Source organism: Enterobacter sp. Res13-Sevr-PEC09-46, from assembly GCF_015672585.1.
GTDB classification, from domain to species: domain Bacteria; phylum Pseudomonadota; class Gammaproteobacteria; order Enterobacterales; family Enterobacteriaceae; genus Enterobacter; species Enterobacter hormaechei_C.
In genome coordinates this window covers 1-57,207 of record NZ_JADABR010000017.1, presented here as the reverse complement: position 1 = coordinate 57,207, position 57,207 = coordinate 1, and the positions used below count along the sequence as shown (strand labels likewise).

The 57,207-nt window shown below is 56.9% G+C and carries 51 protein-coding genes and 1 pseudogene (1 of these 52 only partly in view); 12 read left to right on the top strand and 40 right to left on the bottom strand.

The window, feature by feature from the left end; genetic code table 11:
- From IMQ56_RS09640 to IMQ56_RS09605, 8 genes are all read right to left on the bottom strand, one after another.
- A protein-coding gene (locus tag IMQ56_RS09640) for a bifunctional tRNA (adenosine(37)-C2)-methyltransferase TrmG/ribosomal RNA large subunit methyltransferase RlmN (protein WP_003860623.1) crosses the window boundary here: on the bottom strand, positions 1–520 show its 5' portion. The gene continues 647 nt to the left of window position 1, outside the view; 520 of the gene's 1,167 nt are visible here — the first part of the coding sequence; its start codon is at positions 518–520; its stop codon lies beyond the left edge, outside the window.
- 147 nt (positions 521–667) lie between these two features.
- Positions 668–1,099 carry a nucleoside-diphosphate kinase gene (ndk, locus tag IMQ56_RS09635; RefSeq protein ID WP_003860625.1) on the bottom strand — a complete coding sequence of 144 codons (432 nt, stop codon included), beginning with the start codon at positions 1,097–1,099 and terminating at the stop codon, positions 668–670.
- 124 nt (positions 1,100–1,223) lie between these two features.
- The gene (locus IMQ56_RS09630) at positions 1,224–2,099 is read right to left on the bottom strand and encodes a 4Fe-4S binding protein (protein ID WP_108394285.1); all 876 of its coding nucleotides are present in this window, start codon (positions 2,097–2,099) and stop codon (positions 1,224–1,226) included.
- Positions 2,099–2,878 carry a DmsC/YnfH family molybdoenzyme membrane anchor subunit gene (locus IMQ56_RS09625; RefSeq protein ID WP_032103986.1) on the bottom strand — a complete coding sequence of 260 codons (780 nt, stop codon included), beginning with the start codon at positions 2,876–2,878 and terminating at the stop codon, positions 2,099–2,101. The genes IMQ56_RS09630 and IMQ56_RS09625 overlap by 1 nt, the downstream gene beginning before the upstream one ends.
- Positions 2,871–3,500, bottom strand: a complete 630-nt coding sequence (locus IMQ56_RS09620; RefSeq protein ID WP_015572168.1) for a DMSO/selenate family reductase complex B subunit — start codon at positions 3,498–3,500, stop codon at positions 2,871–2,873. Before IMQ56_RS09620 ends, IMQ56_RS09625 begins: the two co-directional genes overlap by 8 nt.
- On the bottom strand, positions 3,497–5,875 hold the full coding sequence (locus IMQ56_RS09615) for a DMSO/selenate family reductase complex A subunit (RefSeq protein WP_319023416.1): 2,379 nt from the start codon (positions 5,873–5,875) through the stop codon (positions 3,497–3,499). Before IMQ56_RS09615 ends, IMQ56_RS09620 begins: the two co-directional genes overlap by 4 nt.
- 88 nt (positions 5,876–5,963) lie before the next feature.
- Positions 5,964–8,291, bottom strand: a complete 2,328-nt coding sequence (gene pbpC / locus IMQ56_RS09610; protein ID WP_017692922.1) for a peptidoglycan glycosyltransferase PbpC — start codon at positions 8,289–8,291, stop codon at positions 5,964–5,966.
- 1 nt (position 8,292) lies between these two features.
- Positions 8,293–13,245: an alpha-2-macroglobulin gene (locus tag IMQ56_RS09605; RefSeq protein ID WP_108394288.1), complete on the bottom strand. Its 4,953-nt coding sequence runs from the start codon at positions 13,243–13,245 to the stop codon at positions 8,293–8,295.
- A 286-nt stretch (positions 13,246–13,531) separates the two neighbouring features.
- Here IMQ56_RS09605 and IMQ56_RS09600 point away from each other — a divergent pair, with 286 nt between their 5' ends.
- The 4 genes from IMQ56_RS09600 (at position 13,532) to IMQ56_RS09585 (ending at position 18,161) form a co-directional block, all read left to right on the top strand.
- Complete coding sequence (locus tag IMQ56_RS09600) at positions 13,532–15,076, top strand: PTS transporter subunit EIIC (RefSeq protein WP_196063796.1); 1,545 nt, start codon at positions 13,532–13,534, stop codon at positions 15,074–15,076.
- 12 nt (positions 15,077–15,088) lie between these two features.
- The gene (locus tag IMQ56_RS09595) at positions 15,089–16,456 is read left to right on the top strand and encodes a 6-phospho-alpha-glucosidase (protein ID WP_032671866.1); all 1,368 of its coding nucleotides are present in this window, start codon (positions 15,089–15,091) and stop codon (positions 16,454–16,456) included.
- A gap of 89 nt (positions 16,457–16,545) precedes the next feature.
- The gene (gene sseA, locus IMQ56_RS09590) at positions 16,546–17,391 is read left to right on the top strand and encodes a 3-mercaptopyruvate sulfurtransferase (RefSeq protein WP_017383536.1); all 846 of its coding nucleotides are present in this window, start codon (positions 16,546–16,548) and stop codon (positions 17,389–17,391) included.
- Positions 17,391–18,161 carry a MurR/RpiR family transcriptional regulator gene (locus IMQ56_RS09585; protein ID WP_045341400.1) on the top strand — a complete coding sequence of 257 codons (771 nt, stop codon included), beginning with the start codon at positions 17,391–17,393 and terminating at the stop codon, positions 18,159–18,161. The genes sseA and IMQ56_RS09585 overlap by 1 nt, the downstream gene beginning before the upstream one ends.
- Positions 18,162–18,178: 17 nt before the next feature.
- Here IMQ56_RS09585 and sseB read toward each other — a convergent pair whose 3' ends face one another.
- Positions 18,179–18,955, bottom strand: a complete 777-nt coding sequence (gene sseB, locus IMQ56_RS09580; RefSeq protein WP_032649091.1) for an enhanced serine sensitivity protein SseB — start codon at positions 18,953–18,955, stop codon at positions 18,179–18,181.
- Between the two features lie 3 nt (positions 18,956–18,958).
- Here sseB and IMQ56_RS23120 point away from each other — a divergent pair, with 3 nt between their 5' ends.
- Positions 18,959–19,090, top strand: coding sequence for a hypothetical protein (locus IMQ56_RS23120; protein ID WP_262486638.1), 132 nt, complete (start codon positions 18,959–18,961; stop codon positions 19,088–19,090).
- A gap of 6 nt (positions 19,091–19,096) precedes the next feature.
- On the opposite strand, the gene pepB is transcribed toward IMQ56_RS23120, so the two are convergent.
- The 10 genes from pepB to trmJ all read right to left on the bottom strand — a co-directional run bounded on the left by pepB (position 19,097) and on the right by trmJ (position 26,974).
- Entirely contained in the window at positions 19,097–20,383 is a 1,287-nt protein-coding gene (gene pepB / locus IMQ56_RS09575; RefSeq protein WP_047726721.1) for an aminopeptidase PepB, read from the bottom strand.
- A 61-nt stretch (positions 20,384–20,444) separates the two neighbouring features.
- Positions 20,445–20,645 (bottom strand): Fe-S cluster assembly protein IscX, encoded by a 201-nt coding sequence (gene iscX / locus IMQ56_RS09570; RefSeq protein ID WP_003860650.1) that lies wholly within the window; start codon positions 20,643–20,645, stop codon positions 20,445–20,447.
- A 1-nt stretch (position 20,646) separates the two neighbouring features.
- Positions 20,647–20,982, bottom strand: a complete 336-nt coding sequence (gene fdx / locus IMQ56_RS09565; RefSeq protein ID WP_003860652.1) for an ISC system 2Fe-2S type ferredoxin — start codon at positions 20,980–20,982, stop codon at positions 20,647–20,649.
- 1 nt (position 20,983) lies between these two features.
- A complete protein-coding gene (gene hscA / locus IMQ56_RS09560) occupies positions 20,984–22,834 on the bottom strand; it encodes a Fe-S protein assembly chaperone HscA (protein WP_047726722.1) in 1,851 nt (616 codons plus the stop codon).
- A gap of 14 nt (positions 22,835–22,848) precedes the next feature.
- On the bottom strand, positions 22,849–23,364 hold the full coding sequence (gene hscB, locus IMQ56_RS09555; RefSeq protein ID WP_003860657.1) for a co-chaperone HscB: 516 nt from the start codon (positions 23,362–23,364) through the stop codon (positions 22,849–22,851).
- Positions 23,365–23,440: 76 nt separating this feature from the next.
- The gene (gene iscA / locus IMQ56_RS09550; protein ID WP_003860659.1) at positions 23,441–23,764 is read right to left on the bottom strand and encodes an iron-sulfur cluster assembly protein IscA; all 324 of its coding nucleotides are present in this window, start codon (positions 23,762–23,764) and stop codon (positions 23,441–23,443) included.
- A gap of 13 nt (positions 23,765–23,777) precedes the next feature.
- On the bottom strand, positions 23,778–24,164 hold the full coding sequence (gene iscU, locus IMQ56_RS09545) for a Fe-S cluster assembly scaffold IscU (protein WP_003860661.1): 387 nt from the start codon (positions 24,162–24,164) through the stop codon (positions 23,778–23,780).
- A 24-nt stretch (positions 24,165–24,188) separates the two neighbouring features.
- The gene (gene iscS, locus IMQ56_RS09540) at positions 24,189–25,403 is read right to left on the bottom strand and encodes a cysteine desulfurase (RefSeq protein WP_003860663.1); all 1,215 of its coding nucleotides are present in this window, start codon (positions 25,401–25,403) and stop codon (positions 24,189–24,191) included.
- Positions 25,404–25,522: 119 nt separating this feature from the next.
- Complete coding sequence (iscR, locus tag IMQ56_RS09535) at positions 25,523–26,014, bottom strand: Fe-S cluster assembly transcriptional regulator IscR (RefSeq protein ID WP_015572158.1); 492 nt, start codon at positions 26,012–26,014, stop codon at positions 25,523–25,525.
- A gap of 234 nt (positions 26,015–26,248) precedes the next feature.
- The gene (gene trmJ / locus IMQ56_RS09530) at positions 26,249–26,974 is read right to left on the bottom strand and encodes a tRNA (cytosine(32)/uridine(32)-2'-O)-methyltransferase TrmJ (RefSeq protein WP_015572157.1); all 726 of its coding nucleotides are present in this window, start codon (positions 26,972–26,974) and stop codon (positions 26,249–26,251) included.
- A 132-nt stretch (positions 26,975–27,106) separates the two neighbouring features.
- On the opposite strand from trmJ, the gene suhB reads away from it, so the two are divergent.
- Entirely contained in the window at positions 27,107–27,910 is an 804-nt protein-coding gene (suhB, locus tag IMQ56_RS09525) for an inositol-1-monophosphatase (protein WP_003860668.1), read from the top strand.
- Positions 27,911–27,971: 61 nt separating this feature from the next.
- On the opposite strand, the gene IMQ56_RS09520 is transcribed toward suhB, so the two are convergent.
- Together IMQ56_RS09520 and IMQ56_RS09515 are read right to left on the bottom strand one after the other, a co-directional pair.
- A complete protein-coding gene (locus IMQ56_RS09520; RefSeq protein ID WP_048247022.1) occupies positions 27,972–28,952 on the bottom strand; it encodes a nickel/cobalt transporter in 981 nt (326 codons plus the stop codon).
- Positions 28,943–29,581 carry a DUF1007 family protein gene (locus IMQ56_RS09515; RefSeq protein WP_196063795.1) on the bottom strand — a complete coding sequence of 213 codons (639 nt, stop codon included), beginning with the start codon at positions 29,579–29,581 and terminating at the stop codon, positions 28,943–28,945. The genes IMQ56_RS09520 and IMQ56_RS09515 overlap by 10 nt, the downstream gene beginning before the upstream one ends.
- A 125-nt stretch (positions 29,582–29,706) precedes the next feature.
- On the opposite strand from IMQ56_RS09515, the gene csiE reads away from it, so the two are divergent.
- Positions 29,707–30,984: a stationary phase inducible protein CsiE gene (gene csiE, locus IMQ56_RS09510; protein ID WP_015572154.1), complete on the top strand. Its 1,278-nt coding sequence runs from the start codon at positions 29,707–29,709 to the stop codon at positions 30,982–30,984.
- Here the strand turns inward: csiE and IMQ56_RS09505 are convergent, their stop codons facing one another.
- On the bottom strand, positions 30,985–32,124 hold the full coding sequence (locus IMQ56_RS09505; protein ID WP_032649103.1) for a 3-phenylpropionate MFS transporter: 1,140 nt from the start codon (positions 32,122–32,124) through the stop codon (positions 30,985–30,987). It abuts the gene before it with no gap.
- A gap of 172 nt (positions 32,125–32,296) precedes the next feature.
- Between IMQ56_RS09505 and IMQ56_RS09500 the strand changes: the two genes are divergently transcribed.
- Positions 32,297–32,719, top strand: a complete 423-nt coding sequence (locus IMQ56_RS09500) for a DoxX family protein (protein ID WP_032649105.1) — start codon at positions 32,297–32,299, stop codon at positions 32,717–32,719.
- Between the two features lie 53 nt (positions 32,720–32,772).
- Here IMQ56_RS09500 and glyA read toward each other — a convergent pair whose 3' ends face one another.
- A complete protein-coding gene (gene glyA, locus IMQ56_RS09495; protein ID WP_003860678.1) occupies positions 32,773–34,026 on the bottom strand; it encodes a serine hydroxymethyltransferase in 1,254 nt (417 codons plus the stop codon).
- Between the two features lie 304 nt (positions 34,027–34,330).
- Here glyA and hmpA point away from each other — a divergent pair, with 304 nt between their 5' ends.
- On the top strand, positions 34,331–35,521 hold the full coding sequence (hmpA, locus tag IMQ56_RS09490; RefSeq protein WP_165467979.1) for an NO-inducible flavohemoprotein: 1,191 nt from the start codon (positions 34,331–34,333) through the stop codon (positions 35,519–35,521).
- A 76-nt stretch (positions 35,522–35,597) separates the two neighbouring features.
- On the opposite strand, the gene glnB is transcribed toward hmpA, so the two are convergent.
- The 5 genes from glnB to purL form a co-directional block, all read right to left on the bottom strand.
- On the bottom strand, positions 35,598–35,936 hold the full coding sequence (gene glnB / locus IMQ56_RS09485) for a nitrogen regulatory protein P-II (RefSeq protein ID WP_003860685.1): 339 nt from the start codon (positions 35,934–35,936) through the stop codon (positions 35,598–35,600).
- Positions 35,937–36,016: 80 nt separating this feature from the next.
- Positions 36,017–37,354 carry a two-component system response regulator GlrR gene (glrR, locus tag IMQ56_RS09480; RefSeq protein ID WP_015572150.1) on the bottom strand — a complete coding sequence of 446 codons (1,338 nt, stop codon included), beginning with the start codon at positions 37,352–37,354 and terminating at the stop codon, positions 36,017–36,019.
- Positions 37,351–38,103, bottom strand: coding sequence for a two-component system QseEF-associated lipoprotein QseG (qseG, locus tag IMQ56_RS09475; RefSeq protein WP_015572149.1), 753 nt, complete (start codon positions 38,101–38,103; stop codon positions 37,351–37,353). Before qseG ends, glrR begins: the two co-directional genes overlap by 4 nt.
- The gene (gene qseE, locus IMQ56_RS09470) at positions 38,100–39,533 is read right to left on the bottom strand and encodes a two component system sensor histidine kinase QseE/GlrK (protein WP_003860691.1); all 1,434 of its coding nucleotides are present in this window, start codon (positions 39,531–39,533) and stop codon (positions 38,100–38,102) included. The genes qseG and qseE overlap by 4 nt, the downstream gene beginning before the upstream one ends.
- 532 nt (positions 39,534–40,065) lie before the next feature.
- A complete protein-coding gene (gene purL / locus IMQ56_RS09465) occupies positions 40,066–43,953 on the bottom strand; it encodes a phosphoribosylformylglycinamidine synthase (protein ID WP_196063794.1) in 3,888 nt (1,295 codons plus the stop codon).
- Positions 43,954–44,220: 267 nt separating this feature from the next.
- On the opposite strand from purL, the gene mltF reads away from it, so the two are divergent.
- The gene (mltF, locus tag IMQ56_RS09460; protein WP_196063793.1) at positions 44,221–45,771 is read left to right on the top strand and encodes a membrane-bound lytic murein transglycosylase MltF; all 1,551 of its coding nucleotides are present in this window, start codon (positions 44,221–44,223) and stop codon (positions 45,769–45,771) included.
- On the opposite strand, the gene tadA is transcribed toward mltF, so the two are convergent.
- Genes tadA through murQ form a run of 4 tightly spaced genes read right to left on the bottom strand, consistent with a single transcriptional unit; the run spans position 45,659 to position 49,132 of the window.
- Positions 45,659–46,198: a tRNA adenosine(34) deaminase TadA gene (gene tadA, locus IMQ56_RS09455; RefSeq protein WP_022649032.1), complete on the bottom strand. Its 540-nt coding sequence runs from the start codon at positions 46,196–46,198 to the stop codon at positions 45,659–45,661. The genes mltF and tadA overlap by 113 nt on opposite strands.
- Positions 46,199–46,222: 24 nt before the next feature.
- A complete protein-coding gene (gene yfhb, locus IMQ56_RS09450) occupies positions 46,223–46,858 on the bottom strand; it encodes a phosphatidylglycerophosphatase C (protein ID WP_040117993.1) in 636 nt (211 codons plus the stop codon).
- A 3-nt stretch (positions 46,859–46,861) separates the two neighbouring features.
- Positions 46,862–48,226, bottom strand: a complete 1,365-nt coding sequence (locus IMQ56_RS09445; RefSeq protein WP_196063792.1) for a PTS transporter subunit EIIC — start codon at positions 48,224–48,226, stop codon at positions 46,862–46,864.
- 9 nt (positions 48,227–48,235) lie between these two features.
- On the bottom strand, positions 48,236–49,132 hold the full coding sequence (gene murQ / locus IMQ56_RS09440; protein WP_015572145.1) for an N-acetylmuramic acid 6-phosphate etherase: 897 nt from the start codon (positions 49,130–49,132) through the stop codon (positions 48,236–48,238).
- Positions 49,133–49,250: 118 nt separating this feature from the next.
- On the opposite strand from murQ, the gene IMQ56_RS09435 reads away from it, so the two are divergent.
- Positions 49,251–50,099, top strand: a complete 849-nt coding sequence (locus tag IMQ56_RS09435; protein ID WP_003860702.1) for a MurR/RpiR family transcriptional regulator — start codon at positions 49,251–49,253, stop codon at positions 50,097–50,099.
- A 56-nt stretch (positions 50,100–50,155) separates the two neighbouring features.
- Positions 50,156–50,416 carry a YfhL family 4Fe-4S dicluster ferredoxin gene (locus IMQ56_RS09430; RefSeq protein WP_003860704.1) on the top strand — a complete coding sequence of 87 codons (261 nt, stop codon included), beginning with the start codon at positions 50,156–50,158 and terminating at the stop codon, positions 50,414–50,416.
- Here IMQ56_RS09430 and acpS read toward each other — a convergent pair.
- The 8 genes and pseudogenes from acpS to IMQ56_RS09390 form a co-directional block, all read right to left on the bottom strand.
- Positions 50,413–50,793: a holo-ACP synthase gene (gene acpS / locus IMQ56_RS09425; protein WP_015572144.1), complete on the bottom strand. Its 381-nt coding sequence runs from the start codon at positions 50,791–50,793 to the stop codon at positions 50,413–50,415. The genes IMQ56_RS09430 and acpS overlap by 4 nt on opposite strands.
- Positions 50,793–51,524 (bottom strand): pyridoxine 5'-phosphate synthase, encoded by a 732-nt coding sequence (gene pdxJ / locus IMQ56_RS09420; RefSeq protein WP_015572143.1) that lies wholly within the window; start codon positions 51,522–51,524, stop codon positions 50,793–50,795. The genes acpS and pdxJ overlap by 1 nt, the downstream gene beginning before the upstream one ends.
- 75 nt (positions 51,525–51,599) lie before the next feature.
- On the bottom strand, positions 51,600–52,307 hold the full coding sequence (gene recO / locus IMQ56_RS09415) for a DNA repair protein RecO (RefSeq protein WP_015572142.1): 708 nt from the start codon (positions 52,305–52,307) through the stop codon (positions 51,600–51,602).
- 17 nt (positions 52,308–52,324) lie between these two features.
- Complete coding sequence (era, locus tag IMQ56_RS09410; RefSeq protein WP_003860709.1) at positions 52,325–53,230, bottom strand: GTPase Era; 906 nt, start codon at positions 53,228–53,230, stop codon at positions 52,325–52,327.
- A complete protein-coding gene (gene rnc / locus IMQ56_RS09405; RefSeq protein WP_003860711.1) occupies positions 53,227–53,907 on the bottom strand; it encodes a ribonuclease III in 681 nt (226 codons plus the stop codon). The genes era and rnc overlap by 4 nt, the downstream gene beginning before the upstream one ends.
- 223 nt (positions 53,908–54,130) lie before the next feature.
- Complete coding sequence (gene lepB / locus IMQ56_RS09400) at positions 54,131–55,105, bottom strand: signal peptidase I (protein ID WP_006811565.1); 975 nt, start codon at positions 55,103–55,105, stop codon at positions 54,131–54,133.
- A 15-nt stretch (positions 55,106–55,120) separates the two neighbouring features.
- A complete protein-coding gene (lepA, locus tag IMQ56_RS09395) occupies positions 55,121–56,926 on the bottom strand; it encodes a translation elongation factor 4 (protein WP_003860714.1) in 1,806 nt (601 codons plus the stop codon).
- A gap of 185 nt (positions 56,927–57,111) precedes the next feature.
- Positions 57,112–57,207, bottom strand: a pseudogene (locus tag IMQ56_RS09390) (SoxR reducing system protein RseC); the annotation flags it as partial.

The window sequence follows — 57,207 nt, the reverse complement described above, 5'->3', positions numbered from 1 at the left end:
TTGGACGTGTACCGGTGACTTTCGCCGCGCCCACAATTTTCGCCGCACGCCAGACCTGGCCGATAATTTCCGACACGCGCAGGTTACGGTTAAAGCCCTGCTGCGCCGTAGAGCAGAATTTGCACTCCAGCGCACAGCCCACCTGAGAAGAGACGCACAGCGTGGCGCGATCGTCTTCCGGGATATACACGGTTTCAACGCGCTGATCGCCAACGGCAATGGCCCACTTGATGGTGCCATCTGAAGAGCGCTGCTCTTCCACCACTTCCGGTGCGCGGATTTCCGCCACTTCTTTAAGCTTATTGCGCAGCACTTTGTTGATGTCCGTCATGTCATCAAAGTTGTCGCTGCAATAGTGGTACATCCATTTCATGACCTGATCGGCACGAAATGGCTTCTCGCCCATCTCTTTAAAGAACTCGCGCATCTGCTGACGGTTCAGGTCCAGCAGGTTAATTTTTCCATTTTTATTGGGAACCGCAGGAATGGCGACTTCGGAGGTATTCACTAATTCAGACATAATTTTTTCCGGCCTCGTTGTTACACGTTGTGGCCCTTGGTGGGTTGAAAAGAAACGCCCCGGTAAGCAGTCTGCTCGTCCGGGGCGTTGCATTGTACAAAGTCTGGCGCAGGGATGCCACGTTTGCACGCGGCATTTACGAAATTATTAGCGAGTGCGCGGGCACACTTCGCCTTCAGCGAAGAAGAACGCGATTTCGCGCGCAGCAGATTCAACAGAGTCGGAACCGTGGGTGCCGTTCTCGGTGAAGCTGTCTGCATAGTCGGCGCGCAGAGTACCTGCCAGCGCGTTGTCCGGGTTGGTTGCACCCAGCAGATCGCGGTGACGCTGTACCGCGTTTTCGCCTTCCAGTACGGATACCACGATTGGGCCAGAGGTCATGAACTCGACCAGACCATCAAAGAATGGGCGACCTTCGTGCTCAGCGTAAAAACCGCGAGCCTGCTCAACGGTCAGGTGCAGCATTTTGGTGCCAACGATCTTAAACCCTGCTGATTCAAAGCGAGCGAAGATGCTGCCAATAACGTTTTTTGCCACCGCGTTTGGTTTGATGATGGAAAAAGTACGTTCAATAGCCATTGATAACCTCTGTAAAATGTTCTGTTGTTTTTGCATACCTGAGTATGGTGTGGCGCGGATTATAAAGAGCAATAGCGCCATTGCCTATGGTTATGCATAACATTTTTTTAAAATGAGACGAAGATTAGCAACAGCTCGTATTTCGCATACCGTGTTGATGATGAAAACAGAGCGGACACTGCTTTTCATCAGACGTAAATGACCAGAAATGACGGTGGCACGTCAGGCAAACGGCTTCATATGCCGGTATGGTCACGCTTTTCCCTACCCCGTCTGTTTGCGTCACGTTTATCGCCGCATGCTGGCATACCGCTTCGCAGCCGCCGCACCCCGTACAGCGTCCGGTTTCCACGACCAGTTCAGCGTTCTCAAACCGAATCGCGTTTTCCGTACAACTTCGCCAGCACGCGCCGCACAGTATGCAGGATTTGGCATCGAGAGTTATCTCTGCCTCGCTAAACGCAGAAAACGCCCTGCGCAGTTTACGCTGACCGGGCACGACGCTACAGGCCCGGACATCCTCACGGGGAACGTGCATTAGCGCACGCCGGGCGGTATTAACCTCGTTGACGGGTATATGTTTAAACGCCCACGCCGCTTCACCGCGTCGACGAAGCGCCAGATTCAGCCGGGCAATCGCCAGCAACCAGTCAGGATTCTGCTCCGCGTCGATACTGATAAAACGAACGTGGTGCTGCGCGTGCCACAGCAGAAGCTCATTCACCCCTGGCGCACGGTCAGTAAACGGCCCAACAAGCGTATCGCCACACAGAAAGCGTTTTCGCGGCGTGATGCCGGTGATGGCCTCAGCGGGGCAGACGAACAGGCAGTCACCGCATTCAATACAGCGGCTGTCATCAACCGAGACGCCTGAGTCGGTAATAGAAAAAGCCTGCACAGGGCAGACGTCCGCGCAGGTGAGGCAGGAAGCGTGGCGAAAACGGCGACGGACGCACGCATGCGTCACGTCCATCGCCGGGGCAAAGGTCAATCCGCCCATCAGCCAATACTGAAGAAAACGAAGCGCAGCATCAGCTCACCGACAATCAGCAACGCGCTTCCCAGCAGCATGGGAGATCGCGCCGCTTTCAGACCACCCGCAGCAAAGCACAGCATACCCGCAACGGATACGCACCAGCTCAGCAGATGCACGGTTCGCAGTTGCTCCAGCATCTGTAGCGGTGCGTGAGGGAACGTCACCACGGTGTTGTCCATAGCCGTAATATCTGCCAGCCAGACGGGCTGCATCACCAGACGCACAAGCACCAGCAGCGTGATAATGACAACCGCCGCACGCACGGTAGTCTGGGAACGCGTCCCAACGGCCATGCAGGCTGAACCGATAATCCCCACCGAACCGAAAAACAGCACCAGCGTGTTAACGTGCTGCCATGTCACCACGGATGCGTGCATGTAGATCTGCGCCATGCAGAACACGTCGACTAAACCAACCAGACCTGCCACAACCAACAGTGGCTTCCAGCCTGGCTTTTTGACAAACATAAGCAGCGTTGCGAAGCCAAGCGCCGCAAGATAAAGACTGGCAAAGATAATCTCACGGCTCAGCCAGGAGCTGGATACGTGGCGCAGCGCGTTAAGAGCATTAAGCGGATAGCCCATGTGCAGCGCGGAGGCGAGCAGCCCCAGACTCGCCAGCACAAACGCTCCGGCTGCCGGCAGCAGCGCGCTGCGTTGCGTGCTTCCGAACGCCAGCCACAGCGTAACGCCAACCGATCCTTGCAGGAACAACGTAAAAATCAGCAGTGGTAACTCATGCATGACGTTTCCCCTCTTTCTCTGCGCCCTGATGCGCTTTGATCACCAGGTTTGGTTTGGTGATGGAGGAATCAGGCAGGCCTTTCACATCACAGACCGCACCATACTTCGCCCGCAGTTCATCAATCGGCCCGAATTTAATCGCTTCGAGTGGACAGGTTGCCACACAGACGGGCTGCTCTCCCTTCGCCTGGAGATCCACGCAGAAATCACATTTGGACATCTGCCCAGTCTGCTCGTTGAGCTGTGGCGCGCCGTAAGGGCAAGACCATGCGCAGTAGCCGCAGCCGACACACTTATCAGTATCAACGCGCACAATGCCGTCCCCCGGACGCTTATGCATCGCGGTGGTTGGACAGTTTTTGGTGCAGACAGGGTCTGCGCAGTGGTTACAGGAAATAGAGAGCGTGTAGGCAAAAACGTTGTTGCTGACGCCGCCCTGCCCGGTCGGGATAAAACTCCCGCCGTTGACTTCATAAACGCGACGGAAACGACGTCCGACCTCAAGGTTGTTTTTATCTTTGCACGCCACCTGACATGCCTTGCAGCCCGAGCAGCGAGAAGAGTCGATATAAAAACCCAGCTGTTTGTCGCTCACCGGTGCGTAATGTTTAAACTGACTCATGCTTTAGCTACCTCCACCAGCATGGTTTGATGGGAATTCCCTTTCGCAAGCGCGGTAATACGGGCGGAACTGAGCACGTTCGCGCAGCCGCCTTTATCGATACCCTGCGCGTCCGGCTGCCACCAGGCGCCTGCCTGCATGGCCACCACGCCTGGAATGATGCGCGGCGTGACCTCCGCCGGGATCTCACAAATGCCGCGCGCGTTATGAATACGCACGGTATCCCCCTGCGCAATGCCGCGCTTTTGCGCATCCTGCGGGTTGATCCACAGCTTTTGCTGCTGCGCCTCAATTAACCACGGGTTGGCGTACTGGGTGGAGTTAGCGCGGTTTTTCCCTTTCCAGGTGATCAGCTGGAGCGGGAAGGTTTTGACCAGCTCGTCTTCCGGCCCTTCATGGGCAGGCACGTAGTGCGACAGCGCCGGGATTTCCGGGTGCTGCATGTCGTACAGACGCTTCGAGAAGATCTCAATTTTTCCGGACGGCGTCGGGAACGGATGATTCTGCGGATCGCGAATGTTGTCTTCAAAGGCAACGTACGGCGCGCTTTTGAAAAGATGCTGACGCGTCTTCTGTAGCGTCGCGAAGTCCGGCAGGTTTTCATCCGGCATGGACAGCCGCGTCTGCTCCCAGATGTGCTCAATCCACGCTTTTTCGTCACGGCCCTCGCTGAACGCTGGCTCGACGCCAAGCTTAGCAGCGACCTCCCGTAGCCAGTCGTAGTCTGAACGGCGTTCAAATTCAGGTTCAATCAGCTTTTCTGACAGGATCAGATAGCTTGCCGTGCCCCAGGTTTCGCCGATATTCCAGCGTTCCATGAAGCTGGTTTCCGGCAAAAGCAGGTCGGCGTATCTGGCGCTCGGCGTCATAAACAGATCGCTTGCGACGATAAACTCGATTTTCGACTCGTCTTCCAGGACACGGGTTGCATGATGAAGATCCGGGTTCTGGTTAGCCAGATAATTGCCCGCCAGCGAGAACAGGATGCGGATATTGCTGTCCAGCTTCTCAGCATCCTTCAGGCCATCTTCCGCGGTTACCTTAGAAGCATCATCCGCGGCCTGGACCCAGTTCATGACCGAAATTTTGGCGTTGACCGGGTTGTCCGGCATCTCTGGCCCGGCCGCAAATTTGCGGTTTGCGCAGCCGCCATAGCCTGCTGCCCAGCCGCCTTTCACCCCGACGTTACCCGTTAGCGTGGCCAGTATCGTCGAGCCGCGCGCGGTGCGCTCGCCGCAGTTGTGACGCTGCGGTCCCCAGCCCTGGATCAGCGCGGCGGGTTTGGTGGTTGCGTAGTCACGCGCCAGCTGACGAATAGTTTGTGCAGGCACGTGGGTGATTTTCTCTGCCCACTCAGGCGTTTTCGCCACGCCATCCTTTGCACCGCTCAGGTAAGCCATCAGGGATTCATTGGCCGGAACGCCCTCTGGCATGGCGTCTTCGTCAAAGCCCAGGGTGTAGCGTTGAATAAAGTCGCGATCGTGCAGATTCTCCGTGACGATCACATACATCATCGCGTCCATCAGGGCGTTGTCCGTGGCAGGAAGCAATGGGATCCACTGATCGGCAAGGGAGGAAACCGTATCGGAATAGCGTGGGTCGACAACAATGAAGCGCGTGCCGTTTTGCTTCATCTTCTGGTAGAAGTGGTTGCTGTGCCCGAAGATGGTTTCCGTCGGGTTATGCCCCCAGAGAATGACCAGTTTGGTATCCAGCAGCGTGTCCAGAGAGCTGCCGCTGGCGGCGGTGCCATAGGTATACGGCGTTGCCGCCGCCGTGTTACCCATACTGACCGAGTGATAGCTTTCGAGATAGCCGCCGGTTAAGTTGAGCAGACGACGAACCATTTTATCGCCGGAAAAGGTCCCGCCGGACACCGCGGTGCCCACATGAACATAGCGTGACGCAGCACCGTATTTTTGCGTAATAGTTTTTAATTGATTCGCAATGAGGGTGGTGGCTTCATCCCAGGTAATACGCTCGAATTTTCCTTCGCCACGTTTACCTACGCGTTTCATTGGATATTTCAGTCGATCGGGGTGATAAACAAATTTCCGATAAGCCCGACCACGAACGCAGGCGCGCATTACTGGCATCTGCGGATCCAGCGCGTTATCCGGACGCGTTGAAATTCGGGTCACAACGCCATCACTGACGTGAGCACGAATATCACACTTCCCGCCGCAGTCAAACGTACTACAGGTTTGCACCACTTTTTCTTCAGGCGTAGCGTCTGAAACCGCCGCGCCCTGTGCCTGTACTTTGCCGGTTTTGACGACAAACGGCAGGGCGGCGAGCGCTGACCCTGCCTGAATAAACTGACGCCGGGATATGGCGGGAATAAGCCCTTCTCCCTGATGTTTATTTTTTTTCATTGCTCGTTCCTTCAAATAAAAACGCATTCTCGTTTTTTTTCAGGAACGAATATTGATAATTATCAAGCTAACTCTTGAGGGGTAATACTTAGCGATCTAATTCAAAATTCACTGTCGCCGTTTGTCCTGTTTCATCTAATACAATTAATTGATATTTACCCGGCAAATATAATTGCAGTGAATAATTCTTCTGGTGCCCGTCCAGCGGTTCGCCATTCAAAAACCACCATCGTTGTCCCTCCCCGCCGCTGGTTGAAACGTTGAGGGTCATATTTTTCTCACCCGGAAGACGTTTAATTACCGCCCCTTCTCTGACGCCTGACAACATCATCGGCGCCGCATTATGGTTATCCAGCGGAGGGCAAATAGCTGAACGGGCTGGGAGACGAGCAGCCCGTTTTTCAGCAGCAGGCAGCCAGGGCTCCAGCGGTAGCGGCCAGACATCCAGCACTTTCTCTGTCGCATCAGGACAATCCGCCGCAACGCGTTTGCCTTCTTTATCCAGCCAGACCGGGAAACGGATCCCGCGAATACCTTCCTGTTCCGGCAGCAGTAGCGTAGGCGGTTCACTGCCTTCCAGCAGCCAGGTTGACAGCCGACGCCGACAGTTTTCGCTCCCTTCAGGCAGGGACTGGCCCCCCGGCCAGCAAATCACGCCCCGTCCTACGCTTGCAGGACGCGGATCGCGCGGCAGGCGCGCTTCATCCACCATCGAGCGGGACTGAAGCATGTTATTGACCTGATTCAGGAGCGGTACCGCGCTGGCGAAACCAAACTGCCCGGCAACGGGCGTGCCGTCCGGGCGTCCGGTCCAGATTCCAATGACATACCGGGCATTCAGGCCGATGGCCCAGGCATCCCGGTAGCCATAGCTGGTGCCCGTTTTCCACGCCAGCGGCGCAACCTGGGGCAGCGCACTGTCCGGCAGGGGCTGTGCTTCATTAGCGAGAATGCGTCGAATGATCCACGCCGCCCCCTGCGATAACAGCGGACGTTCGATCAGCGGATCGCCCGGCTGTAAACGCAGCCGGCCCGCCTTACCCTGACGCGCAAAGGCGCTATAGGCGGCAGCGATATCAGCCAGGCGTGCGCCTGCGCCCCCCAGGATCAGAGAGAGGTTGGGCTGTGCCCCCGCAGGCAGAATGAGCGGTAATCCCGCGTTGCTCAGCATTCCGGCAAAACGTTTTGGGCCGTACGCTTCCAGAACCTGCACCGCAGGCAGGTTGAGGGAACGCACCAGGGCTTCGCTCATACTGACCGGCCCATGGAAGCCGCTGTCAAAGTTGCCGGGACGATAATCCCCCGTTTTTCTTGGCACATCCTGCAATAACGAAGCGGGATGGATCAGACCATCGTCCAGCGCCATGCCATAGATGAATGGCTTGAGGACCGATCCCGGCGATCGGATCGCATTGACCATATCCACGTGGCTGAAACGGCTGTCATCATTGATATCTACCGAGCCTACCCAGCCACGCACTTTCATGGATGTATGATCGACGACGATCATCGCCAGCGAACTGCGGGCAGGCAGGCGTGATTTCCAGTTCATTGCCAGCTCTTCAAGCTGTCGTTGCAAAGCTGCATCCAGCGTGGTGACTATTTTTGTGTCACGACTTTTACTCAGCATCATGCGGGAAAAGAGCGGCGCCAGCTGCGGCATCTGCCGGGGAGCCAGCCAGACCGGCTCTTCACGGGACTCTTTCACCTGCTTCTCAGACCAGACACCCTGAGTCAGCATACGGTCGAGCACTTTGTTCCGCGCCGCTTCGGCACGTTTCGGCCAGCGATCCGGGCGCAGACGACTGGGTGCCTGCGGCAGCACTGCCAGCAGCGCCGCGTCGGAATAGCTCAGCTGAGACGGCGGTTTGCCAAGGTAAGTCCAGCTTGCCGCGCCCACGCCCTGCAACGTGCCGCCAAACGGGGCACGGTTGAGATACAGCGTCAGGATTTCACGCTTGGAGAGATGCCACTCCAGCTGCATCGCCCGCCACAGCTGACGGATTTTGCCGCCAAAGGTACGCGGATGCGGATCCAGCAGGCGCGCCACCTGCATGGTAAGCGTGCTCCCGCCGGAAACCACTCTCCCGGAGGTGAGATCCTGCCAGGCGGCACGCAGTACAGAAAGCGGATTGACGCCCGGGTGATCCCAGAACCAGCGATCTTCATACTGGATCAGCGCCTCAAGATAGCGTGGGGAAACCTCTTCAATGGTAACCGGATAGCGCCAGATGCCTTCGCTGTCGGCAAAACGCCACAGCGGAACACCCTGCTCATCCACCACCACTCGCGCTGGGTTGACCTCTTTCAGGGGCAACGGCCACACGCGGTCAGCGACGACAATCAGCCCCCCTGAAACGAGAAGCGCTCCCGCCAGCCACAGCCAGCGGGAGCGAATCAGGCGTGCTATCCGCATCTTACGGAACAACGATCAGCGGGCCACTGGCCGCCCCCGTTGCCCGCCACTGCGGAACGTACATGGACTCGACCATCGGAACAGGCACCTGGTAGGTTCCCGGCGTAACGGCACGGGCCAGGTAAACCAGCGTGACCGGCTGACCTTCATTGACCGGCACCGCGGCCACAAAGCGATCGTCGCGGAATTCCATGTGCTGAATATCAGACTGTTGCATCTGATTCAGCAGGTTTTGCACTTCACTGCCGCTGTCCTGCAAGCTGGCGCTGCTGCTCGCCAGATTCTGGTTTTCCAGCTCCAGACCTGCCGGGAGCAGATCCACCACCAGCGCATCCGGCACGTTCTGGCTGGCCTTCACCTCCAGCCACACCAGAACCAGCTCACCGCTCTTCAGAGAAGAGAGCGACTTGCTGCTGCCGTCTGTCGCCAGGATATGACGTTCAATCTGCAAGACATTAGAGGATGGCTGAGGCGCGTACTCCGGATAGCCAGTCGTGTCCAGTCGTACCCACAGCGGCGTAGTGCCGGTATTCGTCACCTGCAAGGCATCAAGCTGGTCGCCGTTCAGGTTTTCTACCTGCGCTTTATCACTGCTCTGGGTCTGTTCAGAGAGGCTGGTCGTTGCCGTCCACGCGCCTGACAAGGTTTGCAGTGAACGTCCGGCCATGAACAGCGCATTGCTCTCCTGGGTAGACAGCCAGCGCTGGCTGAACGCGTCTTCAGATAACGCGTTCAGCAGCCTGTTTTGCGCATCCGGCAGCAGCTTGTACTCTTCCAGCAGGGAGAGCATCAGGGCATTATCACGCAGTTGGCTGCCGTAATCCGCCATCCAGTTTCGGCTGTCGTTACGGGGAGTTTTGAGAGCCAGATCCAGCGCCTGCTGGCTGCGCGGTGCATCCCCCATCAGTTTGAGTGCCATGCCCAGCTGCATCAACGGAAGCCCGGAAGCAGCCTGAGCGTGGCGCTCCCAGATTTCACGCAGCGCACCGAGCGGCGCTTTTTGCTGACGAGCCAGCACCAGCGAAGCGTACGCCTGAACAGCAAATTTGCTGGCCTGGGTGTCGTCGCTGTAGCGGATGGACATCATCCCCGGATCCTGTAAATAGCGCAGCAGTCGGCTGTTGGCGTTATTCACTGCCTCGGCAGGCACGCTGTAACCCTGCTCCCCTGCCCGCACCAGGAAGTCCGTGACATAGGCGGTCAGCCAGTACTCTTCCGGGCCGTTTTTATCCCACAAGGCAAAACCGCCATCGTCACGCTGCATTTGCAGCAGACGGGAGATCCCGATATCAATGGCCGCACGGCGTTTATCGTCGGTATCGCCTTTAATACCCAGTGCCTTAAGTTGTGCCGCGTTGGTGTAAAGCGACGGGAACAGGCCGCTGGTGGTCTGCTCAAGACATCCGTATGGATAGGCCTGAAGTTCACGAATGTAGCGCGCCAGATTTAAAGGTGGTTTACCGCTGAGCAACAGCTGCCCTTGTAGCGTGGCAGGCGAGAAACCGTTGATATGCTGTGCTGGTGCACTCCAGGATTCGCCAGGGTTCAGCATCGTGCCCGTATTCACCGTTTGCGCCGGGAATGCGGGACGCACGCCAATTTTCCAGCTTTTCTGCTGCGGCGCAAACGTCTCACCTGGGAGCTGAAGCCCCGTCACCTGAGCAGTCACTTCACCATCACCATAGCCTTCCAGGGCGCGCACCGGAATAAACAGGGTGCTACGTGCGCCAGGCGGCAGCTTAACCGGCTCTGGCTGAGCGCCTTCGAGCGACAACTTACCGGTTGCGGTTAACGCAATGTTCAGCGTTTGCGGCTGGTCCGTCAGGTTAGTCAGGTCCAGCGTCAGGCGGGAGGTATCGCCACTGGCGAGGAATCGTGGCGTGTTAAGCTCGGTGATAATCGGAGCCGCCACAATGATTTTGCTTTCGCTGCTGCCGAAATCGTCTTCCGTCCAGGCCTGCGCCATCAGACGCAGTTCGCCGTTGAAATCGCCAATCGGCAGCGTGATGGTGCCTTCTCCGTTGGCAGCAAGCGTAACCGGCTGCGCCTGCTGGGCAATTATGGTGACATGGTTCACCGGTGGCTTACCGCCGCGTTTCAGTTCATCGCCGTCTCCGCCAAAGCGCAGTGCGGCCAGACGTCCCTGACCTTCAATCACCTGGCCGTAAACATCATAGATGTCCGCGCCATAGCGCTTCTGACCGAAGAAAGCTTCCCACGGATCCGGCGTGACGTAGTCGGTAATCTTCAGCACGCCGCTATCGACAGCCGAGACCAGTACGTTCACCTTCTGTGGCACAGTCCCCTCTTTTACGCTGGCTTTCACTTTCACAGAAAGCGTCTGGTTCGGACGCATTTTTTGCGGGTTATCCAGTGCGATGGCCAGGCGACGATTTTCGTCCCCCATTGGCAGATGCAGCAGGCCAACCGCCCGTTTTGGCGTGGCGGATTTGGATTTATCGCCAGGACGAACCACCAGCGTGCTGAGGTAGAGATCGTGACGTTTCCAGTCCTTGTCCACCGGAATGGCGAGATCCAGACCGTTTGCTGGCACGTCGATCTCTTTCCACCACAGCGGTCCTTCGCTGGATTCGATCATTGCATAGCCCTTGCCTGCGGCCGGCGCTGCAATATGCAGGTTGATGGTATCGCCTGGCTGATAGGATGGCTTGTCCAGTTTCAGCGTCACACGATCCGGGCGAGCAGCGCCCGTGCCATCGCTGTTATCCTGCCAGCTGTACCCCGCCCAGAAGCGCACGCTGCTGACCATGTCATCAGGGGCTTTCACTTCCAGACGGTATGAGCCCCACTCCACCGGGAAGGTGACTTTACCGGTTTCATCGGCCTTGAGGTTTAGCTCCTGCTCGCCCTCAACCAGATCTTTTTGATCAAACTGGGACTGCCAGCCCTCACTCTCGGACCAGTTCCAGAAGTAGTCGCGACGCTCACGGATCAGACGCACCTGCAAACCGGATACCGCTTTTTTCGCCCCGCTGGCATCGGCATAGACGATGTCAAAGCTGGCGTTGCCGTTTTCATCGACAATCGGCTGATTGACGGTGGTATCGGTACGGTAGTCGTAAACGGCCTTGCTGGCGAACTGTGGGCGGATCCCCGGAAGTTCAGCCGCAGGCCAGATAGCCTGCTCGGCGCGTCGCGTTACCGGACGCCCACCTGATTCCAGCAGGCTGGCCTGCAAAATCAGTTGCAGCGGCGAGTGCGCCTCTTTCCACTGGCTTTCGGTGGTAACCTGCCCACGCCCCTGTCCGTCCAGCGTAAGCTGCACTTCATCCAGGCTGCGGCTCAGGTTCTCCTCGGCAATATCACCGAACTGGAAGCCAGGCAGCGCAGGCACCGCGTCACGTAGCGGACGCAGGAAAAGCTGGCCTTGCAGAGAATTGCCGTTAGCCGGCGCGCCATACAGGTAATAGCCCACAACGTTAAAGTCGACATTATCCTGCGGGGAAACTGGCGTTTTTTGCCCGGTCAGATTCAGCGCCATACGCTCAGGCATAAAATCTTCGACGTGGAAATCCCACATGCGCTGCTGGTTATCGCCCGTATTCGCGCGAATATGCCACATGCCGGTCTGGGCGCCGCTATCGAGCGGATAGTTGAAGCGATAAAGGCCGTTCTCAGGTTGCACAACGACCGTACGCGCCACCTGTCCGTCCGGGCGCAGCACGTCAAGTTTTACCGGCTGATCGGGAAGCGGTTTGCCATCGCTGTCGCGAAGCAGGCCGTTCAGGATCACCGTTTCACCCGGACGATAGAGATCGCGCGGGCCAAACATAAAGAACTGTTTGCTGTAACCCGGGTTACCGGCGATATCAAACTCCGCCAGATCGAGCGCCGGAAGTTTGAGGTCGAGAAGCGTGGTCTGGCCATCTTTACTGGCCAGGATCAGCGCGGCTTCTTTATCGGTTTCCAGTTTCGCATGACCATCGGCGTCGCTGTTCGCCTCGGCCAGGGTCTGCCCTTTATCGTTCAGAAGGGTAATGGCCACACCTGACTGCGCCGCACCGTTTTCAAGACTCTGGGTGAAGATGTCCAGGCGGTTATGATAACGGTGAGCGGACAGCCCAATATCACTTAAGGTAAAGAGCGTCGCGGCGTTACTGTAGTTATAGTGACCAGCCTGATTCATCACGGCGATATAGACGCCAGACTGCTGGAGCGGCTTAATATCTTTGAGCGGCAGGAGCAGTTTTTCACGCGTATTGCGCGCCGGGTTGAGGTCGAAACGGCCGGTGTAGACCAGTTCCGCCATCTTCAGCAGGTTGTCAGATTCCCAGTTGGTCAGCGAGTTACGGTACTCCCACTGGCTGACAAACGAGGCCAGCGACTCCGGCTTCACGCGATAGAAGTTCACATCCACATTGTTGACGTTGAGCGCCATCACCGGCAATCCTTCCACCACCTTACCCGGCAGCAGCGATCCGCGGCTGGCGAATCCGACCGTCGGTTCAACATCCCGGGTGGTGATCGCTTTTTCATAGTCGATGCCGAATGTCGCTTTGTTCAGCGCCAGCAAATTACGTTCGACGGTGACGACCAGATTACGATTCGGCTCCAGATGGCGCAGGCGCAGCTCTTTCAGATTGGGGGCCAGTTCCCAGGCGCCGTCCACTTTGCCGCTTTTTTTATCCACCACATGCACCGTTTTCGCAAAATCCTGGCTGGGATCCAGCGGTACAGAGAAGGTCAGAACCAGCGTCGCAGCGCCGTCGAGTTGCACTTCAGAGGCATCCAGCAGCGTCAACGCCTTGCCCTGACTCTGCGCGGCCAGCTTAGCCAGCTTTTCAGGATCCGGTTTTGCCGGGGTTTTCTGTTCTGATGCAGTAGACGCTGCGGGGGCAGCGGCCTGAGGTTTGTCGTCGCTGTTATCACAGCCGACAAGCGTAAAGGTGGTGAGCAGCGCGAGAGAGATCGCAGCTAAGCGAAACGGTTTCATCCTGTGTCCCTGGCCTGAGGGGCCTGTTGGTCATCGTCCGGATAAGTATTATCCGCAAGTTTCGTTAATACAAAAAGTCCAATTTTATAATCTGGAAAGCACCTCGCAGAATGGCATCACGCAGCCAAACCGTGATGGAACGGCGATCACAGCGCATAACGTAACATGTTACCTTTCGCGTCATTTGTTTTTAAAACAAGAAGATAGCTGGATAAGCTCGCATCAGGCCTGCTAGTTTTATGACCATGACGCACCCCGAGTGCGCGGTTCAATAAGAGAGAAAGCCATGAAACGAGCCGTGAACGCCCTACAAAATTTCGGAAAATCATTGTACGGACCTGTACTTATCTTACCCATCGTCGGCCTGTTTATCGCCTTCGGGAATGTACTGGGTAACGGCAATCTGGCCGAGTACCTGCCGTTTCTCGGCCACCCGCTGATCCAGAGTATCGGCCAGCTGATCGCCAAATCTGCCGTGTCGGTGCTGGTCAACCTGGCGCTGGTATTTGCCGTCGGGATCCCCATTGGACTGGCAACACGAGACAAAGGCTACGCGGCGTTGATTGGGCTGGTGACCTTTATCGTATTCATTAACGCGATGAACGTGACGTTACAGCTTCAGGGAGAACTGGCCCCTGCGGAACAGATGAAAGCCGCCGGACAAAGCATGGTGCTGGGCGTCCAGGTGCTGGAGATGGGCGTTTTCGCCGGGATCCTGACCGGGGCGCTCTCCGGTTATCTGTACAACAAATATTCCGGTGTCCAGTTTAACGGCGCGATGGCGATTTACTCCGGTCACTGCTTTGTCGCGATTGTGATGCTGCCTGTCTCTATGCTGCTCGGCGTGGTCATGAGCGAACTCTGGCCGTACGCACAGCATGGAATAAGCGCTCTGGCGCTGGCGATCAAAGGGTCCGGTCCGTTTGGCGTGGCGATCTACGGTTTCCTTGAACGCATTCTGGTGCCGACGGGCCTGCATCATCTGGTCTATACGCCGTTCCTGTATACCGAACTGGGCGGTACGCAGGAGGTGTGTGGCGCAACCTATCAGGGCGCGCGCAATATCTACTTCGCCGAGATGGCCTGCCCGGACGTGAAGCAGCTCAGCAGTACCGTGGTGTGGGATGCGCGCGGCATCAGCAAGATGTTCGGCCTTCCTGCCGCCGCGCTGGCGATGTACATGACCGCGAAGCCAGAGCGTAAAGCGATTGCGAAAGCGATTCTGATCCCGGCGGCGCTGACCTCGCTGCTGGTCGGCGTAACCGAGCCGATTGAATTCTCCTTCCTGTTCGTCGCCCCGCTGCTGTTCGTGGTGCATGCGGTGCTGACCGGCATCGGCATGATGCTGTTCTCGCTGTTTGGCGTTCACGCCATCGGCGCCAACGGGATTATCGATTTCATCCTCTACAACCTGCCGCTCGGCACGGAGAAGTCCAACTGGCCCATGTACATCGTGGTCGGGCTGATCATGTTCGCCCTTTATTTCGTGGTATTCCGCTTCCTGATCCTGCGCTTCAACATGAAAACGCCGGGGCGTGAAGATGAGGACCAGGAGACACGCCTTTACAGCAAGCAGGAGTACCAGGCGAAGGGCAATAACGACGAGCTGGGCGAATCCATCGTGGTGGGTCTGGGCGGTCGGGAAAATATAGAGGTAGTGGATAACTGCTACACCCGCTTACGCGTCACGGTGAAGGACGTCGACATCATCGACGAACCGCGCCTGAAAGCGACCGGCGCGAAAGGGGTTATCAAACAAGGTAACAACGTTCAGGTGGTCTACGGGCTGCATGTCAAAAAAATGCGAGAAGCCGTTGAGACGTTTCTCTGAAAGGAGCTAAAGATGTTTACATCCCCATTTATTCTGTCGATTGCCGGCGGCGGTAGCACCTACACGCCAGGTATTGTGAAAAGCCTGATGGTACGTCTGCATGATTTCCCTCTGGCAGAGATCCGCCTGTATGACATTGACGAGGCGCGCCAGAACACCATTGCGCCCGTGGTGGAGAAGGTTATTCGCGACCACAGCCAGAGCATCAAATTCACCGTCACCAGCGACCCGGAAGTGGCCTTCAGCGGCGCGCATTTTGTTTTTGCCCAGATGCGCGTCGGACAGTACAAAATGCGCGAGCAGGATGAAAAGATCCCGCTGCGCCACGGGGTGGTCGGCCAGGAAACCTGCGGACCCGGCGGGCTGGCATATGGCCTGCGTACTATCCTGCCGATGGTAGAGCTGATCGATCGGGTGGAACGCTACGCGCACGAAAAGGCGTGGATCGTGAACTACTCCAACCCGGCGGCGATTGTCGCCGAGGGCGTGCGTCGCCTGCGCCCCAACGCACGCGTGCTGAATATCTGCGATATGCCGGTTGCCGCCATGCGCAATATGGGTGCCATTCTGGGCGTGGATCGTCATAAACTGGAGGTGGACTATTTCGGCCTCAACCACTTCGGCTGGTTTACCCGCGTGCGGGTGGACGGCGAGGACAAGCTGCCGGAGCTGCGTAAACATATCGCGAAGTTTGGCCTGCTGACGGAAGATGCCGCGAAAACCGACCCGCAGCACTCGGATCCGTCGTGGGTGAAAACCTGGCGCAACATCAAGCCGATTATGGATAACTTCCCGGAGTACCTGCCGAACCCGTATCTACAGTACTACCTGATGCCAAACCAGATTGTGGAGCATCAGAACCCTGACTATACCCGCGCCAACGAAGTGATGAACGGGCGTGAGAAAAAGCTGTTTGCCGCCGCCGAAGAGTACCAGCGCACCGGAATTTTACCGGACGCCTTCCACGTAGGTGTTCACGGCGAATTTATCGTCGATGTCGCCTGCTCACTGGCGTTCAACCTGCGCCAACGCCATCTGGTGATGGTGGAAAACCGCGGGGCGATTACCAACCTGCCGTACGATGCGGTGGTGGAAGTGCCTGCCTATATCACCTCCGAAGGGCCGGAGCCTGTCCGCGTGGGTCAAGTGCCGCTGTTCCACCAGACGCTCCTGCAACAGCAGCTGGCCTCTGAACAGCTGCTGGTTGAGGCAACCATCGAAGGCAGCTACGAGAAAGCGTTGCAGGCGTTTACTCTGAACCGCACCGTGCCGACCATGGAGCACGCGAAAGCGATTCTGGATGAGATGATCGAAGCCAACCGCGACTACTGGCCTGCGCTGCAAAAGGCCTGGCAGGACGGTGAAGCGGTGAAAAAATAGGGGCTTGCTCGCGAGTTGAACGTGGTTAGCTTGTCGGTGTCAGAAAAAACACCGACAATCCTTTTTTACGGAAAAGAATGGAGGCAACCATGTCCACCTCATATTTTGTCGCTGCCGACTGGCTGATTGAGCACGGCGACGACCCGGAAGTTCAGATTATCGACGCGCGCATGGCCCCTCCGGGCCAGGAGCATCGTGACGTTCCCGCTGAATACCGTGCAGGGCACCTGCCTGGCGCGGTATTTTTTGATATCGAAGCCCTCTCCGATCACACCTCTCCCCTGCCGCACATGCTGCCTCGCCCGGAAGCGTTTTCCGTGGCGATGCGCGAGCTGGGCATCAGCAAAGATAAACATCTTGTTGTTTACGATGAAGGTAATCTGTTTTCCGCGCCGCGAGCGTGGTGGATGCTGAAAAACTTCGGCGTGGAAAAGGTATCGATTCTGGCGGGCGGACTTGCAGGCTGGAAGCGCGACGAACTACCGCTTCAGCAGGGTGACGTCACGCTGCCGGAAGGGGAATTTGATGCCACGTTTGACGCTAACGTGGTCAAGCGCCTGACCGACGTGCTGGTCGTGAGCCACGAAAACACGGCGCAAATCGTCGATGCGCGTCCCGCTCCACGTTTCAACGCAGAAGCGGACGAGCCGCGTCCGGGACTGAAACGCGGACATATCCCGGGGGCGCTGAACGTACCGTGGGGCGATCTGGTGTTTGAAGGCGAGCTGAAAACCACCGATGAATTGCGTGCCATTTTTGAACGTCAGGGCGTGGATTTGCATCGTCCGGTTATTGCCAGCTGCGGCTCCGGCGTGACGGCCTGCGTGGTGATCCTGGCGCTGGCAACCCTTGGCGCGAATGACGTGACTCTGTACGACGGCGCCTGGAGTGAATGGGGTGCACGGGACGATCTGCCGGTTGAACCGGCGAAATAATGGATAACCGCCTGGCAACGCTGTTAACGCGCGGATCGTCGCTGACCCGCGCGGAGTATCGCGTCCTCGCCCACCTCACTGAGCATCCATTGCTGGTGGGCAACATCACGGTGCGCGAGCTGGCGCAGGCGACATTTGTCTCTACCGCGACGATTATACGGCTGTGTCAGAAGCTGGGGTTTAGCGGCTTTAGCGAGTTTATCTGGCACTGCAAGCAGCTGCTTTCTGACACGCCGCATATCACCGTACAGCCTGAGCAACATGCGGAAATGCCCGCGCTTTTTGCCCGGTTCATTGCTAACTATCAGCAGACCTTCCAGTGGGTCACCCAGGACAAACGCCAGCAGTTTGCCAGCCTGCTGCGCCAGAAAGAGAGCTTCTTTCTCTACGGCGCCGGGTTTTCATATCTTTTTGCCGAATACCTGACCAAGAAGTTGCAGGTGCTGGGAAAAACGGCGTTCATCTCCGGACCGGGGGACAGCCGGAATATTTTTCTCAGCAACGCCGCGCGCTATCAGGTGTTTATTGCCGTTTCGCGCAGCGGCGAAACGGAGCAGGTACTGGATAAAGCGCGGATCGCCAAAAACGTCGGCATGACGATCGTCGCGTTTACCCGCGCGTCGGCCAATACTCTGGCAGGCATGGCGGACGTGCATTTTGCCCTCTATGACGAAGCGGTACATTTCGCCGCCGAAGCCGCAGGGGTGACGTCGTTTGAGTCGAATCTGGTGCTGCTGATGGATTTACTGCTGCTGGAAGCAACGGGGTGAAGATCACCCCGCCGTAATCAGATAATGCGGTTGGTCTTGAGATCGCGCAGGAAGCCGCCCCAGCGACGCTCGTAGAACGGGGTGATGTGCTCGGTAATAAAGTGGCTGATCCCCTTCTCACCTTTCTTCACCTGACAGATATCAATCGGCTCATCGCCCGGCAGGGTGTCGGTTGCTACGCTTCCCGCCGCCTGGATGATCTCGTCTATATCGCCGTCGGCCTCAATCCCTATCAGCAGAACAGGCTTTTCGTCAGCGCTCTCTTTGATGGAGCAGAGGAACGCGCGTTTTACCGGCTTGATGGTTTTAAACAGCGTGGTCAGGGAGTCAATCATCTGCGCGGGCGGCTCGGCCACTTCAGACAGCAGCAGCGTTTCGCCCCCTTCCAGCACCTCCTGAGTGCTGAGCGGGTTGCCCTCGTCACCAATCAGGTGGCTGATTTCGCGCGGAGTAAACTCTTTCCCGGTCGGCAGTTTGGCGTTGAGGAACAGCGTCTGCCCCAGGGTCATTTCGAACAACGTGCGCACCGGCATCACCACGAATGCCTGTTCGTCTTCTACCGCTTCCTGTAAGGCCTCAAGCGAGGTAAAGAACGGGATCACCGACGTGCCGTCGTCTTTCTCCCAGTGCAGCAGATCCAGCGCGCTGTCTTCGACAACCTGCTCCCCTTCCGCCGCGGTGCCCGGCACCCAGACGGTGGATTCCAGCAGTGTGCGGAAAAAGGCCGGACGGTGGGCGGGCTCGGTCGCCGCCTGCTCCAGCAGGGTTTCTAATTCGTTTTTGGTATCTGACATAGTTTGGCTACTTCAAAAAACGCCGGGTGGCGCTTCGCTTACCCGGCCTACAAAACCGTAGGCCCGTGCAAGCGCAGCGCCGCCGGGCAATATGATGACTCCGAAGGCGCGCGTAAGCGTAGCGCTACCCGGTAAAAAAGATCACTCAGCCGTCAGCAGATTCGCCACGGTACGCACACCCAGACCGGTCGCACCCGCAGACCACTGCTCAACCGCTGCTTTACGGTAGGTTGCGGAGCAGTCAATGTGCAGCCAGCCTTCATGGTAGTTCTCAACGAAGTGAGACAGGAAGCCTGCTGCGGTGCTTGCCCCCGCCGGGTACGCCGCGCTCGCGGTGTTGTTCAGCTCGGCGAAGTTAGACGGCAGCTGGCTGCGGTGGAACTCGGCCAGCGGCAGACGCCAGAACGGTTCGTTTTCCGCCGCCGCGCTGGCCAGCAGGCGAGCGGCCAGCTTGTCGTCGAAGCTGAACAGGGCGTGATAGTCGTTACCCAGCGCCGTTTTCGCCGCGCCGGTCAGGGTTGCCATGTCGATAATCAGCTCCGGCTTCTGCGCAGAGGCGTCGATCAGGCCATCGGCCAGCACCAGACGGCCTTCGGCGTCGGTGTTCATCACTTCGACGTTTTTACCGTTGCGGTAGCGAATGATGTCGCCCAGCTTGAAGGCGTTGCCGCTCACCATGTTGTCCGCGCAGCAAAGGTAGAGCTTCACGCGCTTATTCAGACCACGTGTGATGGCGAACGCCAGCGCGCCGGTAACGGTGGCCGCACCGCCCATGTCGGACTTCATAGAGTCCATGAACGCGCTCTGCTTCAGGCTGTAGCCGCCGGTGTCGAAGGTGATGCCTTTCCCGACCAGACAGGCAAAGACCGGCGCTTCTTTATCGCCGGTTGGGTTGTAGTCCAGCGCCAGCAGGACCGGAGGACGCTCGGAGCCACGGCCCACGGTGTGGATGCCCATGTAGTTCTGCTCGCGCAGGTCTTCACCTTTGGTGATGCGGTAAGACATCTTGTCGCCCGCCACGCCGCACAGCAGGTCGACGGCGCGCTGCGCCAGCTGCTCAGGGCCTAACTCTTCCGCCGGGGCGTTGATGGTGTCGCGCACCCAGTCGATGATTTGCAGGCGGCTTTCCAGCTCTTTCTGACCGGCTTCGTCGAGGTTCGCCCACTCGATTTTGCGGGTGCCTTTCGGCCCTTTGTAGCCTGCCCAGAACGCCCAGCTGCGGTCGGTGTCCCAGCCTTCGCCTTCCAGCGACACATGCTTAATGCCAAGGCCGTCAATTTTACGCGCGGCGCGCTGGATCAGGCCCAAATCATCATTGCCCGTCAGGTGCAGGGTAATACCGTCGTTGTTGATGCTGTAGGTGGCTTTTTCGCCCCAGCGTGCGTCGGCTGGCTGCGTGGAGAGCGTAATCTTCATCGCTTCGGTCATTTTATTTATCCTTATTAGCAACTAGCAAACGGGCCGCCTGAAGGCAGCCCGTTTATGTTATCTATTCTGCTTCATCTAACCAGACTAACAGAATCGCCTCCAGAATTTTTTCATTGGATGCGTTTGGATCGTCGTCAAAATCTTCCAGATCGCAAATCCACTGATGCATATCGGTGAATCGTACGGTCTTCGGATCGAGATCCGGGTTCGCGTCGTAGAGCGCCTCGCCGATTTCACGGCTGTCTGTCCACTTCAGTCCCATATCAATGCTCGCGTGCGTGGTTGATGGTGTAACGTGGGAACTCCACGACCAGATCTTCATCGGTCACCGCGGCCTGACAGCTTAAGCGGCTGTCGGGCTCCAGACCCCATGCTTTGTCCAGCATGTCGTCTTCGTCTTCGGTGCTCTCTGCAAGAGAGTCGAAACCTTCACGCACGATGCAGTGGCACGTTGTGCAGGCACAGGATTTTTCACAGGCGTGTTCCACTTCGATACCTGCACGCAGGGCAACATCGAGAATGGTTTCACCGGTCTTCGCTTCCAGAACAGCGCCATCCGGACAGAGGTCCGCATGAGGCAAAATTACAATCTTTGGCATATTAAACCTCGTCCACGGACTGGCCTTTCAGCGCGACGCGGACAGATTTGTCCATGCGGCGAGCAGCGAAGTCCTGGGTTTGTTTATCAACGTTTTTAATGGCTTCTTCTATTGCGTCAGCGTCATTGCCTTCGGCCACTGCGCTCAAGCGCGCGGCAGCATCGTCAATCACCTGACGCTCAGCGGCGCTTAACAGCGCGGCATCGGCAGCGAGCGCGCCGTTCAGGCTTTCCAGCACGCGTGCGGCTTCCACTTTTTGTTCAGCCAGCATACGCGCCTTCACATCCTGCTCGGCGTAGCTCATTGAGTCCTGAATCATGGAGGCGATTTCGCCATCGGTCAGGCCGTAGGACGGCTTCACCTGGATGGACGATTCCACGCCGGTCGATTTTTCCATCGCCGTGACGCTCAGCAGGCCGTCCGCATCCACCTGGAAGGTAACGCGAATATGCGCCCCGCCCGCCGGCAGCGCCGGAATTCCGCGCAGCGCAAAGCGCGCCAGAGAGCGGCAGTCCTGCACCAGCTCGCGCTCGCCCTGCATCACGTGGATGGACATCGCGGTCTGGCCGTCTTTGAAGGTAGTAAACTCCTGCGCGCGCGCCACCGGAATGGTGGTGTTACGCGGAATGACTTTCTCCACCAGGCCGCCCATGGTTTCTAAACCCAGAGACAGCGGGATGACGTCCAGCAGCAGCATTTCGCTGTCCGGCTTGTTGCCGACCAGGATATCGGCCTGGATAGCGGCGCCCACGGCAACTACTTTGTCCGGGTCGATAGAGGTCAGCGGCGTGCGGCCAAAGAATTCGCCCACGCGCTCGCGCACCAGCGGCACGCGGGTTGAGCCGCCAACCATGACCACTTCCAGCACCTCGCTGGCCTCCACGCCCGCATCTTTCAATGCGCGACGGCAGGCCAGCAGGGTACGCTTAACCAGAGGCGCGATCAGTTCGCTGAACTGATTGCGGGTGATCTCACCCTGCCAGCCCGCAACGTTAACCGTGACCGATTGCGCGTCGCTCAGGGCGATTTTGGCGTCGATGGCCGCATCCAGCAGTTCACGCTGTACGCGCGCATCGCTGCGATCGCTGATGCCCGCCTGCTCGCGGATGTAGTCTGCCAGCAGATGGTCGAAGTCATCGCCGCCGAGCGCGGAATCCCCGCCGGTCGCCAGCACTTCGAACACGCCGCGGCTCAGGCGCAGGATTGAGATATCAAACGTCCCGCCGCCGAGATCGTAAACCGCAATCACCCCTTCCTGACCGGAATCGAGGCCGTAGGCAATGGCCGCCGCCGTCGGTTCGTTCAGCAGACGCAGCACATGCAGGCCCGCCAGACGCGCAGCGTCTTTGGTGCCCTGACGCTGTGCATCGTCGAAGTAGGCCGGAACGGTGATTACCACGCCGTCGAGATCGCCGCCGAGTGTCGCCGTGGCGCGCGCCGCCAGCGCTTTGAGGATGTCAGCAGAAACGCGAATCGGGTTCAGCAGACCGGCAGACGTCGCGATCATCGGCAGGCCGTTTTCGCTGGCCTGTAGCTGATACGGTAGATGCGGGTAACGGGTCTGGATATCAGCCAGCGAGCGGCCCATCATGCGCTTAACCGAGCTGATGGTGTTGGCCGGATCGCGCGCGGCGTTGGTGCGGGCATCAAACCCGACCGCGTGACCCTGCTGCCGGTAGTGGACCACGGAAGGCAGCAGATGGCGGCCCTGCTCGTCAGCCAGCGTTTCCGCCTGGCCGCTGCGCACGGTCGCCACGAGGGAATTGGTGGTGCCCAGGTCAATACCGACGGCCAGACGACGCTGGTGCGGTGCGGCGCTTAAGCCTGGCTCACTAATTTGTAATAAGGCCATAATTGCTTCCGAAATTAAAAATCGAGCAGCTTTTCTTCGAGTTGTTCAGCACTGCTTCGCAGTTTATCGAGAAAACGGAGTTTGCGCACAGTGTCTGCCGCCACGTCCCAGGTCTCGTTGTTCAGTTGCTCCACCATCTGCTGATGGCGGGTATCGAACATGCCCTTTACGCGCGTGATAAAGCTTTCCAGGCGCGCTTCGTCTTTAGCCTGTTCAATTTCATCCAGCTCTTCGCGCAGCTCCAGCTGTTCCATCAGAAAGGCGGTGTCGCGCACGGTATGCTGTTCGCTCGCCAGATCGAAACCGTGGAGCGAGAGCAGATATTCTGCACGCGCCAGCGGATGACGCAGCGTTTGCCAGGCCTGGTTGATGGTTGCGGAGTGTGATACCGCAGCCAGCTGCTCTGCCTGCGTCCCGCTGGCGAATTTATCCGGATGGTACTGACGCTGGAGATCCTGAAAACGGACCGTCAGCGCCTGGAGATCGATCGGGTATTGAGCGGGTAGTCCGAAGAGAGTGAAGTAATCCATAACAATCTCAGGGGTAGCCTGTTAGAACAAACCCCACGCGTAGCAAAGCCACGGTGGGGTTTCGGATGACGCGCGGTTAAACGTGGAAGCTTTCGCCGCAACCACACTCGTCTTTGACGTTCGGATTCGTGAATTTGAACCCTTCGTTCAGGCCTTCTTTTACGAAGTCCAGCTGAGTGCCGTTGAGGAATTGCAGGCTTTTGCCATCGACCACCACCTTCACGCCCTTGTCTTCAAACACGGTGTCATCAGACGCCGGTTCGTCAACAAACTCCAGTACGTAAGCCATACCAGAACAGCCGGAGGTACGTACGCCCAGTCGCAGGCCAAAGCCTTTACCACGGTTCGCCAGAAAAGAGCTTACTCGCGCGGCAGCGCTGTCGCTAAGGGTAATCGACATACTCAAACCTCAATTATTTTGCTTCACGTTTGCTTTTGTAATCCGCAATGGCGGCTTTGATCGCGTCTTCTGCCAGAATTGAGCAGTGAATTTTCACCGGCGGCAGTTCGAGTTCTTCAGCAATATCCGTGTTCTTGATTGCCTGTGCTTCGTCCAGAGACTTGCCCTTCACCCATTCGGTGACCAGGGAGCTGGAAGCGATAGCAGAACCGCAGCCGTAGGTCTTGAAGCGCGCGTCTTCAATGATACCTTCATTGTTGACTTTAATCTGCAACTTCATCACGTCGCCACACGCTGGCGCGCCAACCATACCGCTACCGACAGATTCATCGCTGTTGTCAAAAGAGCCAACGTTGCGCGGGTTCTCGTAATGATCGATAACTTTTTCGCTGTATGCCATGATTGAATTCTCCTTATGTACCGATTAGTGATGTGACCATTCAATGCTGTTCAGATCCACGCCCTGCTTGAACATTTCCCACAGTGGAGAAAGGTCGCGCAGACGGCCAATGGAGTTACGAACCAGTTTGATGGTGTAGTCAATCTCTTCTTCGGTAGTAAAACGACCTAAAGAGAAACGGATAGAGCTGTGTGCCAGCTCGTCAGTCATACCCAGCGCGCGCAGCACGTAGGATGGCTCCAGGCTTGCAGACGTACAGGCAGAACCGGAAGAAACCGCCAGGTCTTTCAGCGCCATGATCAGCGACTCGCCTTCAACATAGTTGAAGCTGACGTTGAGGATGTTTGGCGCGCCCTGCTCGAGATCGCCGTTCAGATACACTTCTTCCATATCTTTCACGCCGTCCCACAGACGGTTACGCAGCGTACGCAGGCGTGCCATCTCGGTTTCCATCTCTTCTTTCGCGATGCGATACGCTTCGCCCATGCCCACGATCTGGTGAACAGGCAGCGTACCGGAACGCATGCCGCGCTCGTGACCACCGCCGTGCATCTGTGCTTCGATGCGGATACGTGGCTTACGACGAACGTACAGCGCGCCGATACCTTTCGGACCATAGATTTTGTGACCGGAGAAGGACATCAGGTCCACTTTCAGCTGGCTCAGGTCGATAGGCAGTTTGCCCACGCTCTGGGTCGCATCCACGTGGTAGATGATGCCGCGCGCACGGCACATTTCGCCGATGGTTGCGATGTCCTGCACAACGCCGATTTCGTTGTTAACGTGCATGATGGAAACCAGAATGGTGTCATCACGCATGGCCGCTTCGAGCTCTTTCAGGTCGATGATCCCGTTGCTCTGCGGCGCCAGGTAAGTCACTTCGAACCCTTCACGCTCCAGCTGACGGCAGGTGTCCAGCACGGCTTTGTGTTCGGTTTTGCTGGTGATAATGTGCTTGCCTTTTTTCTGATAAAAGTTGGCAGCACCTTTGATCGCCAGGTTGTCGGATTCGGTCGCGCCGGAGGTGAAAACAATTTCACGCGGATCGGCACCAACCAGGTCAGCAATCTGATTACGGGCGATATCAACCGCCTCTTCAGCATGCCAGCCAAAACGGTGAGAACGGGAAGCTGGGTTACCAAAGTTTCCGTCCAGGGTCAGACACTGCATCATTTTCTCGGCAACACGCGGGTCCACCGGCGTGGTTGCGGAGTAATCGAGATAAATCGGTAATTTCATTGCTCTATAAACTCCGTACATCGCTTCAATGCAAGGAATCAGGCAACCGGCTGGATGTACGACCGAGTACACGGGGCGAGCTAACGCCCCGGCCTGATTCTGAAATACTTATCTTTTTATTACGCGCGCAGTTTAACGTCGATGGCGTCCTGCGAACGGGTGCTGCGCTGTGATTCATGGCTTTGCTGACGACCCGACACGTCCAGAACTTCCTGGTTATTCACCAGTTCACCCAGGGTGATGTTGTTCAGGAAGCCGGTCAGACGGTCGCTCAGATCGCGCCACAGCGCGTGGGTCAGGCACTTATCGCCGCCCTGGCAGCCGCCTTTACCCTGGCAACGGGTCGCGTCGACGGATTCGTCAACGGCGCTAATCACTTCGCCAACCGCAATACTGCCTGCGTCTTTACCCAGCAGATAACCGCCGCCCGGGCCACGAACGCTGGACACCAGTCCATTTTTACGCAGTCTGGAGAACAGCTGTTCCAGGTAAGAGAGGGAGATCCCTTGTCGTTCAGAAATATCAGCCAACGGAACCGGGCCCGCTTCGGAGTTGAGCGCAACGTCCAGCATCGCGGTCACGGCATAACGCCCTTTAGATGTCAGTCTCATGTCTTACTTAACCTCAAACTCGCCCCTGCCCGGGGTTTTTTATTGTAAAATGGGGGTATTGCATAGCAGGGCCAAGTCTGACATTCCTGACTAAATTGGTCAACTATTTACTTGACTGTTTTAGTCAGGTATTTAACCTTCTGTGCCGTATTTTGCCCGGCGGCGCTGCGCTTGCACGGGCCTACGGGCTTTGTAGGCCGGGTAAGCGCAGCGCCACCCGGCGAACACACTGCACTACTCTTTATTCTTCTGCTCAATCGACGCCAGAATCCCGCGCAGGATGTTCAGCTCCTGGCTTTCCGGACGCGCGCGGGTGAACATACGGCGCAGCTTGTTCATCACCTGACCCGGGTGGCCTTCACGGATAAAGCCGGTTGAGAGCAGCGTCTGCTCCAGATGACCGTAGAAGCGCTCGAGGTCGTCCACCAGCGGGTAGGCCGTCTCTTCTTTAGGTTCCACCGGTTTCTCCTGCGTCGCCAGCCATGCCATGCGCACTTCGTAGGCGATCACCTGCACCGCCATCGCCAGATTCAGCGAGCTGTATTCCGGGTTGGCGGCAATCGCCACATGATAGTGACACTTCTGTAATTCCTCGTTGGTCAGGCCAACGCGTTCACGGCCAAACACCAGCGCAACCGGCGCCTGTTCCGCTTCTGAGATGCTTTTCAGGCCGCATTCGCGCGGGTCCAGCATCGGCCAGGGCAGCGTACGGGAGCGCGCGCTGGTCCCCACCACCAGGCTGCAACCGGCCAGGGCTTCATCCAGGGTGTCCACGATCTGCGCATTCCCGATCACGTCGCTGGCGCCGGCCGCCAGAGCAATAGCCTGAGAGTCTGGTTTCACCAGCGGATTCACCAGCCACAGGTTCGTTAAGCCCATGGTTTTCATAGCGCGGGCCACAGAGCCCATGTTGCCAGTGTGCGATGTTTCGACCAGCACGATTCGAATGTTTTGCAGCATAATTTTTAAATGTCTGGATTCAGTGTCTGAAGAATATTCGGGCATATTATCATAAACGAGAGACATAATCCGATCCCGCTGCTATACTCTGCGCCGATTTTCCTGTTCTTTAACATCCAGTGAGAGAGACCGATGCATCCGATGCTGACCATCGCCGTGCGCGCAGCGCGCAAGGCGGGTAATGTAATTGCCAAACACTACGAAACCCCAGACTCCGTAGAAACCAGCCAGAAAGGCAGCAATGATTTCGTGACGAACGTCGATAAAGCCGCAGAAGCGATTATTATCGAAACGATCCGCAAATCTTACCCGCAGCACACCATCATCACCGAAGAAAGCGGTGAACATGAAGGTACCGATCAGGATGTTCAATGGGTTATCGATCCACTGGATGGCACCACCAACTTCGTCAAACGCCTGCCACACTTCTCTGTGTCTATCGCAGTACGCATCAAAGGCCGTACTGAAGTCGCCGTTGTTTACGATCCAATGCGTAACGAACTGTTCACCGCGACCCGCGGTCAGGGCGCGCAGCTGAACGGCTACCGTCTGCGTTGCAGCAATGCACGCGATCTGGACGGCACGATTCTGGCGACCGGCTTCCCTTTCAAGGCGAAGCAGCACGCAACCACTTATATGAATATCCTGGGCAAGCTGTTCACCGAATGCGCGGACTTCCGTCGCACTGGCTCTGCTGCACTGGATCTGGCCTACGTGGCGACCGGCCGCGTTGACGGTTACTTCGAGCTGTCTCTGAAGCCGTGGGACTTTGCGGCGGGCGAGCTGATCGCTCGTGAAGCTGGCGCGATTGTTTGCGACTTCACCGGCGGCCATAACTATATGTCTACCGGCAACATCGTTGCAGGTAACCCGCGCGTTGTTAAAGCCATGCTGGCAAACATGCGTGATGAACTGAGCGATGCGCTGAAGCGTTAATTCAGTCTGTTAAGCCCGGTGGCGCTACGTTTACCGGGCTTACAACACGCCTCAGGTAAGGCTAGAAAGGCCGCAACCCCCTTCCCACCGGCACCGCGCTTATCCACATCGTGACCGCAGCCACCAGCAGAATCACCCCGCCCGCCAGCGCCAGCGTCGTCCAGCCAACCTGTCGCCACAATACCGGCGTTTTATTGCCGCTGAGTTTTACCGCCAGCTGACGGAAGCTGTGCACCAGCAGGGCTAACGAAGAGATCGTCAGAGACGTTCCCGCCGCCATCGCCAGCGCCGAGAGCATGCCCCAGCCAAATACGCCTGTCACTTTGCTGAACAACAGCACCATGATTGCGCCCGAGCATGGACGCATCCCCATGGAGAGAACAATCATCAGGCGCGCACGCCAGTCCTCACTGTTCTGTAATTGTTCCTGCGTCGGCAGATGCTGATGCCCGCACCCGCAGTTTTCATGGTGAACGTGATGCGGTGTAAAGGATTTGAATTTTGGTTTTCGCAGCAACGCGCGCAATTTTTTCAGCGCCCGCCAGCAGAGGATCAGCCCCAGCACGCCTACCAGCGCGTAACTCCCCTTCTCCAGCCAGAAGCTGCTCATATGCAGCTGGCGGGCCGGCAGCTGTAGCAGCGAAAGGACGACCACGACCAGCGCAATCGCCACACCGCCCTGAAGTAAAGAAGAAGCCAGCGTCAGGCCGATACTCGATTTGAGCTTCGACGGATGCGTGGCAAGCCAGGTCGTGATGACGATTTTGCCGTGCCCCGGTCCCAGGGCATGCAGCACGCCATAGATAAAGCTGAACGCCAGAAGAGCGCCGCCCGCTTTGGTCGGATTTTCCGCCACGGCTTTCAGCAGACCGCTCATCTGCTGATTAACTTCCCGCTGCCAGAGGATGCTTTTCATCATCACCTGCGGCCATGCCTGCCACAGCCAGAGCGCGCCGCCAACCGCTAACAACAAAAAGAGCGCCAGAGGCCAGAGGTGCAGCCAGCGACGCGGCTTACTGACGGGAGAGGAGATCACTGACATTGTAACGTCACCTCCTGCGCAAACTGTTTACCTAACTCCATGTCTTCGGGGGGCGCATCCTCTTTATCAAGAGAAACGGCAAAGTTCAGCATCTCTTCGCTGGGTTTCGGGGTGTGCACGGCAATTTTGCAGCTTTTTTGCAGCGCGTCCGGCAGCCGTACGTCGCTGTCATTGTCATAGCGCATATCGACATAGTAGGTTGGGTCAAACGTGGAAAACCTGTACTTCTGCCCGGCCAGGGGTTGAGGGTGCGCCAGCGGAAGGATAAAGGTCAGCACCGCCTGATGTCCGTCGCGGGTCATACCGTACACCGTGGGACGGTTGAGAAATTTCACCTTTTGTCCGTTGTGCCAGAACTCGGTGAAGTAGTGCTGACCCAGCACGTTGGCCATCACTTCCGCCGCCAGCTTTTTCCAGATCTCATCGCCGGGCTTTGCGTTTCCGGCATCGTACAGCAGGTCGGCGGAGGTGATTTCATCCATCGTCCAGCGCATTTTCAGGCCGCTGAGCTGCGTGCCCTCCGTCACCAGTTCGGTTTTCAGGCTGATAAAACTGTGAGGATGTGCGCCGGCGGCACAAGTGAAAACCGCCAAAAATAACGCTACCGCGCTTTGTTTAACTATTTGCATCTGTTCCTCACGTCAAAAATTCTGTGATGTTCGCCAGCAATCCTGAGTGAAAGGCCTGCCGGTGCGCTTTTCAGCGCCCATCCTTTAGCTATTCTTATCAAACATTCACACTGGATACCCGACAGATGATGACGACGCTTGAAATTCCATCTGTGCTTTCCAGTTCGCAGCGCCGCTGCCAGGTGCTTTTGATGCTTTACCTGCCCGATGCTGCCATCACCGCACAGAGCATAATCGCTGCCAACGGCGTGGACGACGTCATGGCACGGCAAGATATAGCCGAGACGCGCGATGAAATCCAGCGCTATCATCGGCTTGATATTGTCACGCACCATGATGGCTGCTACCGAATTGAGGGTTCCGCCCTGAATCAACGTTTGTGCCTGCTGCACTGGCTGCGCAGGGCGCTTCGGCTCTGTCCACATTTTGTCGCCCAACAGTTTACCCCTGCCTTAAAAACCGCGCTTAAACAGCACGGCATTGCCCGCCCGCTTTATGACGATGCGAACCTTCGGGCGCTTATCAACTTTTGTGCGCGCAAGCTTCAGCGCCAGTTTGAGTCCCGCGACGTACAGTTTTTACAGCTTTATCTGCAATATTGTCTGATTCAGCATCATCTGGGCAATACGCCAGAGTTTTCGCCCGTTCAGCGCAGCTGGACGCAGTCCCGAGGGGAATACTTTACGGCGCAGGAAATTGTCCGCCACTGGAAACGGCGCGTCCCGCAGGGAACGCACAGCGATGAACAGCTGTTCCTGGCACTGCTGTTTATGATGCTTCGCACACCCGACCCGGTGATGGATAAACACCAGCAGGATCAGCGCCTGCGTCGCGCCATCGTGCGTATGATTGCCCGTTTCCGGGCGCAAACCGGGATGAACTTCAGCGATGAGCAAGGGCTGACCGATCAGCTTTATATTCATCTGGCTCAGGCGCTGGACCGCTCCTTATTTGACATCGGCATCGACAACAGCCTGCCGGAAGAGATCCACCGTTTATACCCCCGGCTGCTGCGCACCACTAAAGAGGCGCTGTTTGAGCTGGAAGCCGAATTTGGTCTGCGATTCTCCGGTGAAGAGATGGCTCTGGTGGCGGTGATTTTTGGTGCCTGGCTGATGCAGGAGACCGACCTGCATGAAAAACAGGTGGTCCTGTTAACGGGGGAAGATAAAGCCTGCGAAGCGTTAATTGAGCAGCAGCTTCGCGAGCTGACGCTGCTGCCGCTCAATATTCGTTATCTTAGCCTGGAGGCGTTTAAGAAGGAGGGCGCCCCCCGCGAGGCGGCGCTGGTCATTACGCCTTATCCAACCGCCCTGCCGCTGTTCTCGCCGCCGCTCATTCATGCCGTTGAGGCCCTGAACACGCAGCAGCAGGAACATATTCGCGTTATGCTCGAATCATAGTTACGAGCGAGCAGCCACCTTTGGGCGGATGACGATGGCAGGTAAAGCGACCAGCGCCATCACCCAGAACACACTGTGCCCCAGGTGCTGATAGAGGAAACCGGCAAATACGGTCATCACCGCAATACTGCCGCCCATCGCCACCGCTGAATAGACCGCCTGAAGACGAATAACGTCCCCACCCTCTCGCGCCGCGATGTAGCGCATCGCCGCCAGATGGCACACGGTGAAGGTTCCGCAGTGCAGAATTTGCGCCACAATCAGCCACGGCAGCTCAGTCGTCCAGCCCATGATGCCCCAGCGCACCACGCCGCAAACGGCGGAAAGCAGCAGCAGGTCACGCGCCCCGAAACGACGGAAAAGTTTTTGGCTCAGCGCGAAGATAATGACCTCCGCCACCACGCCGAGCGACCACAGGTAGCCTACCGCAGAAGCCGAGTAGCCCGCCCCCTGCCAGTAGATGGCGCTGAAGCCGTAATAGGCCGCATGTGCCCCCTGGAGCAGACAGACGCAGGCCAGGAAACGCCAGCTTTGCGCCACCAGCGAGCGCCAGGCGGGCCAGCCGGCGCTCTCCTGATGGCGGCTTTCGCCCTGCGGCATTACCGACGGACGCAGCAACATACCGAGCAGCATCGAGGCGATGCCGAGCGTTAACAGCGCCAGAATGGCACGATAGTCATAGAGGCTGACCAGCTTCCCGACCAGCGCAGAGCCGATCACGAAGGCAATCGATCCCCACAGGCGCACGCGGCCATAGTCCATGGTGATCTGCTTTTGCCAGGTGTTCGCCAGGGCATCCGTCAGCGGCACCAGCGGGGAGAAGAACAGATTAAAGCCAACCATTACCACCATCAGCCAGGCAAACTGATGGCTGACCCAGAAGCAGGCCGCAAAGACCAGCGTCAGCAGGGCCAGAATTCGCACCGCTTTAATCAGTAAGGAGGGATCGCTGACGCGGGGCGCAATCAGCAGGCTACCCAGGAAACGTGCCACCAGCCCCGCGCCCAGCAGGATGCCAATGGTCTCAGGCGTCAGACCAATTCCCTTGAGCCAGACGCTCCAGAAAGGCAAAAAAATACCGTAACTAAAGAAATAGGTGAAATAGCTGAGCGCCAGCCAGCGCGTGGAATGCAAGACCATGAATCCCTCCCGAAATGGAGGCGATAGTCTGGCGTTAATCCCTGACTTTAGCAAGTCGTTAGCGCGCTATAAATTAACGATAAATTAACATCATGGACAGCCGGTCGGCGTATGGCGAGAGCGGCAAAATTGTATTACGTTTAAAGAACATCGCATGAAGAGGTCGTTTGCCATGAACAGCTTACGTTATTTCGATTTCGGCTCCTCTCGTTCTTTCCTGCTTTTAATTGCCCGCATTGCTATTGTGGTCCTGTTTATTATTTTCGGTTATCCCAAGCTGACGGGGTTTAGCGGCACCGTTCAGTATATGACGTCGCTCGGCGCCCCCATGCCCATGCTGGCCGCCATTGTTGCGGTGGTGATGGAAGTCCCCGCCGCGATTCTGATCGTGCTGGGCTTTTTCACCCGCCCCCTCGCGGTGATCTTTGTCTTCTATACGCTGGGAACAGCGGTGATTGGTCACCACTACTGGGATATGACGGGCGATGCGGTTCTGCCAAATATGATTAACTTCTACAAAAATGTGAGTATCGCTGGCGGCTTTATTTTGCTGGCGATTACCGGGCCGGGGGCCATCTCCCTCGACCGACGTTAGCCCATAAAAAAAGGCCGCATGAGCGGCCTTTTTCAGTTCTGCGACGCAGAGAATTATGCGTACACTGGGAAGCGTGCGCAGATGTCCAGAACTTTACCTTTAACGCGCTCGATAACCGCGTCGTCATTGATGTTGTCCAGAACGTCACACATCCAGCCCGCCAGCTCTTTCACTTCCGCTTCTTTAAAGCCACGGCGAGTTACGGCCGGAGAACCGATACGGATACCGGAAGTCACGAACGGGCTCTTCGGATCGTTTGGCACGCTGTTTTTGTTGACGGTAATGTTGGCGCGGCCGAGGGCTGCGTCAGCTTCTTTACCGGTCAGGTTCTTATCAACCAGGTCCAGCAGGAACAGGTGGTTTTCAGTCCCGCCAGAGACCACTTTGTAGCCACGGTTCAGGAACACTTCCACCATCGCTTTGGCGTTTTTAGCAACCTGCTGCTGATAAACCTTGAACTCTGGCTCCATCGCTTCTTTCAGCGCGACGGCTTTCGCGGCGATAACGTGCATCAGCGGGCCGCCCTGGGCGCTTGGGAACACGGCGGAGTTCAGCTTTTTGTACAGCTCTTCGTCACCGCCTTTCGCCAGGATCAGGCCACCGCGTGGACCCGCCAGGGTTTTGTGGGTAGTGGTGGTTACAACGTGCGCATGTGGAACCGGGTTCGGGTAAACGCCTGCCGCAATCAGACCGGCAACGTGCGCCATGTCGACGAACAGGTACGCGCCGATGCTGTCAGCGATTTCACGCATTTTTGCCCAGTCAACGATGCCGGAGTAAGCAGAGAAGCCACCGATGATCATCTTCGGCTTGTGCTCTTTGGCCTGCTTCGCCATGTCTTCGTAGTCAATTTTGCCGGACTCATCAATACCGTAAGGGATGATGTTGTAAAGTTTGCCGGAGAAGTTAACCGGGGAGCCGTGAGTAAGGTGGCCGCCCTGCGCCAGGTTCATACCCAGAACGGTATCGCCCGGCTGCAACAGCGCGGTGTAAACAGCGAAGTTAGCCTGAGAGCCAGAGTGCGGCTGGACGTTCGCGTAGTCAGCGCCAAAGAGTTCTTTCGCACGGTCAATCGCCAGCTGCTCGACGATATCAACGTATTCGCAACCGCCGTAGTAGCGCTTGCCCGGATAACCTTCAGCATATTTGTTGGTCAGCTGAGAACCCTGCGCCTGCATTACGCGCGGGCTGGTGTAGTTTTCGGAGGCGATCAGTTCGATGTGCTCTTCCTGACGTACTTTTTCCTGCTCCATAGCCTGCCACAGTTCGGCATCATAATCGGCAATGTTCATTTCACGCTTTAACATCCGCATCTCCTGACTCAGCTAACAAGTAAATTTTTGGCCTGAAAAGGCAGTCCTGTTGGACGACGGGCAACAGTATAACTGAATAGTTCTGCGATAACAGGTCTTGACAAACGATTTTACGCAAACGTTTACCTCCACGCCACGCAAGGGTTTGAGCAATAAAGCTCTCGCCATTTTCAACGGATTTCTTTTCAGCTTTGTGATGCATATTTTTCACGATGCAAAGAACCATTTACATTGCAGGGGTATTTTTATAAGATGCATCTAAAATACATCATTAAAGTAACATCAGAAGGAAGCTGCTATGCTCGACGCCCAAACCATCGCTACCGTAAAAGCCACAATCCCCCTGCTGGTTGAAACGGGTCCTAAACTGACCGCCCATTTCTACGATCGCATGTTCGCGCATAACCCGGAGCTCAAAGAGATTTTCAACATGAGCAACCAGCGTAACGGCGATCAGCGCGAAGCGCTGTTTAACGCTATTGCCGCCTATGCCAGCAACATCGAAAACCTGCCGGCTCTGCTGCCTGCGGTGGAAAAAATCGCCCAGAAGCACACCAGCTTCCAGATCAAACCTGAGCAGTACAACATCGTCGGCAATCACCTGCTGGCAACCCTGGACGAAATGTTCAGCCCGGGCCAGGAAGTGCTGGATGCCTGGGGTAAGGCCTATGGCGTGCTGGCAAACGTATTCATCAACCGTGAAGCGCAGATCTACAGCGAAAACGCCAGCAAGAATGGCGGCTGGGAAGGCACGCGCGCCTTCCGCATCGTTGAGAAAACTCCGCGCAGCGCACTGATCACCAGCTTTGAGTTTGAGCCAGTGGACGGTCAGCCGGTTGCCGATTACCAGCCGGGCCAGTATCTGGGCGTCTGGCTGAAGCCTGAAGGCTTCCCGCACCAGGAGATTCGCCAGTACTCCCTGACCCGCAAGCCAGACGGCAAAGGCTATCGCATTGCGGTTAAACGTGAGGAAGGCGGTCAGGTATCCAACTGGCTGCATAACGAAGCCAGCGTGGGCGACGTGGTCCATCTGGCGGCACCGGCGGGCGATTTCTTTATGGCCGTTGATACGAATACCCCGGTGACGCTGATCTCCGCAGGCGTGGGTCAGACGCCTATGCTGGCGATGCTGGATACGCTGGCGAAAGCAAACCACAGCGCGCAGGTTAACTGGTTCCACGCGGCGGAGAACGGTGATGTGCACGCCTTTGCGGATGAAGTGAAAGCGCTGGGAGCGGGTCTGCCACACTTTACCGCTCATACCTGGTATCGTTTACCCACGGAAGCCGACCGCGCAGCGGCTCGTTTCGACAGCGAAGGCCTGATGAATTTAGGGCAGCATGAAGGGGCGTTCAGCGCACCGGGGATGCAGTTCTACGTTTGTGGGCCGGTAGCGTTTATGCAGTATGCCGCGAAGCAGCTGGTTGAGCTGGGCGTGAATAAAGACAACATTCATTACGAATGTTTCGGCCCGCATAAAGTGCTGTAATGCAAAAAGCCCCTCAACGAGGGGCTTTTTTTTCGCCGGGTGGCGGCTGCGCCTTACCCGGCCTACCAAATCTTTTTTAAATCGCCGCGTCGTCTTCTTCGCCAGTACGGATACGGATCACGCGCGCCACGTCAAAGACGAAGATTTTCCCGTCGCCAATTTTGCCGGTCTGCGCCGTGCGGATGATGGTGTCCACACAGGTATCGACGATATCATCGCTCACCACGATCTCGATTTTCACTTTCGGCAGAAAGTCCACCATGTACTCTGCGCCACGGTATAGCTCGGTGTGGCCCTTCTGACGACCAAAACCTTTCACTTCAGTTACGGTCATCCCGGTGATGCCGACTTCTGCCAGCGCTTCACGTACATCATCCAGTTTGAAAGGTTTAATAATCGCATCAATCTTTTTCATGGTGGGTCCTTAAACTCTTGCCAGTAAGCAGCCTCGTAATCGGTTGCTCACAGTATCATATTCAGGCGAATTTTGCGGTATTACTCTTTAAAATCGTTCGCTTCCAGCTCGTGGCGTGAGAGCAATTTATAAAACTCGGTACGGTTACGCCCGGCCATGCGCGCCGCGTGGGTCACGTTGCCTTTGGTGATTTGCAGCAGCTTGCGCAGATAGTTCAGCTCGAACTGGTTTCGCGCTTCCGCAAACGTCGGTAAGGCCGTGTTTTCCCCCTCGAGCGCCTGCTCCACCAGCGCATCGCTGATCACCGGTGATGAAGTCAGCGCCACGCACTGCTCAATCACGTTCACCAGCTGGCGTACGTTGCCCGGCCAGCTTGCGGTCATCAGGCGTTTCATCGCATCGGTGGAGAACGCGCGCACAAATGGTTTGTGGCGGTCAGCGGCCTGGCGCAAAAGGTGATTTGCCAGCAGCGGGATATCTTCCGCACGCTCGGCCAGCGCCGGGATTTTCAGGTTGACGACATTCAGTCGATAGTAAAGATCTTCACGGAACTCGTTGCGCGCCATCACCTTGGGTAAATCGCGATGGGTAGCGGAAATAATACGCACGTTGATATCGATATCGCGGTTGCTGCCAAGCGGACGCACTTTTCGCTCCTGCAACACGCGCAGCAGTTTGACCTGCAACGGCGCGGGCATATCGCCAATTTCATCAAGAAACAGCGTGCCCCCCTCAGCCGCCTGGAACAGCCCTTCACGGCTGCTCACCGCGCCGGTAAAGGCGCCGCGGGCATGGCCGAAGAGCTCAGACTCAAGCAGCTGTTCCGGCAGCGCGCCACAGTTGATGGCAATAAAGGCATTTTTACTGCGTGGGCTGGCGTTGTGGATCGCCTGGGCCAGGATCTCTTTCCCGGTCCCGCTCTGGCCGTTGATCAGCACGCTAACGTCGGATTGCGCCACCATCCGCGCCTGTTCCAGCAGGCGCAGCATCACAGGGCTACGCGTCACGATGGATTCACGCCAGGCGTCATCGCCGGATGGCGCCGCGTGCTCAAGGGCGCTGTCGATCGCTTTATAGAGGGCGTCTTTATCCACCGGTTTGGTGAGGAAGCTGAATACCCCCTGCTGCGTTGCGGCCACCGCATCAGGAATAGATCCGTGAGCGGTGAGGATAATCACCGGCATCCCGGGCTGCTGCTTCTGGATCTCCGTGAACAGTTGCAGGCCATCCATTTCATCCATGCGCAAATCACTGATCACCAGATCGATTTTCTCGCGGCTGAGCACTTTCAGCCCCTCCTGCCCGCTTTCAGCGGTGACCACGCTGTAGCCTTCGCTGACCAGACGCATTCCCAGCAGCTTTAACAGCCCGGGATCGTCATCCACCAGTAACAGATGGGCAGGTTTACGGCTTGTCATGGCTTCACATCCTCTTGTTTCGGCGTCTCACTGTCTGGCGTCGTGGCAGAGTTGCCTTTCGACCCATCGGGCAGATAGCTGCCTGCCGGCTTACGCGTCGAGAGCTGTCTTTCGATATCGGTCAGATTTTCGAGCTTGCGGGTGGTGGTTTCCAGCTGCTCGCGCAGCGACTCCTGCTGCTGGCGAAGCGCATCAAGCTCGCTGTCGCTCGACTGCTGCAATTTGCTGTAGCGGAAACGCTCTTCAGACAGCTGTAATTGCAGGGTTTGTCCATCCCGCCAGAGCTGATAGACCGGGCGCACCTGCGGGGGAATATTGATCACGTAAGTATCCAGCCGCGTCACGTTGGCGCGGCGTTCGACAGGCGTGATTCTGGCATCCGCCATCACGATCCCACGTTTAAACGCGTCCTGCCAGGTATCGTCCACCAGCATCGCCGCCTGGGCACGGGCCTCGGCGGGCGCCAGCCGCTGGGCGCAGTCTATTCCGCGCAGCCAGAACAGCGGATTGGATTCAACATCACGCCCCGACAGGTTCCAGATATCATCGCAACGTGTTGAAAGGAAATCGGCCAGCTGTTTTTGCGGCCATTTATCTTCCTGTTTGTGGCTAATTGCACTTTTCGGCGCATGGGTTACACAGCCGGCCAGCAGTAAGCAGGGCAGGCTCAGGCGCACATTTTTGCTGGAAAACACCGCGCGCAGTGCGCGGTAAAAGACGTGTGACATACTCACCAGGTTGTTATTCATTTCATTGATTTTTCCGGCTCAAGAGGCAGTTCGATACGAAAACAGACATCGGCGCGTTCATCACTCACGATGTTAAGCTCACCCTGCATGCGTCGTATGCAGTCGCGGGCAATACTCAGCCCCAGACCACTTCCTTTTACCGCACCTTTTCGCTGATGACTCCCCTGGAAGAAGGGCTCAAAGATCATCGTTTTTTCATCATCCGGAATCGGGCTTCCCGTATTCGCTACGTCAATAAATACCCGCGAACCGTTGTTATTGCTTCTGATATAAATGGTACCGGATTCAGTACCATAGTGCACCGCATTGGAATAAAGATTATCCAGTACGCTCATTAACAGCATCGGCTCTGCCAGGCAGGAAGGCGCATTGAGATCCACCTGGGTATGCATCATTTTAGCTCTTGCTGGCAGGCTATGGGCGGAGATCACCATGTCCACCAACGGTTCAATCTCAACGCTTTCAAGCACCACAGCACCATCCGCCAGCTTGCGGTTATAGTCCAGCAGTTGTTCAATAAGTTTTTGTAAATTGCGGCTACTGGCATCCAGAATCGCCACGATCTCTTTTTGCTCAGGGGTTAACGGCCCCGCTACTTCGTCTGCCAGCAGCTCCGTGCCTTCACGCATACTGGCCAGCGGTGTTTTGAGTTCGTGTGAGATATGGCGCAGGAACTGATGACGCTGCGATTCCAGCCACGCCAGGCGTTCAGAAAGCCAGATGATACGCTGACCGACCGAGCGCAGCTCGCGCGGGCCTTTAAAAACAACCGTATCCCCGAGAGATTTGCCCTCCCCCAGGCGGTTAATCATCCGCTGGATCCCCTTTACGGGGCCGATGATCATGCGGGTAAAGAGCAGTACCAGCCCAAGGCTGACGAGGAACAGCACCAGCGCCTGCCAGCCGAAGAACTGGCCGCGCTCGGCAATCTCCTGCTGGAGTTGCTGGCCACGGGAAAAGATAACCGTACGGGTGGACTGCACCATCTCCGTATTGGCGTTCGCGAAGGCTTCAAGTCGGGCGGCGGCGGCGGCATCAGGACCGCTGTTTTTGCACTGGAGCTGCGCCAGATCGTTCAGATCCTGACGCAGCGCCTGATAGAGTTTGTCATCCGGCAAGACCCCGGCATGGGCATCCAGCATTTCGCTGTAGCGTTTACGCTGGTTCTGATAAACCCTCTCCAGCGTGCGGTCGTCCAGCACGCAATACTGGCGATAGCTACGCTCCATCTCCAGCGCGGCGTTGGTCATTGCCTCGCTACGGCGGGCATCAATAAGCGTGGTGCGGTTAGTCAGGGCCGCCTGGGCACTTAACGCATTCAGGCTTTGCCATGCCTGCCACGCCAGAACCAGCAAAGGTAGCAGGATCAGCAGGAAGGCCATCATAACGAGCTGTCGCAGGGAGCGAGGGAAAGCGGGCCAGCGTTTCAACACATTACTCTCATCATCCGGGTTTGAGGAGAGCGTAACTGAGTCTGCCCTTCAGATACAACAAAGCCGGGTAAAAACCCGGCTTTGTCATGGAATAAGGCGGTGCCTAACTCGACGTTTCGCCCTGGCCTGATAAAGCATTGCAATAATCAGTAGTTGGACGGCAGGCACCTTTTTGTGCGTCATTCGAAGTTTATGTAGCACGTCCCGAAGGGGCTGACATAAGAAGGTGAATGAGCCACTGGTTACTATTATGCAACGCGCGTGCCAGATTGCAAAAATTGATACTATCCTTATGATTAATAATCATTTTATTATTAAAATGCATTGATTGTCAGGTGAATGATTTCCAGGCTAAGTGTCGCTATTAAGCAACACCTTAACGGGAACCCGTCCTGACATATATAAATCAATAAGTTAAATGTCTCTTATTGGAGACACTCAACCCAGAGGATTGTCGCGATTTTGCGACAGGTACAAAAAAGCCCGGTGGCGCTCGCGCTTACCGGGCCTACAGTCAGGGCGTTGAAACTTAACCCAGTTGTTTACGCGCGTTGCGGAAAATGCGCATCCACGGGCTGTCCTCGCCCCAGTTTTCCGGGTGCCAGGAGTTGCTCACGGTACGGAAGACACGTTCCGGGTGCGGCATCATGATCGTCACCCGACCGCTTTCGCTGGTGACGGCGGTAATGCCATTTGCCGAACCGTTCGGGTTAGCCGGATAGGTTTCGGTGACCTTGCCGAAGTTATCAACAAAGCGCAGCGCTACAAGTCCTTTGCTTTCAAGCTGAGCCAGGTGCGCCGCATCACGCACTTCAACCTGACCTTCACCGTGCGAAACCGCGATTGGCATCTGTGAACCGACCATTCCCTGCAACAGCAGAGACGGGCTTTGGGTCACTTCTACCAGGCTGAAGCGCGCTTCGAAGCGGTCAGACTGGTTACGCACAAAGCGCGGCCAGGCTTCGCTGCCCGGGATCAGCTCGCGCAGGTTAGACATCATCTGACAGCCGTTACACACGCCCAGCGCCAGCGTCTGCGGACGATGGAAGAAGGTTTCGAACTCGTCACGCACGCGGCTGTTGAACAGAATAGACTTCGCCCAGCCTTCGCCCGCGCCCAGCACGTCACCGTAGGAGAACCCCCCGCAGGCGACCAGCGCCTGGAAATCATCCAGCCCGGTACGCCCGGCCAGCAGGTCGCTCATGTGGACGTCGATGGCGTCAAAGCCCGCCCGGTGGAAGGCCGCCGCCATCTCAACGTGGGAGTTAACGCCCTGCTCGCGCAGCACGGCTACTTTCGGACGCGCGCCGGTCGCAATGTACGGCGCGGCAATGTCTTCGTTAATGTCGAAGGAGAGCTTCACGTTCAGGCCAGGATCGTTGTCGTTCGCCTTCGCGTTGTGTTCCTGATCGGCGCATTCCGGGTTGTCACGCAGGCGTTGCATCTGCCACGTGGTTTCCGCCCACCACATACGCAGCGTGGTGCGGCTTTCGCTGAACACCGCGTGGCCGTCGGCTTCAATCACGAAACGGTCGCCCTGCACCGCTTTACCGAGATAGTGTACGCAGTCTGCCAGACCGTGCTGCGCCAGAATCGCTTCCACCGCGTCGCGATCTGCGGCGCGTACCTGAATGACCGCGCCAAGCTCTTCGTTAAACAGCGCCGCCAGGCGGTCTTCGCCAAGCGTGGCAATGTTTGCTTCAACGCCGCAGTGACCGGTGAAGGCCATCTCTGCCAGCGTCACCAGCAGGCCACCATCGGAACGGTCGTGGTAGGCCAGCAGCTTACGCTGCGCCACCAGCGCCTGAATTGCGTCGTAGAAGCCTTTCAGCTGGGCGACGTCGCGCACGTCGGCTGGCTTATCGCCGAGCTGGCGGTAAACCTGCGCCAGCGCGGTGGCGCCCAGTGCGTTATGGCCTTTGCCGAGGTCAATCAACAGCAGGGCGTTATCTTCAGTGGAAAGCTGCGGCGTAACGGTATGACGCACGTCTTCCACGCGCGCAAACGCGGTGATCACCAGCGACAGCGGAGAGGTCATCTCGCGCTGCTCGTTACCTTCCTGCCAGCGGGTTTTCATCGACATGGAGTCTTTACCCACCGGAATGGTCAGGCCGAGCGCAGGACACAGCTCTTCACCCACCGCTTTCACCGCTTCGTACAGGCCGGCATCTTCGCCAGGGTGACCGGCAGCGGCCATCCAGTTCGCGGAAAGTTTGATACGTTTGATATCGCCAATCTGCGTCGCGGCGATGTTGGTCAGCGCTTCACCGACCGCCAGACGGGCAGAAGCGGCGAAGTCCAGCAGCGCCACTGGCGTGCGTTCGCCCAGCGCCATCGCTTCGCCGTAGTAGCTGTCGAGGCTCGCGGTGGTCACAGCGCAGTTAGCGACCGGGATCTGCCACGGGCCGACCATCTGATCGCGCGACACCATACCGGTCACGGTACGGTCGCCGATGGTCACCAGGAAGGTTTTCTCTGCCACGGCAGGCAGGTGCAGCACGCGGTTAACCGCTTCTGCCACGGTGATGCCCTGGCGATCCAGCGCTTTGCCCGCCGCTTTGCGAGTCTGCACGTCGCGGGTCATCTTCGGCGTTTTGCCGAGCAGCACGTCCAGCGGCAGATCGATCGGCTGGTTGTCAAAGTGGGTGTCGCTTAAGGAAAGGTGCTGCTCTTCGGTCGCTTCACCGATGACCGCATACGGCGCGCGCTCGCGGCGGCACAGCTCGTCAAACAGCGGCAGCTGATCGGCGGCAACCGCCAGCACGTAGCGCTCCTGGGATTCGTTACACCAGATTTCCAGCGGGCTCATGCCCGGCTCATCGCTCAGGATATCGCGCAGGTTGAAGCGTCCGCCGCGACCGCCGTCGCTTACCAGCTCAGGCATGGCGTTAGAGAGTCCACCCGCGCCCACGTCGTGGATGAACAGAATCGGGTTGGCATCGCCGAGCTGCCAGCAGCGGTCGATCACTTCCTGACAACGGCGCTCCATTTCCGGGTTGTCGCGCTGCACGGACGCGAAGTCGAGATCCGCATCAGACTGGCCGGAAGCCATAGACGAGGCTGCCCCGCCGCCCAGACCGATGTTCATTGCCGGGCCGCCGAGCACGATCAGCTTCGCGCCGACGACGATCTCGCCTTTCTGCACATGATCGGCGCGAATGTTGCCGATCCCGCCCGCCAGCATGATCGGTTTGTGGTAGCCGCGCAGCTCTTCGCCGTTGTGGCTGTCCACTTTCTCTTCGTAGGTACGGAAGTAACCGTTCAGCGCCGGACGACCAAATTCGTTGTTGAACGCCGCGCCGCCCAGCGGGCCTTCGGTCATGATATCCAGCGCGGTGACAATGCGCTCTGGCTTGCCGAAGTCTTCTTCCCACGGCTGCTCAAAGCCCGGAATACGCAGGTTGGAAACGGAGAAACCGACCAGACCCGCTTTTGGTTTCGCGCCGCGACCGGTCGCACCTTCGTCACGGATTTCACCGCCGGAGCCGGTCGCTGCACCCGGCCACGGGGAGATCGCCGTCGGGTGGTTGTGGGTTTCCACTTTCATCAGGATATGCGCAGGCTCCTGGTGGAAGTCATAGCGCCCCGCTTCGCGGTCGGCGAAGAAGCGGCCCACCTCGGAACCTTCCATCACCGCGGCGTTGTCTTTATAGGCAGACAGCACGTGGTCAGGGGTTTGCTCCATGGTGTTTTTGATCATTTTGAACAGCGACTTCGGCTGCTGTTCGCCGTCGATAATCCAGTCGGCGTTGAAAATCTTGTGGCGGCAGTGCTCGGAGTTGGCCTGCGCGAACATATACAGTTCGATGTCGTTCGGGTTGCGATTCAGCTTAACGAATGCATCCTGAAGGTAGTCGATTTCATCTTCTGCGAGCGCCAGACCAAGACGCAGGTTTGCGTCGATCAGCGCCTGACGCCCCTGCCCCAGCAGATCCACGCTCTGTACCGGCGCAGGCTGATGGTGGGAGAACAGTTTCTGCGCATCATCCAGAGAATCAAACACGCTCTCCATCATGCGGTCGTGCAGCTCTGCGGCAACCACCTGCCACTGCGCGTCGCTCAGGGTTGACGCTTCCACATAGTACGCCACACCGCGCTCCAGACGGTTAATCTGGCTCAGGCCGCAGTTGCGAGCGATGTCGGTGGCTTTGGAAGACCAGGGGGAGATGGTGCCAGGGCGTGGCGTGGCGAGGATTAATTTGCCGGTCGGCGTATGGCTGCTCAGGCTTGGGCCATATTTAAGCAGGCGTTCCAGCTGTACGCGCTCCTCTGCATTCAGGGGGGCATTCAGGTCAGCAAAATGGACATACTCAGCGTAAATATTGCTTACCGGAAGGTCGGCCGCCTGAAAACGTGCCAGCAGTTTGTTAATACGGAAGGCAGACAGTGCAGGCGAACCACGCAGAATTTCCATCATAAGTCTCTCGTCTTCGAAGCGCCGGGGCGCTTACAGTGTGCGCAAGGGGGGAAAACGGGCGTCATTATAGAGAATCCTGAGCGCCGACGAAACCGTTTGCGTCGAAATAAAATCATCCTTTATGTTTAACAATAGATGTGACCTGTCTCTCTAATTGGTTGCCAACTGGCGCTACTTTGCGCAAAATGCCGCTCAATCAATGGCAAACTCTATTCTTAACATGACTACAGCACACTGAGGCAACCGGCGTCGCAGAGAATTAACTAATTGAAAAAATTAAATATTAATTATCTGCTCATCGGCATTGTTACGTTGCTGCTGGCAGTGGCCCTCTGGCCGTCTATCCCCTGGTTCGGCAAGGCCGAAAACCGTATCGCCGCCATTCAGGAGCGGGGGGAGTTGCGCGTCAGTACCCTCTCCTCCCCGCTTATTTACGACGATATCAACGGTAAAACTATCGGTCTTGATTACGAACTGGCACAGCTGTTTGCGGACTATCTGGGCGTGAAGCTGAAAGTTACCGTGCGGCAGAACATCAACCAGCTGTTTGATGATTTGGACCATGACCGTGCCGATATTCTCGCCGCAGGTCTGGTGTACAACAGCGAACGCAGCAAAAACTATCAGCCGGGCCCGACCTATTACTCCGTGTCGCAGCAGGTGGTTTATCGTGTGGGTAGCCTGCGCCCGCGCTCACTGGCCGACATCACCGACCAGCAATTGACCATTGCGCCAGGCCATGTGGTGATTGACGATCTGCGGGCGTTGAAAGAGAAAAAATACCCGAACCTCAGCTGGACGGTCGATCCTAAACTCGGCACGACCGAATTACTGGAGCAGGTAAAAGATAAAAAGCTGGCCTATACCATTGCTGATTCGGTGGCGATCAGCCTTTTCCAGCGCGTTCATCCTGAAATTGCCGTGGCGCTGGATGTGACCGACGAACAGCCGGTGACCTGGTTTACCCAGCTGGACGACGATCAAACCGTCTCTGCGGCTATGCTCGATTTCTTTAATTCCATCAATGAAGACGGCACCCTGGCGCGCCTGGAAGAGAAATATCTCGGTCACGGAGACGATTTTGATTACGTTGACACCCGCACCTTCCTGCGCGCGGTGGACAGCGTGCTGCCGGATCTGCAACCGCTGTTTGAGAAGTACGCCCAGGAGATTGACTGGAAGCTGCTGGCGGCGATTTCCTACCAGGAATCGCACTGGGATGCTCAGGCCACCTCCCCCACGGGCGTGCGCGGGTTGATGATGCTGACCAAAAATACCGCCCAGAGCCTCGGCATCAGCGACCGGACCGATGCGGAACAGAGCATCAGCGGCGGCGCGCAGTATTTACAGGATATGATGGCGAAAGTGCCGGAGACGGTCCCGGAAGGGGAGCGGATCTGGTTTGCGCTGGCCGCCTATAACATGGGTTATGCGCACATGCTCGACGCGCGGGCGCTGACGGCGAAAACCAAAGGTAACCCGGACAGCTGGTCAGATGTAAAACAGCGCCTGCCGCTGCTTAGCCAGAAACAGTGGTACCAGAAGCTGACGTACGGCTATGCGCGCGGGCATGAAGCGTATGCCTACGTGGAAAATATTCGTAAGTACCAGATAAGCCTGGTGGGATATCTGCTGGAGAAAGAAAAAGAGGCGGCCGAGGCGCAACAGCTGGCTGAAAGCTATCCGGTGGTCGCACCGGACGAGCTTAATCATCCTGCGGTTTCAATTCTGCCTTTTGTTGCTTTTTCTGCTGCCGACGCATTCGAAAAAAGTCACTTAACAGACCCGAACATTCTGGTGCAAGTACCCCGCCGATAGTTTTCACCTGGTGGTTCATCCCCGGATGCCCAAGTACGTCCATCAGTGAACCAGCAGCGCCCGTCTTTTCATCCCGCGCGCCAAACACCAGCGTACCGATTCGGCTGTGCACCATCGCCCCGGAGCACATTACGCACGGCTCAAGGGTGACATACAGGGTGGTATCAAGCAGACGATAGTTTTGCAGCACCAGTCCGCCCTGACGCAGCGCCATAATTTCAGCATGCGCGGTAGGATCGTGACGGCCAATCGGACGGTTCCACCCTTCCCCAATCACCTGATTGTTATGGACCAGCACCGCGCCCACGGGCACTTCGCCCTCTTCCCAGGCGCGCTGAGCCAGCGCCAGCGCATGGCGCATCCAGTATTCATGATTGTGTTCAGGGTTGGACAAGGGCTGATACTCCAGTCGAAAAGCGGGCGGCATTATACACAGCCGGTACAGATAAGACTATTCGAGTTGCTGAAGTTCGCCCAGAGGCGTGACGCGCCAGCGGTGCTGGCAAAAATAGAGCAGCGGGTTGTCCTGCTTGCTGTCGCTGTAGCCGCTGTACAGACGCAGCGGCGTACCGATGCGTTTCTCCAGCTGCACCACTTTTTCATGTCCGAGGCAGCGCATAGTCAGCACCCAGCCGCCGTAGCCGCGCGCGATTTGTGTCGCGATAAGATTCACGCGCGGCAGCCAGGGCGTATCAAAATAGACCTGCTCCACCAGCGTCTGCGGGGAGCCGGTAATCAGCCAGATATCGGCATCGTTGGCGTCGAGATAGCTGGTCAGGCGCGCCTGTACCACGGGAAACGCGGCGACGTGGCCGCGAAACCAGTGCGCAAAATCCTGTTCGAGCTGCTTAAGGCGCGCTTCGCTATGACCAAACGTGCATCCCCAGAGCAGCAGGCTCATCGGCCAGCGCGCTGCACGGCCTTTCACCAGCAGCGCGATACCAATAACGGGTAACAGGGGTAATACCAGCAACGCGTTAAGGGGCTGGCGCCGCAGCAGGTAGCGCATAAAGGTGCCGAACATATCCTGCTGATGCAGCGTTCCATCCAGATCAAAAAAGACAACGCGACGCTCGTGACTGGCCAAACCTTACTCCTCTGGGTCGTTGAATCCTAACAGCCAGGTAAACAGGAACCCGGCGATCACCGCTACCAGATAGCCTAACAGATAGAGCATCACTTTTCCGGTCACGATGGTTAATGCCAGCGGTAAACCGGAGATCCCGAAGGTAATGACGGTCGCCACTTTCCAGTAGCTGATTAACGCCCCGCCCACCGCGCCACCGAGGCAGGCGGCCAGGAACGGCTTACCCAGTGGCAAGGTCACGCCGAAAATCAACGGTTCGCCGATACCGAGTAACCCGACCGGCAGCGCCCCTTTAATGACCTTTTTCAGACGCGCGTTGCGGGTTTTCATCAGCACCGCGATGGCCGCGCCGACCTGCCCAACGCCCGCCATCGACAGGATCGGCAGCAGTGCGTTATAGCCGTGCGCCTGTACCAGTTCGACGTGGATCGGCACCAGCCCCTGATGCAGACCGGTCAGCACTAACGGCAGGAAGGTCCCGGACAGCACGGCCCCCACCAGCAGCCCGCCGCGATCGATCGCCAGAGACGCGCCGTGGGCGATGGCTTCAGAGATCGCGCCGCCTAACGGTTGCAGCGCCACAATCGCCACGCTCCCGGTAATCAATGTGGTCAGCAGCGGGTTGAGGATCAGCTCAATCGAGCCTGGCAGCAACGCGCGCAGCTTTTTCTCGATCCAGCACATCAGAATGACCACCAGCAGCACGGCAATCACCCCACCGCGGCCTGGCTGAAGCGCCTCGCCAAACAGCGTAATCTGCGACAGCTGCGGGCTGGAGAGGATACCCGCCATTACGCCGCCCATCGCCAGCGAGCCGCCGAACACTTTGGCCGTGTTCACCCCCACCAGAATGTTCATGATGGCAAACACCGCGCTGCCGAAAATCGCCAGAATACCCAGCAGGTTCGGATACTGGGTGGCAAAATTCCCGACAATATCCGGACGCTTGAGGATATTGATAATCCCGGTAATCAGCCCCGACGCGATAAACGCCGGGATCAGAGGAATAAAGACGTTTGCCAGCTGGCGCAGCGCATCGCTCATGGGGGCTTTGTATTTGGCTTTCGCCTGCGCTTTGGTGCGTTCCGCGTCGTCAAAGGCGGGAGCCGTTTCACCGCCCGTCATCAGGGCGCGCATGGCATCAACCACCTGCGCCGCTTTGCCCGGACCGACAATCAGCTGGTGCTGTTGCCCCTGTTTAACGTACCCGCTCACGCCGGGGAGTTGCTTCAGGCGCGTTACATCAAGCTTTTCGTCGTTGTGCACCTCGACGCGTACACGCGTCATGCAGTTTTCCAGACGCTGAATATTTTTTTCCCCACCGATCCCAAGCAGGATGTCGCTGGCGAGCGCTGCTGTTTTGTCCATACACGCCTCTTATTGGTGTTCTAATGCCGCCCGTAAAAACCCGTGATGGGCTTCGAGCCTGGCTCTGGCCGCGGCTGCATCCAGCCCGGTTAATATCATCAGAATGGCGGGTTTAACGTCGTAATCGGTCTGTTTGAGTACCGCTTCCGCCTCTTCCCGACCTGCCCCTGTCGCCTCTATCACCATGCGGCAGGCTCTGTCCACCAGCTTGACGTTGGTGGCCTGCATATCCACCATCAGGTTTTGGTAGACCTTGCCGAATTTCACCATCGCGCCGGTGGAGATCATATTGAGCACCAGCTTCTGCGCGGTTCCCGATTTCAGGCGCGTGGAGCCGGTGAGCGCTTCCGGCCCGACGACCGGAGAGATGGCAATGGCGGCCACCTGCGCAATCGGCGAACCCGGGTTACAGGAGATGGCCACCGTGGTACATCCCGTCTGTCTGGCGTATTCCAGCCCACCAATGACGTACGGCGTACGACCAGAAGCCGCCAGCCCGACGACCAGATCCTGCGCGGTCAGGTTCAGCGCCCTGAGATCGTCTTCGCCAAGCTGTTTATTGTCTTCTGCCCCTTCCACCGCTTTCAGCAGCGCGCCGGGGCCACCGGCAATCAGGCCAACGACCAGACCGTGCGGAACGCCAAAGGTCGGCGGACATTCTGAGGCATCCAGCACACCGAGGCGCCCACTGGTACCCGCCCCCATGTAAATAATGCGTCCTCCTGCTTTCAGAGCGTCGGCAGCGGCGTCTACGGCTTTCGCCACCTCGGGCAATGTCTCTTTGACTGCCAGCGCGACGAGGGTATCCTGTTGATTAAAGCGGTTTACCAGCTCCAGCGTGGACAGTGCATCAAGATCCATGGTTTGCGGGTTACGCGTTTCAGAAACAAGAGAGCCTAGATTCATGTTATTTACCTCTGGAATTTTTAATTCATAATAAACGCACTATAATGGAATATAAAATTCATTCAGGCGAGCAAAATTCGTATTTGCGCGGGTAATCACATTTTCGCCAGGAGACCGTATGAACTGTTTAATTCGTATTCGCCAGCGCTACGCCGGGTTTGCCCAGAGTGACAAAAAGCTGGCGGATTATTTACTTTCTCAGCCCGATCGCGCGCGACACCTCAGCTCCCAGCAGCTGGCAGGCGAAGCCGGGGTGAGCCAGTCGAGCGTGGTGAAATTTGCCCAAAAGATAGGCTATAAAGGCTTTCCGGCGCTAAAACTGGCGATCAGTGAAGCACTGGTAAGCAACCCTAATCCGCAGTCAATGCCGGTGCATAACCAGATCCGCGGCGACGATCCGATGCGTCTGGTCGGCGAAAAGCTGATCAAAGAGAACGTGGCGGCAATGCATGCCACGCTGGATGTGAACACGGAAGAGAAGCTGCTGGAAAGCGTAGCCATGCTTCGCGACGCGCGGCGTATTGTATTGACCGGGATCGGCGCCTCCGGACTGGTTGCGCGTAACTTTGGCTGGAAGCTGACAAAAATCGGCTATAACGCCATCGTTGAACAGGATATGCACGCGCTGCTGGCGACCGTGCAGGCCATGGATCCTGACGATTTACTGCTGGCCATCTCCTATTCCGGCGAGCGCCGTGAAATTAATATGGCTACCGACGAAGCCCTGCGCGTAGGAGGAAAAATTCTGGCGATTACTGGCTTCAGCCCGAATGCGCTCCAGCAGCGGGCCACCCGCTGTCTGTATACCATCGCCGAGGAACAGGCCACTCGCAGTGCGGCGATTTCGTCGACGAGTGCGCAGATGATGCTGACGGACCTGCTGTTTATGGCGCTGGTTCAGCAGGATCTGGAGCGTGCGCCAGAGCGTATTCGTCACAGCGAAGAGCTAGTAAAAAAACTGGTCTGAACAACGAATGAGCGTATAATGCCCGCCCTGTTTGTGATGTTTCTGAGAATTTCCTGATGGCGCTGTTAATCACCAAAAAATGCATCAACTGCGATATGTGCGAACCCGAATGCCCGAACGAGGCGATTTCGATGGGCGACAGCATTTATGAGATTAACAGCGACCGCTGCACCGAATGCATCGGCCACTATGAGACGCCGACCTGCCAGAAGGTGTGCCCCATTCCCAATACGATCTTAAAAGATCCGGCACACGTCGAGAACGAAGAACAGCTGTGGGATAAGTTTGTCCTGATGCACCATGCGGACAAAATTTAACTTTCGATAATCACCGTCGCACAGGCGTAGTGGCGTTCATCGGCAAGCGTTACGTGCATGTGCGCCACGCCCAGCTTTTCCGCCAGCTTAAGCGCCTCGCCCCATAAACGCAGACGTGGCTTACCCAGCTCATCGTTAAACACTTCAAACTGGTTAAACGCCAGGCCGTTACGAATGCCCGTGCCGAACGCTTTCGCCGCCGCCTCTTTTACCGCGAAACGCTTTGCCAGAAAGCGCACCGGCTGTTGATGCGCCTCCCAGATAGCCCATTCGTTATCGCTCAGCACGCGTCTTGCGAGGCGATCGCCGCTCCGGGCGATCACCGCTTCAATGCGGGCTATTTCAACGATGTCGGTGCCTAAGCCCAGAATAGCCATTACTGACGCGCTTCCAGCATCAGGCGCTTCATCTCGGAAACCGCTTCTTTCAGACCGCTCATCACCGCGCGGCCAATGATGGCGTGGCCGATGTTCAGCTCGTGCATTTCCGGCAGGGCAGCGATGGCTTTTACGTTGTGATAGGTCAGGCCGTGACCGGCGTTAACCTTCAGTCCCAGGCTCGCGGCGTAGGTTGCCGCTTTGGCGATTCGCTCCAGCTCTTTCGCCTGCGCTGCATCGTTTTCGGCATCGGCATAGCAGCCGGTGTGAATTTCAATATACGGCGCACCCACGTCGGCAGCGGCTTTAATCTGGGTGAAATCGGCGTCGATAAACAGAGAAACCAGGATACCGGCATCCGCCAGGCGTTTGCAGGCATCGCGCATTTTGTCGAGCTGCCCGGCCACATCCAGACCGCCTTCGGTGGTCACTTCCTGACGCTTTTCCGGCACCAGGCAGCAGAAATGCGGTTTGGTCTCGCAGGCAATCGCCAGCATCTCTTCGGTGACCGCCATCTCCAGATTCATGCGGGTGTCCAGCGTCTGACGCAGGATGCGCACGTCCCGGTCGGTGATGTGGCGACGATCTTCACGCAGGTGAACGGTAATGCCGTCGGCGCCAGCCTGCTCAGCGATAAACGCCGCCTGAACCGGATCGGGATACGCGGTACCGCGTGCATTACGTAACGTGGCGATGTGATCGATGTTGACGCCTAACAGTAATTCAGCCATGACAATCCTCGGTATTTTTGTTCATTTACCTTCTCCCTCCCCCTCCGGGAGAGGGCTGGGGTGAGGGGTAAAACATTAGCGTTTCGGCATAAACTGCCTGAATAATTCGCGGCTCTTTAAAGGTTTGCCCCCAAGATACGGCTTGAGCGCAATTCGGGTAAAGCGTTTTGCCGCACGCAGGGTGTCGGCGTCCGGGAACTCGCGTTCATACAGTGCTCTGAGCTGGCGCCCGGTAAAGGTGCTGTTATCGACGACGACACTGGCAATAAAGCCCTTTTCCTCACGATAGCGATAGGTCATGGTATCTTCTACCTCGTCGCCGCTTCCCGCACAGTGCAGAAAATCAACGCCGTAACCAAGGTGCCCGAGCAGCGCCAGTTCGAAACGACGCAGCACAGGCTCAGGGGTGCCGGTTGCGCCAGCAAGTGCCTGAATACAGTGCAGGTAATCAAAGAAAAGTTCAGAGAAGCGGGTCTCATGTTCAAGAACCCGTGAGATGAGTTCGTTAACATACAAACCGCTGTAGAGCGTGATACCAGAAAGAGGAAGCGCCAGGGAGACGGCTTCAGCACTGCGCAGGGTTTTGACTTCTCCTCGCCCGCCAAAGCGGACCAGCAGCGGGGTGAAAGGCTGCAAGGCACCTTTCAGATTAGAACGTCTGGAACGTGCGCCTTTGGCAACAAGGCGCACGCGACCGGACTCTTCCGTGAAGACGTCCAGCATCAGGCTGGTTTCGCTCCAGGGACGACTATGCAGGACAAAGGCGCGCTGCCATCCATCCATATGCTCGTCGTCTTAGGTTACTGATCTTCGCCGTAACCGAGGCTGCGCAGCGCACGCTCATCATCGGCCCAGCCAGATTTCACTTTCACCCACAGTTCCAGGTGAACCGGTGCTTCAAACATGTCCTGCATGTCTTTACGGGCTTCGATTCCGATAGTTTTGATCTTGGCGCCTTTATTGCCGATCACCATCTTCTTCTGCCCTTCACGCTCAACGAGGATCAGACCGTTAATATCGTAACCGCCGCGCTCGTTGCTCTGGAAACGCTCGATCTCCACCGTCACAGAGTACGGCAGTTCAGCGCCCAGGAAACGCATCAGCTTCTCACGGATGATTTCAGACGCCATAAAACGCTGAGAGCGATCGGTGATGTAGTCTTCCGGGAAGTGATGAGTCGCTTCCGGCAGATGCTTGCGCACGATACCCGCAATGGTATCAACGTTCAGACCCGTTTCCGCAGACAGCGGGACGATGTCCAGGAAGTTCATCTGGCTGCCCAGCCATTGCAGGTGCGGCAGCAGATCGGCTTTTTCCTGCACGTTGTCCACTTTATTTACTGCGAGGATCACCGGCGTTTTGCCGTCGCGCAGCTTGTTCAGGACCATTTCGTCGTCCGGCGTCCAGCGGGTGCCTTCCACAACGAAAATCACCAGCTCTACGTCGCCAATGGAGCTGCTCGCCGCCTTGTTCATCAGACGGTTGATGGCGCGCTTCTCTTCCATGTGCAGGCCCGGTGTATCGACGTAGATCGCCTGATACGCGCCTTCAGTATGGATACCGACGATGCGGTGACGCGTGGTCTGCGCCTTACGCGAGGTGATAGAAATCTTCTGCCCAAGCAGATTATTCAGCAGGGTGGATTTGCCAACGTTCGGACGTCCGACGATGGCAATAAATCCGCAATAGGTTTTGTCGATGCTCATTCCAGCTCCAGCATTTTTAACGCCTGTTCGGCGGCAGCCTGTTCAGCCTTACGACGGCTTGAACCCGTGCCGACCACCGGTTCACTCAGGCCACTGACCTGGCAATGGATGGTAAATTCCTGATCGTGGGCTTCGCCACGCACCTGCACCACCAGATAGGATGGCAGCGGCAGATGACGACCCTGCAAATATTCTTGCAGACGCGTTTTAGGATCTTTTTGTTTATCGCCCGGGCTGATTTCGTCCAGGCGGGTCTGATACCAGTTAAGGATCAGCTTTTCTACGGTCTGGATATCGCTGTCCAGGAACACGCCACCGATCAATGCCTCGACCGTATCGGCAAGGATGGATTCACGACGGAAACCACCACTTTTCAGCTCACCTGGCCCCAGACGCAGGCATTCACCCAGCTCAAATTCGCGTGCGATTTCAGCGAGGGTATTGCCGCGCACCAGCGTGGCGCGCATGCGGCTCATATCACCTTCGTCCACACGCGGAAAACGATGATAAAGCGCATTTGCAATCACAAAACTTAAAATAGAGTCGCCTAAAAACTCGAGACGCTCATTATGTTTGCTGCTGGCACTGCGATGGGTTAATGCCTGTTGCAACAACTCCTGATGATGAAAAGTGTAGCCCAGCTTCCGTTGAAGCCGATTAATTACGATGGGGTTCATGCGATACCAATAAATGAATGCGTCAAAAATGCAGCACACGAAACCGACCTGAGAAAACCAACGCGGTTTCGTGTGCCGTGGCACCCTTGCAGGGCCAACCTTAAACTTCGGGGGAATATTCTATACACAACGACAGGGGATGTCGTTAGTTCAAAGAGATTTATCGCTGAAATAATTCACGTAGCGGCGAATAAAAGCCGCTACGTGTTATTTTTGGCGAAAATTAATGAATTCCGCCAATACGATTCAGGCGAACGCCGGTCGGCCACTCGCCTTCCTGCTTCTCAAAACTCATCCAGATAGCGGTTGCTTTACCGACCAGATTCGCTTCCGGCACAAAGCCCCAGTAACGGCTGTCCGCAGAGTTATCGCGGTTGTCACCCATCATGAAGTAGTGTCCCGGCGGCACAATCCAGGTCGCCAGCTGTTGGCCTGGCTGCTGGTAGTACATTGCCAGCTGATCCTGTGCGATGGGCACGGTCAGAATGCGGTGAGTAACATCGCCCAGCGTCTCTTTGCGTTCAACCAGACGAATGCCATTCTCTTTGGTTTCACCTTTTGGCACCTGGAAGAATCCGCTGGTCGCTTCACCGCCGTTACGGCGGGCGAAGGTCTGCACAAAATCAGCTGGCTCAACGTTGGAGTAAGTGACTGGCAGCGCATTTTCACATGCGGTGCCAGAGCTACAGCCTGGCTGAATGGTCACCTCTTTCGCCACCGGATCGTAGGTCACTTTATCGCCCGGCAGACCTACCGCGCGTTTAATATAATCCAGCCGCGGATCTTCCGGATATTTAAACACCACGATGTCGCCACGTTTCGGATGACCCGTTTCGATCAGCGTTTTCTGATAGATCGGATCTTTGATGCCATAGGCAAACTTCTCAACCAGAATGAAATCACCGATCAGCAGCGTTGGCATCATCGATCCTGACGGGATCTGGAACGGTTCATAGATAAATGAACGCACCACCAGCACAATCGCCAGCACCGGGAATACCGATGCCCCTGTTTCCAGCCAGCCCGGTTTTGGGCCGACTTTTTTCAGGGTTTTCGCGTCCAGCGCATCGCCCGTGGCTGCCTGCGCGGCAGCCTGACGTTCACGGCGTTTTGGGGCGAAGATAAACTTATCGAGGCACCACAACAGACCTGTCACCAGGGTAGCGATGACCAGGATCAGGGCAAACATGTTCGCCATGCCAACTCCTTAAGGTTATTTACCGTTACCGTCTTTACCAACATGAAGGATGGCAAGGAATGCTTCCTGCGGCAGCTCAACGTTACCGACCTGCTTCATACGCTTCTTACCTTCTTTCTGCTTCTGCAACAGCTTTTTCTTACGGCTGACGTCGCCGCCGTAGCACTTAGCCAGAACGTTTTTACGCAGCTGCTTCACGGTTGAACGGGCAATGATGTGGTTACCAATGGCCGCCTGAATCGCAATGTCAAACTGCTGACGCGGGATCAGATCTTTCATCTTCTCAACCAGCTCACGACCACGGTACGGTGCGTTATCGTTGTGGGTGATCAGCGCCAGCGCATCCACACGCTCACCGTTGATCAGCACGTCCACACGAACCATGTTCGAGGCCTGGAAGCGTTTGAAGTTGTAGTCCAGCGACGCATAGCCACGGGAGGTAGACTTCAGACGGTCGAAGAAGTCGAGCACCACTTCTGCCATCGGAATTTCATAGGTCAGCGCCACCTGGTTACCGTGGTAAACCATGTTGGTCTGCACGCCACGCTTCTCAATACACAGGGTGATCACGTTACCGAGGAACTCCTGCGGCAGCAGCATGTGACACTCTGCGATTGGCTCGCGCAGTTCCTGAATATTATTCAGCGGCGGGAGCTTGGACGGGCTGTCGACGTAGATCACCTCTTTCGATGTGGTTTCTACTTCGTAGACAACCGTCGGGGCGGTGGTGATCAGATCCAGATCGTATTCACGCTCCAGACGTTCCTGAATGATCTCCATGTGCAGCAGACCGAGGAAGCCACAGCGGAAGCCAAAGCCCAGCGCCGTTGAGCTTTCTGGCTCGTAGAACAGGGAGGCATCGTTGAGGCTCAGCTTTCCGAGCGCATCGCGGAAGTTTTCGTAATCGTCAGAGCTGACCGGGAACAGACCCGCATAAACCTGCGGTTTCACCTTTTTGAAGCCTGGCAGCGCTTTATCTGCCGGGTTACGTGCACCGGTCAGGGTATCGCCCACCGGCGCGCCGAGGATGTCTTTAATTGCACAGACCAGCCAGCCCACTTCGCCGCATTTCAGTTCGGTACGGTCAACCTGTTTTGGCGTGAAGATGCCCAGACGGTCAGCGTTGTAGACCTGGCCGGTGCTCATGACCTTGATTTTGTCGCCTTTACGCATGGTGCCGTTTTTAATACGCACCAGCGAGACAACGCCGAGGTAGTTATCAAACCAGGAGTCGATGATCAGCGCCTGTAGCGGCGCATCCGGGTCGCCTTCCGGCGGCGGAATATCACGCACCAGACGTTCCAGTACGTCCGGAACACCGACACCGGTTTTCGCCGAGCAGCGCACTGCATCGGTCGCATCAATACCGACGATGTCTTCAATCTCTTCCGCTACGCGCTCAGGATCGGCGGCTGGCAGGTCGATTTTATTCAGAACCGGCACCACTTCAAGATCCATTTCCATGGCGGTGTAGCAGTTTGCCAGCGTCTGGGCCTCTACGCCCTGCCCGGCATCCACCACCAGCAGCGCGCCTTCGCAGGCCGCCAGCGAGCGTGACACTTCATAAGAGAAGTCAACGTGCCCTGGGGTGTCGATAAAGTTCAGCTGATAGGTTTCACCATCGGAAGCTTTATAGTCGAGCGTCACGCTCTGCGCTTTGATGGTAATACCGCGTTCGCGTTCCAGGTCCATGGAGTCCAGAACCTGGGCTGCCATTTCACGATCAGACAGGCCACCGCAAATCTGGATAATACGGTCAGACAGCGTCGACTTACCGTGGTCAATGTGAGCAATGATCGAAAAGTTACGTATGTTCTTCATATAGTTAAATAATTATGCCTTACGAATTCCTGGAGGCCGCTGTTCTTAGCCTGACGTTTTTCAGTGCGAAAACGCAGCATTCTACACTACATCCTCGTCAGCTGGAAATGCACTTAGAGCCAGGTATAGCGCGAAGAGACGGCGTTTTCTTTATTGCGATGTAAATAATAATAAAGCCCGGCAGATTACCGGGCCTCAGAAGAGAGCGTCTCAACACGAAGTTGGTCGGGTGCCAGTGCAACGCTGAGGATAACGGGCTGCCACGCTTCCCGGGCGGCAAG

What these genes read in the sequence shown, in the direction of transcription:
- IMQ56_RS09605 (WP_108394288.1), bottom strand. Translation starts at nt 13,245, where the DNA reads ATGAAACCGTTTCGCTTAGCTGCGATCTCTCTCGCGCTGCTCACCACC.
- era (WP_003860709.1), bottom strand. Translation starts at nt 53,230, where the DNA reads ATGAGCATCGACAAAACCTATTGCGGATTTATTGCCATCGTCGGACGT.
- fdx (WP_003860652.1), bottom strand. Translation starts at nt 20,982, where the DNA reads ATGCCAAAGATTGTAATTTTGCCTCATGCGGACCTCTGTCCGGATGGC.
- IMQ56_RS09505 (WP_032649103.1), bottom strand. Translation starts at nt 32,124, where the DNA reads ATGGTCTTGCATTCCACGCGCTGGCTGGCGCTCAGCTATTTCACCTAT.
- glrR (WP_015572150.1), bottom strand. Translation starts at nt 37,354, where the DNA reads ATGACAAGCCGTAAACCTGCCCATCTGTTACTGGTGGATGACGATCCC.
- purL (WP_196063794.1), bottom strand. Translation starts at nt 43,953, where the DNA reads ATGATGGAAATTCTGCGTGGTTCGCCTGCACTGTCTGCCTTCCGTATT.
- IMQ56_RS09600 (WP_196063796.1), top strand. Translation starts at nt 13,532, where the DNA reads ATGAAACGAGCCGTGAACGCCCTACAAAATTTCGGAAAATCATTGTAC.
- IMQ56_RS09585 (WP_045341400.1), top strand. Translation starts at nt 17,391, where the DNA reads ATGGATAACCGCCTGGCAACGCTGTTAACGCGCGGATCGTCGCTGACC.
- iscU (WP_003860661.1), bottom strand. Translation starts at nt 24,164, where the DNA reads ATGGCATACAGCGAAAAAGTTATCGATCATTACGAGAACCCGCGCAAC.
- IMQ56_RS09625 (WP_032103986.1), bottom strand. Translation starts at nt 2,878, where the DNA reads ATGCATGAGTTACCACTGCTGATTTTTACGTTGTTCCTGCAAGGATCG.
- IMQ56_RS09615 (WP_319023416.1), bottom strand. Translation starts at nt 5,875, where the DNA reads ATGAAAAAAAATAAACATCAGGGAGAAGGGCTTATTCCCGCCATATCC.
- hmpA (WP_165467979.1), top strand. Translation starts at nt 34,331, where the DNA reads ATGCTCGACGCCCAAACCATCGCTACCGTAAAAGCCACAATCCCCCTG.
- IMQ56_RS09500 (WP_032649105.1), top strand. Translation starts at nt 32,297, where the DNA reads ATGAACAGCTTACGTTATTTCGATTTCGGCTCCTCTCGTTCTTTCCTG.
- tadA (WP_022649032.1), bottom strand. Translation starts at nt 46,198, where the DNA reads ATGCCGCCCGCTTTTCGACTGGAGTATCAGCCCTTGTCCAACCCTGAA.
- IMQ56_RS09520 (WP_048247022.1), bottom strand. Translation starts at nt 28,952, where the DNA reads ATGTCAGTGATCTCCTCTCCCGTCAGTAAGCCGCGTCGCTGGCTGCAC.
- suhB (WP_003860668.1), top strand. Translation starts at nt 27,107, where the DNA reads ATGCATCCGATGCTGACCATCGCCGTGCGCGCAGCGCGCAAGGCGGGT.
- qseG (WP_015572149.1), bottom strand. Translation starts at nt 38,103, where the DNA reads ATGAATAACAACCTGGTGAGTATGTCACACGTCTTTTACCGCGCACTG.
- murQ (WP_015572145.1), bottom strand. Translation starts at nt 49,132, where the DNA reads ATGAATCTAGGCTCTCTTGTTTCTGAAACGCGTAACCCGCAAACCATG.
- iscS (WP_003860663.1), bottom strand. Translation starts at nt 25,403, where the DNA reads ATGAAATTACCGATTTATCTCGATTACTCCGCAACCACGCCGGTGGAC.
- iscA (WP_003860659.1), bottom strand. Translation starts at nt 23,764, where the DNA reads ATGTCGATTACCCTTAGCGACAGCGCTGCCGCGCGAGTAAGCTCTTTT.
- hscA (WP_047726722.1), bottom strand. Translation starts at nt 22,834, where the DNA reads ATGGCCTTATTACAAATTAGTGAGCCAGGCTTAAGCGCCGCACCGCAC.
- pepB (WP_047726721.1), bottom strand. Translation starts at nt 20,383, where the DNA reads ATGACCGAAGCGATGAAGATTACGCTCTCCACGCAGCCAGCCGACGCA.
- IMQ56_RS09445 (WP_196063792.1), bottom strand. Translation starts at nt 48,226, where the DNA reads ATGGACAAAACAGCAGCGCTCGCCAGCGACATCCTGCTTGGGATCGGT.
- glnB (WP_003860685.1), bottom strand. Translation starts at nt 35,936, where the DNA reads ATGAAAAAGATTGATGCGATTATTAAACCTTTCAAACTGGATGATGTA.
- IMQ56_RS09515 (WP_196063795.1), bottom strand. Translation starts at nt 29,581, where the DNA reads ATGCAAATAGTTAAACAAAGCGCGGTAGCGTTATTTTTGGCGGTTTTC.
- lepA (WP_003860714.1), bottom strand. Translation starts at nt 56,926, where the DNA reads ATGAAGAACATACGTAACTTTTCGATCATTGCTCACATTGACCACGGT.
- IMQ56_RS09435 (WP_003860702.1), top strand. Translation starts at nt 49,251, where the DNA reads ATGAACTGTTTAATTCGTATTCGCCAGCGCTACGCCGGGTTTGCCCAG.
- rnc (WP_003860711.1), bottom strand. Translation starts at nt 53,907, where the DNA reads ATGAACCCCATCGTAATTAATCGGCTTCAACGGAAGCTGGGCTACACT.
- iscX (WP_003860650.1), bottom strand. Translation starts at nt 20,645, where the DNA reads ATGGGACTGAAGTGGACAGACAGCCGTGAAATCGGCGAGGCGCTCTAC.
- pdxJ (WP_015572143.1), bottom strand. Translation starts at nt 51,524, where the DNA reads ATGGCTGAATTACTGTTAGGCGTCAACATCGATCACATCGCCACGTTA.
- IMQ56_RS09595 (WP_032671866.1), top strand. Translation starts at nt 15,089, where the DNA reads ATGTTTACATCCCCATTTATTCTGTCGATTGCCGGCGGCGGTAGCACC.
- IMQ56_RS09620 (WP_015572168.1), bottom strand. Translation starts at nt 3,500, where the DNA reads ATGAGTCAGTTTAAACATTACGCACCGGTGAGCGACAAACAGCTGGGT.
- ndk (WP_003860625.1), bottom strand. Translation starts at nt 1,099, where the DNA reads ATGGCTATTGAACGTACTTTTTCCATCATCAAACCAAACGCGGTGGCA.
- recO (WP_015572142.1), bottom strand. Translation starts at nt 52,307, where the DNA reads ATGGATGGATGGCAGCGCGCCTTTGTCCTGCATAGTCGTCCCTGGAGC.
- csiE (WP_015572154.1), top strand. Translation starts at nt 29,707, where the DNA reads ATGATGACGACGCTTGAAATTCCATCTGTGCTTTCCAGTTCGCAGCGC.
- sseA (WP_017383536.1), top strand. Translation starts at nt 16,546, where the DNA reads ATGTCCACCTCATATTTTGTCGCTGCCGACTGGCTGATTGAGCACGGC.
- glyA (WP_003860678.1), bottom strand. Translation starts at nt 34,026, where the DNA reads ATGTTAAAGCGTGAAATGAACATTGCCGATTATGATGCCGAACTGTGG.
- trmJ (WP_015572157.1), bottom strand. Translation starts at nt 26,974, where the DNA reads ATGCTGCAAAACATTCGAATCGTGCTGGTCGAAACATCGCACACTGGC.
- iscR (WP_015572158.1), bottom strand. Translation starts at nt 26,014, where the DNA reads ATGAGACTGACATCTAAAGGGCGTTATGCCGTGACCGCGATGCTGGAC.
- lepB (WP_006811565.1), bottom strand. Translation starts at nt 55,105, where the DNA reads ATGGCGAACATGTTTGCCCTGATCCTGGTCATCGCTACCCTGGTGACA.
- IMQ56_RS09430 (WP_003860704.1), top strand. Translation starts at nt 50,156, where the DNA reads ATGGCGCTGTTAATCACCAAAAAATGCATCAACTGCGATATGTGCGAA.
- sseB (WP_032649091.1), bottom strand. Translation starts at nt 18,955, where the DNA reads ATGTCAGATACCAAAAACGAATTAGAAACCCTGCTGGAGCAGGCGGCG.
- acpS (WP_015572144.1), bottom strand. Translation starts at nt 50,793, where the DNA reads ATGGCTATTCTGGGCTTAGGCACCGACATCGTTGAAATAGCCCGCATT.
- pbpC (WP_017692922.1), bottom strand. Translation starts at nt 8,291, where the DNA reads ATGCGGATAGCACGCCTGATTCGCTCCCGCTGGCTGTGGCTGGCGGGA.
- hscB (WP_003860657.1), bottom strand. Translation starts at nt 23,364, where the DNA reads ATGGATTACTTCACTCTCTTCGGACTACCCGCTCAATACCCGATCGAT.
- IMQ56_RS09630 (WP_108394285.1), bottom strand. Translation starts at nt 2,099, where the DNA reads ATGGGCGGATTGACCTTTGCCCCGGCGATGGACGTGACGCATGCGTGC.